This window comes from Actinomycetes bacterium (assembly GCA_024222295.1).
In the GTDB taxonomy this organism is placed as follows: Bacteria; Actinomycetota; Acidimicrobiia; order Acidimicrobiales; family Microtrichaceae; genus JAAEPF01.
Genome location: JAAEPF010000033.1, coordinates 55,722 through 112,996, shown reverse-complemented (window position 1 = coordinate 112,996; position 57,275 = coordinate 55,722). Strand labels below are relative to the sequence as shown.

Sequence of the window (57,275 nt, the reverse complement as noted above, 5' to 3'; positions counted from 1 at the left end):
CATCACGCTTCAGATCGGCTTCGGCCACGGCGCTGGCTCCTACGTCGATGGTGTCGTATCCCAGCACGCCCCCGAAGGCCGTAGCTACCTTCTTCGCAGGGAGCTTCACGCGGACCCTTGCCAGGGGCTCATCCACCGAGATGCACGCGTTCGAGTTGAGTGAGTTCGGCAACTCGGCGAGCGCGTCAGGATCGCTGCACCCCACCCAGTCGGCGGCCGGCGTGTCGTAGTTCTGCTCCGCATACGCCTTGACCGTTGCCACGACCGCATTGGGATCGGGCAGGTCCTGGGCTGCGGCCAGAGCGGCGGCGTCGGCCGACCCCTGAGCGAGCCTGCGCACCTGCCGCGCGTTGGTCATGTCCACAGCGAGCGCGGCAAACGCAAGCAGCACGAGCATGATCAGACCCGTGATGACGATGATTGAGCCGCGCTCGGTTCGCTTCCTCATGAGCACCATGTCCAGTTCTCACCGGTGAGGGCAGTCTCCTCGTAGTTCTCGAGCGGCGCATCGTCGTCCAGTTTCTCGATTCGCATGTCGATCTGGGCGGTGGCCACCCGTTCATCGAGGATCAGGTCGAACATGCCGGTAATGCTGTCCACGTCGTACATGGCACATACGCGCAGCGAGTCCCCCACTGCATAGGTTTCGGGGATCACGACCTTCACCTTGGTGTCAGCGGCGTCGAGGCCGATGCGGTTCCTGGTGAGGCAGGCAAGCTGCTGCGAGGAGGTGCCCACACATCCACCGTCGGCGAAGTTGGCAACCACTCCCTGGCGCGCTCCCTCCGACACGCCGGCGCGTACGGAGTTGTAGTCGTTGAAGGCCACCGAGAAGTCGATGATCCCGAGCACGAGCAGCAGGAATATGGGCACCACGAGGGCGAACTCGACGAGCTGGGCCCCACGTTCGCAGGGACGCGGCTGTTTGCCCATGGACGTGTCTTTCGGTCGATGTCAGCCCTGTTATCTGAGGGTCGACCATCCAGCTGTAGGAATACGTGTGAGAAGTACCGGCGCGCCGTAGCTCGTCAGCGGCGCTTCGCCCCACCCAGCCGCTTGCGGACCGTCGATCCGAAGCGCAGACGAAGGGTGGCGATCCCCATACGATCCATGCCCTTGGGAATCGGGAACCACCACGGCTCGCGGATGCTCGGCACAGCCTTCTGGCCAAGAATCGCCTTGACGTTGGAGAACTCTCGCAACCCCTCTGCACCGTGGACCCGGCCGATTCCCGAGTCCTTGACGCCACCAAAGGGCAGGCCGGTGACGGCGTAGTTCACGATGCAGTCGTTTATGCACACGTTGCCCGCCTGCAGGCGTGCAGCGATCGCCTCGCCGCGCTCGCGGTCGCCGGTCCACACGGAGCTGTTGAGACCGTATTCGGAGTCATTCGCGAGGCGTACGGCCTCGGCCGCGTCGGCCACCGCCATGATGGGCATGACAGGACCGAAGGTCTCCTCTCGCATGATGTCCATGGAGTGGTCGACGTCGACCAGCACGGTCGGCTCGAACCAGAGCCCTGGTTCATCTCGGCGCGTGCCCCCGGTGAGCACCTTCGCACCCTTGGCCTTCGCGTCCTCGATGTGGCGTTGCACGATGTCCAGCTGCGGGGGGAAGGTCATCGACCCGATGTCGCCCTGGCCCGACGCGTCCTGGCGGATGCGGCCCGTCTGTTCGACCACGCCGTCAACGAACTGCTCATAGAGGTTCTCGGCAACGTAGACGCGTTCCACCGACATGCAGGTCTGGCCGGCGTTCTGGAATGAGCCCCACACCGCGCCCTGCACAGCACGGCCCACATCGGCGTCTTCAGCAACGATCATCGGGTCCTTGCCGCCCAACTCCAGCAATACCGGTGTGAGGGTGTCGGCCGCTGCTGCCATCACCTTGCGGCCTGTGGCCGCGGAACCCGTGAAGGCCACCTTGTCGACCCCACCTCGCACGAGTGCCTCGCCGGTTCCTCCACCACCCGTGACGACCCTCACGATGTCGCCCCACCGGTCGTGCTCGAAGAGCTCGCCGATCGCGAGGCCGACGGTGGGAGTGACCTCCGATGGCTTCATCACGACGGAGTTGCCGGCGAACAGGGCCGTGACGACCGGGGTCATCGACAGGGTGAACGGGTAGTTCCAAGGCGATATCACGCCAACCACCCCCATCGGCTCGTAGCGCTTCCAGGCTTTCTTGTGGGCCAGCACGCCGGGTGAGACCGGCACCGGCCGCAGCGCCCGCGCACCATGCTTGACGTACCAGTCGATGGTCTCGCACACAGCCATCAGCTCGGTTGTCACCGCCTCCGAGCGCTGCTTGCCGGTCTCGGAACAGATGACATCGACGAGCTCTTCTGCGCGGTCCAGCAGCCTGTCCCGAACAGCCACGATGTGTCCGGTGCGCTCCTTGAACGACAGCGCAGCCCAGGCCGGCTGGATGGCCCTGGCACGGGCGATCTCGCCCCTCACGTCGTCGGCGTTCTGGTCGGGCACAACCGCCAGAAGCGTGTTCTCTCGGGGGTCCCGGGTCTCTATCACCGGACGGGCGGGCACGTCGGTGGGCGGCGTCTGGGTGTGCATGTGGGCACGATACAACCCGGACCAGGATGAGATGTCTCGGATGTTTCGGGCAAATTCCTTCAGGTCACCGCGACTTTCTGCCGTTACCAACGTCGAATGATCGTTCAGCTGCGCCCTAGCTGACGGAGCGGGGTATGGGATGGTGACAAGACGCATGCATGCGTACTCGAGGCGGCTTCGCCGGCGACGGAGCCAGCGCGGCGCGGTGATGGTCGAGGCCGCCATCGTGCTGCCGGTGATGGTGCTGGTGGTGATGGGCATTATCGAGTTCGGTTTCGCCTTCGGGTCGGCCTCCACCGCCAACGGTGCGAGCCGCTCGGGGTCCCGCCTTGCCGCTGCCGCCTACGCGACCTCCGGCACCATCTCCGCCAACCAGCGGGCTGCTGCGGACCAGATCGCATCCACCGTGAGCGCTGACCTGGTCGGACTCACCTCGGCCGACCCGGTCGGACTCGTGATCTACCGAGCGGACCCCAACTCGACCTCCGGGGAGCCCGTGGGCGGCTTCCCCGCCGATGACATGGTGGGTGGCTGCACGGCCAACTGCTTCCGCTACGCGTGGGACGGCAGCGCCATGTCCTACGTGTCGGGCTCCTGGCCGGACCCCGACGCCTGTGGGCTCGACCTCGACTCGATCGGCGTATACGTGCAGGCCAAGCACTTCTACATCACCGGCATCATCGGCGACCACGTGTACGTCGATGGCCACACGGTGATGCGCCTGGAGCCACTCCCCTCTGACCAGTGTTCCGGTTCCTCGAGCTGATGGTCCTGCGTTGGCGCTCCCCCGTGTGCCTCGACACTGCGCAGCGCGCCGTTGCCCCTGCGGACCCGGGTGAATCCGGGGAGCCCGGCGAGCGCGGGTTCGTGCTCGTGTGGATGAGCCTGATGCTGTTCATGCTGCTCGCTGTGGCCGGGTTCTCGGTCGACCTCGGCAACTGGTGGCTGCAGGCGGAGCGGCTCCAGCGCTCGGTGGATGCCGGCGCTCACGCGGGAGTGGTGTTCCTGCCCGGCGACGTCACCGAGGCGAAGGTGAAGGCCCGTACCGAGACGGCCCGCAACGGCTTCAATGACGGCGTCCTCAGCGGTGAGGTCAACACCGCCGTGTTCGTCGAACAGCTGGCCAACCCGTACCAGCTGCGGGTGGAGGGCACGATCACGATCGACAACTACTTCCTGCGGCTCCTGGGCATGGACACCCAGACCCTTATCCGCGACGCGACGGCGGAGTTCGAGGTGCCTGTGCCCATGGGTTCCCCGCTCAACAAGATGGGCAACGACCCCGAGACCGGCTACGACTCCCCTCAGTTCTGGGTAAACCTCGCGGGACCGAACACCAAGAAGGGCAACGGTGACCGGTTCCAGGCCAAGAACTGTTCGAGCAGCGTTGCCAACTGCGACGGGACTGCCAACGCCGGGATCGACAACGACGACTACAACTTCAACGGCTACATCTACGCCCTCGACGTGAAGTCGGTGCCGGCCAACGGAGAGCCGCTCCGCATCGACATCTACGACGCCCTGATGGCCTACCAGGGCGACAAGTGCACATCGAACGACAGCGCCGGCGACAAGCTGCTGCCGAGTGACGCCGAGAACCTCACGCTGTCCGCGTGGTACCCGGATGCGGTCGATCGCTACGACCGGAGCCTCAACGAGTGGTGCACCGGTGACCAGCGACTACAGGGCAACGCCAACGTGCAGACGACCTTCATCTTCCGCGAGCCAGATGACACGCCATGGTCGGACACCGACAACCCGGTGATCGACACCGCCACCTGCTCGACGCTCACCCTGGACGCCTACGACAACCGGCCCGCGGCCAACCCGAGCATCTACGAGTACCTGCATCCCGCCGATGGAATCGCGGATGCCGAGGCCGTGGTGGCAGACGACGGCAACCTCACCTTCGCGGAGATGTTCCACCGTTGGGCGACGTTGTGCGAGATACCCAACGCCCAGGTCGAGACCGGGCAATACCTGCTGCAGGTCCGCAGCAACGCCGATCCGGCGAATCCGGAGAACTACGACCCGACTGAGACGGGCGGCGGACACAACCGCATGTCGATTCGTGCCGGGTTCGGCCAGGCGGGCGTCGACGCGGAAGACGGCTCCAACTTGTCCATCTTCGCCCTCGGCAAGATGCCGATCTACGCCAACGCAACGGCGGCCAGCACGAACTTCGACCTGGCTCGGGTTCTTCCCGGCGACGCCGGACGCACGCTGCGCATCTACCTCTATGACATCTCGGATGTGGGCAAGTCGGGCACCATGCAGGTGCTCAAGCCGACCGAGACCGGCAGCAACTTCACGGGCTGCAATTTCGCCGTCGACAGCGGTACCAACCCGGCCTTCGATTCGGGGACCTGCACCCTCACCGTCATCAACGGAGCACTGAACGAGCGGTTGATCGCTGCCGACATCCCGATACCGGACGACTACACCTGCGACGAGGCTGACCCCAACGGATGTTGGGTACGCATCCTGGCGGCGTTCCCCGGTTCGGTGCAGGACACCACCACCTGGTCGGCCGCCATCCTCGGCAGCCCGGTGCGCCTCATCGAGTAGTCGACACCTCTGCATCCCACGCCGCGACCCGCTCCCCCATGGGCGTGGCCGGCGGCGCCTGGACGAACGGCCACAGCTCCTCGGCGATGGCGCGCCAGTTGTTCCGTGCCCGAAGGTCACCGAACAGGGCGAACAGGCCCAGGTTGATGCGCTGGATGATCACCATCGATGGCGGAAGATTGGCCTGCTTCATGATCTCGGCGTGCGGGCCCGAGATGTCGAAGAAGCGCCGCACCGACTCCGATGAGTACTCCGGGGTCATCTCGCGCACCTCGTCGCGCAGGACGAACTCGTAGAAGTGCCCGAAGTAGTCGCGAAGTGCCTCGTCGTCGAACCCGGCGTCCGATGGCAGGATGCCGATCGACTCCAGCACGGTGCGGAACCGGACGATGTCGTGCTCGACTGCCATGGCCTCGGTCATCTGTTCGAACACGTCCACCTCGGTGGCGTCGAAGTGCCTGCACAGGCCGAAGTCGAGGAACGTCACGCGTCCGCCCTCGCGGAACAGGTAGTTGCCCGGATGCGGGTCGCCGTTGAACGCCGCCAGGCGGTAGATCGAGCCGAACGCGAACCGGTACAGGGTCTCGGCTGCCAACTGGCGCTCCGTATCCGGCCAGTCGATGACCTCGGAGAACCGCGCCCCCTCGGCCAGCTCGGTGGTGAGCACGCGCTTGGCGCTCAACTCTGGCACCACTTCGGGGATGTGGATATACGGGTGGCCCCGGTAGGCCTGAGCGAAGAGCAGCTGGTTGGCCGCCTCGACACGGTAGTCGAGCTCCTCGGTGAGGCGCTCGCGCAACTCCGCCACGATCGGTTCCGGGTCCATGCCGGGGAACAGCGTCCCGAGCATCGCGAACAGCATGTCGGTGTTCTCCAGGTCGGCCTCGATCGCCTCGTCGACTCCCGGGTACTGCACCTTGACCGCCACCGGCGTTCCGCCGCTTGTGACCGCCCGGTGGACCTGGCCGATCGAGGCCGACGCGAGGGGCTCGCGGTCGAACTCGGCGAAGAGCTCCGAGGGAGGTGACCCCAGCTCCCCGGTGAGCACCTCCTCCACCAGCTCCGAGGCCATCGGTGGCGCGTCCGACTGGAGTTGAGCGAGCGCCTCGCGTACCGGCTCCGGCAGCCCCTGGTCGAGGTAGCTGGCCATCTGGCCGAGCTTCATCATTGCGCCCTTCATGTGGCCGAGGGACTCGGCAACCTGCTCGGCGGTGCGCAACTCGAACTCAGCGGCCAGCTCTGCCTTTCGCTCGTCATCGGCCAGCGCGGACCGCACCCTCATCGACGCATAGTCGCGACCAGAGCGAGCCCCGGTGCGGGCGAGGTGCACATTGCGCGCCATCCTGCGGGTCGGGATCTCGGGGCCCGCCGTGTCGCCTCGACGCAACCGCGCCAGGATCGCCACGACGACCCCGCCCGCGAGGATGGCGAGGGCTGCCGGCTTCTTCACCCGCATCTCAGGATCCCAGAGTCATGACTCCGAGATGGTCACCTTCTCGATGGTCACCGCGTCGACGGGGCGGTCGGCCTGGCCGGTGGGGACCTTCTGGATCTCGTCGAGCACGTCGAGCCCCGAGATGAGCTTGCCGAACAGGGCGTACTGCGGGGGAAGCTGCATGCCGTGACCGCCGGAGATCACGAAGAACTGACTGCCGTTGGTGTTGGGGGCGGCATTGGCCATCGCGAGTGATCCGACCTCGTACTTGCCGGGCTCGGGAAGCTCGTCCTCGAAGCGGTAACCCGGCCCGCCCCGGCCACTGCCCTCCGGGCACCCACCCTGGATCACGAAGTCCGTGATGATCCGGTGGAACGTGAGGCCGTCGTAGTACTTGTACCGGGCGAGGCACACGAAGTTGTTGACCGTCTTGGGAGACTGCTCCGGGTAGAGGAAGGCGACCATGGTGCCGTGGTTGGTCTCGATCGTCGCCTCGTACTGCTTCGACACGTCGATGCACATTGGCATTTCGCCGTCGAAGCTTCTCTGCTGGGTGGCGCTGCCATCAGTGGGCGGGCAATCGGGGGCCATGGAGGGGTCCTTTCGGTTGGTGAAGCGCAGGCTAGCCCTGACGGCGCCTGCTACCTGAAGCGGCCCAGGACCGGCTGGGCCTCGGCCTCGTTCATCAACAACACGGAGGCTCCCCCGATGCGTGCACCACGGGTGGGCAGCACGATGGTCTCGGGTTCGACCCCGCCCAGTCGCCGTGCGAGCGACAGGGCATCGACGAAGCCGAGCGACGAATCGACTGTAAGGCCCCCCGAGAGCGCAGCCGCTGCGCGGCCCAGTGACAACGGGTTGCGCTCGTTGCCCACCTCGCCGAGGGCGGTCACGAGGAACTGGCGTTGACGATCCTGGCGGCCAAGGTCAGCCGTTGGGTCCTTGACCTCCTCGCCGTTGATGACCTCGGTGTACTGGCGTGAGCGCACGTAGGCCAGAGCGGCGGTCCCATCGAGCGTGACGGGACCGCTTGCGATGACGTTGAGCCCTGACTCGGTGTCAAAAGCCGGGTTGGGGAAGTCGATCGTCACTCCCCCGACCGCGTCGATGAGGCCGGCGAACGACGCGAAGTCGACTTCCGCGTAGTGGTTGACGGGCACCTGCAGGTTGGTCTGCACTGCGCGCACGAGATTGGCCGGACCGTCGTTGTAGGTGCCGTTGATGCGCCCCTCGTTGCCGGTCGCGGGGTTGGTCACCCACAGGTCGCGGGGAATCGACATCATCAGCGTGCCCGCCGGGCCCACCTGCAACAGGATGATCGTGTCGGCGCGCCGCCCGGTCACCGTCGGTTCCGCCGCGTCGGGAGCCTCGGGGTCAAGGTTCTCGCGCGAATCCGAGCCAACGAGCAGGTAGTTGACCGTGTCGCCCGCAGGCGGGTCGAGAACACCGTCGAGGTCCACGCGGTCGATTCCGCTGTAGGACTTCCACAGCCAGCCGAGCCAGATGATGAACAGCACGCCAAGCAGTGCAACCGCCAGCAGTACCCATCGCACCCACCGCCGCTTCCGCCCCGGCGTCGGCACGGGGTACGGGCTACCAGGCCGTGGCTGGTCCGGAGCAGGCTGTGGCTGGGCTGGAGCAGGCTGTGGCTGTGCCCGTGCGGGCTGTGGCTGTGGCTGTGCCGCTGGGCGCTGCGGCGTTGCCGGATCCGGCGTGGCTGGTGGCACCGCCGCGCCGCCCGCGGGGTCGGGGACGTGCCATTGGCGGTCTGGGCCACTTGGGGGATCTGCGGGCACGAAACCCAGTGTTGCAGCACCTAACCTCCAGGCGTGGCAATGGAGACGGACGGGACCCCACAACCCGCGCAGTCGGCATCGTTCGCGAACGCCTACGCCGTGACCTACCGCCTCCTCGGTGACCGCGGCATCGCCACCGAGCTGTCCACCTCGATCGCCGAGCGGTATGGCCCGAGTGAGTCCGAACCCGCAGACCGCTGGCTGCCGGACGTGGTCCACGATGCCGTAGCAGCATCGCTGGCGCTCGAGGGCGAGCTGGCACGTGAGCTCGCGGCGGCCGATTCCGCCTCGATGCGAGAGGCGCTGAGGCGCCGACTCGGCGGAGCCGACGACGCAACCCGCGTAGCGGTAGGACTGCACGAGCTCGCCGGGTATCCAGTGGATGTGACCGCGGGACTCATGTCATTCGACGCCGACGAGGTGGCATCGATGTGTGGGCCGTACGCTGCGCCGCCCGGCAGCAGTTGGGCGGAGCTGGGCGACCCGGTCAACCGGGCTGCAGGTGGAATCAAGCGCGCTCAGCGGACCCCCAGGCGCGTTCCCGTGTTTGCCATCGTTGCAGTGCTGGCCGTCGTGGCCCTGGCGATATGGGCCGGTACGTCGATCGGCGAACGCCCATCGGTCGGCGAGGGCGGCGGAGCTGCCCAGGGCGCGAGCGCGTCCTCCGAGGGTGGCGGTTCCGGGGCTGCAGGCGCGGGGGCGACCGGTGCTGCGTTCGAGCCGACCCTGGATCCGCTCCCCAGCGCAGGCTGTGGAGTCCCACCGCCTCAGGGCGTGCAGCCGGGCACACCTGTGGCGCTCGAGTTCGACGTGCAGGGTCGGCCCCTCCCCTACCGGCTGCTCTTCCCTGCGGCGGCGGAGCCAGCCCCCCTGGTGATCGCCGTTGCCGACGATGCCACCGACCCGGCGGCCTTCGCGGCCCAGACCCGGCTCGAGGAAGCCCTTCCCGGATCCATCCACGTCACGATCCCTCCCCTCATCCCCGAGGGTCGTCCAGTTGGCTCCGAGGCCGTCCCGGCACTGCTGGACAAGCTGGTCTCGGAGCACTGCGTGGACCTCGCGCGAACCTTCGTCGTCGGCCACGGCGTGGGTGGCGCCGTGGCCGCCGAGGCTGCATGCTCCGCCCCCGAGCTCATCGTGGGGGCGGCTGCCGTCGCGAGTGCCCCCACACCCGACAGCTGCGTGCTCGACCCCGCCGTGGCGATCATGGTCTCCAGCCGCGACGACGACCCCACGGTCGACCCGGGCGAAGCACTGTCCGGGATCGCAGCTGCGTGGGCGGCAGTGCTCGACGCCGACGACGAAGTAGTCGATGCTCCCGACGAGCGCACCCTCGTGCGCACCTATGAGGGCCCGGGTGGCGTCACCGTGATGACCATTTCACGCACCGAGGGTGGCCACGGTTGGAACTCGCTCGACACCGGCGACGTCGTGGACTTCGTGGCCGGCACCGCCCGGATGCTCAGCTGACCGGCTCCTTCAGCGCAGTCGCGGGCCGGACACCCAGGCGACCAGGGAACGACGAACGCCCGACTCCACCGGGGTGACTCTGTGGTACTCGAACCCGCAGAACGCCACGACCGCGCCCCGCGCCCTGGAGCTGGCCCTGAACTCCGCCAGCTCCCGGTCGTCGTAGTCGACGGCCACCTCGAGGAACTCCAGGTCGGCCCCGCTGTAGTCGGCGGGATCGCTCAGCTGCAGCACGAGCGAGAGCTTGCGGTCCTCCACGCCCTCGTCGAGCCCGTCGTGGTGCCACGTGTAGTGGGCACCCGGTCTGTCATAGAGCGTGTACTGCAGGTCCTCGAGTATCCCGTCGACCTCGAGGAGCCAACGCTCGTTGGCGCGATCACCCACCGCTTCCAACCGTTCGAACGCCCAGTCCAGCGACGTGGTCCGAGCGATCCAGCCCACGGAGCTGTCGCGCAGCTCCTCTGCGGAGGCCAGACCCTCGATCCCACCCTGTTCCGCGCCGTCGCGGCTGACGCAGGCTTCACCTGCCTCCACTAACAGGTCGCACTCGGTCGGGCTGAACACCGACGGGTAGACCACGAAGCTGGCCCACTCGCTCAGTGGATCGGTCCTTGCGCCATGTCCAGAGGCCCGGCATCGCGACCGGTTCGCGCCGAGATGATCTCCGCACAGATCGAGATGGCCGTCTCCTCAGGTGTGCGCGCTCCGAGGTCCAGGCCGATCGGGGCGTGGATGCGCTCGAGGTCGGCGCGCGTCGCCCCCGCAGATTCCAGCCGCGCCACCCGGTCGGCATGGGTGCGCCGCGAGCCCATCGCACCGATGTAGCCGGCATCGGTGGCCACTGCGGCCATCAGGGCCGGAACATCGAACCTGGCGTCGTGTGTGAGCACACAGACGGCGTCGCGTGCGCCAAGACCAGCGCCCACCTCCTCCAGCAGTCGATGCGGCCAGTCGACGACCACCTGGTCCGCCTGGGGGAACCTTTGCGCGGTTGCGAACACCTCCCTGGCATCGCACACGGTCACCGTGTACCCGAGAAGCTTGGCGACCCGCACCAGGGCGCCGGTGAAGTCCATCGCGCCGAACACGAGCATCCGTGGCGGCGCCCCGAAGGACTCCACGAAGACCGTGACGACCTCTTCGCCGGTCTGACCGTGTTCTCCATAGTGCCGCACCCCGGTTCGCCCTGCGGCGAGCTCGCCGACTGCGTCGCGAACCACCACGCGGTGCAGGTCCTCGTCGGGAATCCGTCCGAGGGTCGTGCCGTCGGGCTCGACCAGGAGCACGGCACCGAGCTGTGGGCCCGACACGACCGACGCGAGGGCGACCGGACGTTCGGCGCGCAGCGATGCGGCCAGGGCCTCGTAGATGCCGCTCACGTCACCAGTCCAGGGGCTCTATGAACAGCTGCACGGTGCCCCCGCAAGTGAGGCCGACCGCGAAGGCCTCGTCGTCGGAGTAGCCGAAGCTGACCAGTCGGGCGCCCGCCCCGCCGAGCACCTCCAGCGCCGCTGAAACCACTGCGGCCTCCACGCAGCCTCCCGACACGGAGCCGGCGACTTCGCCGCGCTCGCTGACCGCCATCGCTGCGCCCGGCTCGCGCGGACCTGACCCCTGGGTGTCCACCACGCGGGCGATCGCCACTCGCTGGCCGGCGACCCTGAAGCGGTCGATGTCGTCGAGGATCTCCTTCATCGGCTGCCAAACCTAGCGCCGGGGGCCGGATCCGAGAGCAGGTCGGCGAGCGCGGACAGGCTTGCCAGACTGTGACCGTCGACGAAGTCGTCCACGAACGGCAGGGCTTCCGCCATGCCGGCGGCCAGGGGTTGGTAGCCAGGTGACGCACGCAACGGATTCACCCAGACGACACGGTGCGCCACCCGCTGCAGCCGCTGCATCTCCTCCGATACCCGCCCGGGCTCGCCCCGGTCCCATCCGTCGCTCAGGACCACCACGACGGCTCCACGCGCTGCACCCCTCATCCCCCAGCGGTCGTTGAATGCGCTCAGGACCTCTCCCAGCCGGGTTCCTCCCGACATGTCCGCCACGGCCTCCGAGCCAAGGTGCAGGGCCTCGTCGGGTTCGCGGCTCGCGAGCTCACGGGTGAGCCTCGTGAGCCGCGTGGCAAAGGCGAACACCTCCACCCGCGCCGATGACTGGACCGCGGCGTGTGCGAATCGGAGGAGGGCCCTTGCGTATGGCTCCATCGACCCGGACACATCGACGACCAGTACCACCTTCCGCGGCGTGCCGGCGCGGTCCCGTCGTGCAGGATCGAGCATCTCGCCGCCCGTGCGCAGCGCTCGCCGCATCGACCCACGCATGTCGGACTCGCCCCGGTGCGCCGGCCGCCGCCGGCGTGACCGCCTGGCCGGGGTGCACAGCCGGATTCGCGAAATGGCGTCGTACAACTCGCCCAGCTCTTCGTCGGAACACTCCGCGAAATCCCGCCCGGAGAGCTGCTCCACCCTGCTCCAGGAGAGCGCCACCGCCTCCGGCGCCTCATCGGCGGAGAGCCCGGGATCCTGTGGGCCTGCCGGAGCCGGCTCGCTCCGAGTGGATTGCCCTGGCTCGCCCTCGCGGCCGGCAGGGACCGCGCCGAGGAAGAACTCGGCGAACGCGGCGTCGTAGGGCGCCTGTTCCTCCGGTGAACGCACCAGCGTTGCCCGGCCCGCCCAGTAGACGTCGGTGGGATCGGTGCCGAGGATGCCCAGCGCCTCGGTCCATGCGAGCGAGGCCGTCACCGGCACGCGCAGCCCCCGCTCGCGCAACAGCGCGACGAAGCCGAGGTGATCAGGTTCCCGCACCCGCCAGGGCCTCCGCGACGATGCCGTCGAGGCCAGCCTCCTGCACCCGTTGCTGGTCTTCGCGGTACTTGAGCACGGCGCCCAGGGTGGACCCGACCGCGTCGGCGGTCACCGCAGCTGTGTCGAGCGCGTCCAGCGCCACAGCCCAATCGATGCTCTCCGCCACGCCGGGTGGCTTGTAGAGGCCGAGTTGCCTGAACCGCTGCGTCAGCGACGCGACCTGCCGCGCGAGTTCGGCCGGGACCCGGGGTGCACGCATCGAGATGATGCGCACCTCCCGCTCGAGGTCGGGATGCTCGACCCAGTGGTAGAGGCACCGGCGCTTGAGCGCGTCATGGACGTCGCGGGTGCGGTTGGAGGTGAGCACCACCACCGGCGGCCGACGGGCGGTGAAGGTGCCGACCTCGGGCACAGTGACGGAGTAGTCGGCCAGCGCCTCCAGCAGGAAGGCCTCGAACTCGTCGTCCGAACGGTCGATCTCGTCGATCAACAACACGGGCGGCACATCGAGGTCGTTGTCGAGCGCAGCCAGCAATGGCCTGCGGACCAGGTACCGCTCTGTGAACAGGTCGTCCTCGAGCTCGCGGGCATCCAGCGATCCACCCGCGGCCTCGGCGGCCCGCAGGTGCAGGATCTGGCGGCTGTAATCCCACTCGTAGACGGCCTGTGCTGCGTCGATGCCCTCGTGGCACTGGAGTCGCAGGAGCTCGGCCCCCATTGCCTTCGCGATGGTGCGGGCCACCTCGGTCTTGCCCACACCGGGTTCGCCTTCCAGGAACAGGGGCCGCTGCATCCGCAGGGCGAGCAGTACCGCGGTGGCCAGGCCTTCGTCGGGCAGGTAGCCGCCCGTCTCGAGCGCCAGGGCCACTTGCGCGGGTGTGCGTGCCTCTCGCAGGTCGGTGTCGGCCACCTTGGGACGGTACATGGCATCATCGGGCCGTGCGCATCTCCGCCAAGGTCGACTACGCAGTTCGGGCGGCCGCGGAGCTCGCACGACGCTCCCCGGACCGCGAGTCGACTCCGACCAAGGGTGAAGAGCTCGGCGATGCCCAGCAGATTCCCACCAAGTACCTCGAGAGCATCCTGTCGGAGCTGCGCCGTGCCGGGATCGTCGGCAGCCGGCGCGGGTCCGAAGGTGGCTACTGGCTTGCCCGCCGCGCGGATGATGTCAGCGTCGCCGACATCATCCGCGCGGTCGAGGGCCCGCTTGCCGACGTGCGGGGGCAGGCACCCGAGGTGCTCGACTACGAGGGAGCCGCCGAACCCCTGGAGAAGGTCTGGCTAGCGACGCGCGTGGCCTTGCGCAGGGTGTTGGAGGCAGCGACCTTGGCGCACATCGAGGCCGACGAGCTCCCTGGCGGGTTGCTTGAGCTGTTGGCAGACCCGGACGCCCTGGCCCGCCGCTGAGGCGGCTGCTCAGCTACCGCAGGTAGCCGAGATGAACCGCCTCGCGGCGCAGCTGGTCGCGGAAGTCGGGATGTGCGATCTCGATCAGCGCCTCGGCGCGCCCGGACAGCGAGCGCCCGCGCAACTCGGCCACTCCCCATTCGGTCACGACCTTGTCGACGGTGTTCTTGAGCGTGGTGACCACCGAGCCCCGCGCCAGCCGGGGCACGATGCGCGTTGTCGCCCCATCGGAGGTGGTCGAGCGCAACACGATGAAGCCCTGGCCACGCTCCGCGAGCATGGCTCCCTTCGCGAAGTCTGCCTGGCCACCCGATCCCGACCAGTAGCGGCCACCGATCGTCTCCGATGCCGCCTGCCCGAGGAAGTCGACCTCGGTGGTGGCGTTGATCGAGGCGAAGTCCGGCTCCTCGGCGATGACCCGCGGGTCGTTCACGTGGTCGACCGGGAGGAACTCGACCCCGACATTGTCGTGCAACCAGTCATAGAGCCGCGCCGACCCGAGTGCGAAGGTCGTGACCATCTGGTTGGGCCGGCGTTTCTTGTAGAGACCCGTCACGACCCCGGCCTCGACCAGGTCCATGATCCCGTCCGAAATCAGTTCGGTGTGCACACCGATGTCATGGTGGTCGCCCAGGGCTTCCATCACCGCGTTCGGGATGGAGCCGAGACCGGCCTGGATGGTCGCCCTGTCGGGTATCCGCTCGGCGATGAGGTCGGCGATCGCCCGGTCGGTGCGGTTGGGTTCGATCGCCGGCACTTGTATCAGCGGACGATCGACCTCGGCCCACCCGAGCAGCTGGGAGACGTGCACCATGTTGTGCCCGAACGTGCGTGGCATCTGTCTGTTGGCCTCCAGGAAGATCGGCCAACGACCCACGAAGCGCGCGGCGTAGTCGGCGTTGGTCCCGAGCGAGAAGAACCCGTGCCGGTCGGGCAGCGATGACGCCGCGAGGATGAGGGGCTTGCGAAGCGTGCGGTCGAGCAGTGCCGGCATCTCGGAGAAGTGTGCGGGTACCAGGTCGAGTCCGCCTTCGTGCAGGTGGGGCCTCGTGATGTGAGACAGGAAGTACGACACGTGGCGGAGGTGGTCGCCATGGCGGCCATCCATGTAGTCGCGGTCCACGAGCGCGTGCATCTGGTGGACCCGGACGCCCTCGAGTGACCCGGCGTGGGCCTCGAGCTCGTCGATCAGTGCCACCGGCTCGCCGTTGGCGAGCGGCACGACCACGTCGATTCCGGCCGCCACATGGTCGAGAACCGCTTCGGGTGGTGATGGTCCCGTGGGTGCCGGCACGCGACCAGCCTAAGGGCGGGTCAGGCGAGCTTGGTGAAGAGGCGCTCGATTTCGGACACCGAGTATCCGTCGGCCTCGGCCTTGTCGGGGTCCTCGGCGCACTGGAGCATTCCCGTTGCGAGCAGCCTGAAGCCGACCTGGTCGATGGCCCTCGATGCAGCCGAGATCTGGGTGACCAAGTCGCGGCATTCGGCGTCCTCGCCGAGCATTCGCTGCACGGCGCGCACCTGACCTTCTGCGCGGCGTAGCCGCCGGATCAGGTCGTCCCTTGTTTCCTCCGGGATATCCATACCCCGTAGGGTATCAGCCGGCGGTGTCGACCGTCGCCAGGCTGGCGGTGAGCGCCTCCGCGAACCGGCCCACATCGCCGTCACACGCGGCGAGCTCGGCGTCGTCGAGCAGCACCATTGGGCCAGCATCGGTCTCGGCCACGACCACCGCTCCCATCCCTGCGGTGAACTCGGCGAGGCCCGCGGGCTGCTGGTTTCGGTGCAGCACGTCCACCTCGACTCCAAGTGAGCAGGTGAGGTCGCTGAAGGCTCCCTTGCGGCGGATTCCGGAGTGGGTGATGTCACACAGGGCGCAGTGCCGGCCCCGCATCATTCCCAACAGGTACGAGACCTCGCCGCGTATCCCCGCATCCGCGTCGTAGACCATCACGAGCTTGTTGACCTTCACAGACCCATTCAACCCGATCGCGGCCCCGATGCTTCCCACGGTTTGGCAGACTGTGGCGCTTCCGGTACCCGAGTGGGGAACATTGAGCACGACACACGACATCCTGACCGCCTCGCTGACCGACCTCGCAGCCGACGGCCGCCTCCTGTCGGGGGACTCCGCCGGCGAGGACTACACCGCCGATGAATGCCTCACCGTCGAGGCGGTGGTACCGGCCAGCGTGGTCAGGCCGACCAGCACCGCAGAGGTGAGCGAGATCCTCCGGGTCGCCGACGCCGAGGGCATCGCCGTCGTGGGCCGCGGCGCTGGCACCGGCCTGTCGGGCGCCGCCGTCCCCAAGGCCGACTCGGTGGTGGTGTCATTCGAATCCATGAACTCCATCCTGGAGATCGACACCGAGAATCACGTGGCGGTCGTACAGCCCGGAATCCGGCTCAATGAACTCGACGAGGCCCTTGCCGAGCATGGCCTCGTCTACCCCGTCTATCCCGGTGAGTACTCCGCCAGCCTCGGCGGCAACGTCAACACCAACGCGGGCGGCATGCGGGCCATCAAGTACGGCGTGACGCGCCACCACGTCCTGGGCCTGGAGGTCGTGCTGGCGGGCGGCGAGGTCATCCGCACCGGTGGCAAGTTCGTGAAGGCGACTTCGGGCTATGACCTCACCCAACTGGTTGTCGGAAGCGAGGGCACCCTCGGGCTGGTCACCGAGGTCACGCTCAAGCTGCATCCCCGACTCCCCCACCAGGCGACCATCATGGCCCCCTTCGCGACCCTCGACGAGGTGACCGCCGCCGTTCCGCGCATCGTCGACTCGGGCGTGGCTCCGCTGATTCTCGAGTACATCGACATGATGACGATGGCCGCCGCCGAGTCCTACGTCGGCCTCGAGCTGGGGATTCCCTCCGGCATCAAGGAGACCGCACTCGCCTACCTGGTGGTGATGCTCGAGAACTCCCACGAGGACCGCCTGGAAGCCGACGTGGAGGCGCTCGGGACCCAGCTCGGCGAGCTGGGTGCGATGGACATCTACGTGCTGCCGCCTGCCGCAGCCGGGTCGGTGATCGACGCCAGGGAAAAGGCGTTCTGGATGTCCAAGGCCAACAACGCCGACGACATAGTGGACATCGTCGTTCCCCGGGCCCAGGTTCCGCAGTTCATGAACCGCGTGGCGGCCGTGGCCAGCGAGTACGAGGCCTGGATAGCCGGCTGCGGGCACGCAGGCGACGGCAACGTGCACCTCGGCGTGTTCTGTGGTGGCGACACCGTCAAGCGCGACCGGATCATGCACGAGCTGTTCGACGCCGGCACCGCGATGGGTGGCGCCATCTCTGCCGAACACGGCATAGGCGAGGCCAAGCGCGAGCACTTCCTCGCCCTCGAGAACCCCGTCAAGGTCGAGCTCATGCGGCGCATCAAGGCCGCCTTCGACCCCAACGGGATCATGAATCCCGGCACGATCTTCTGAACTGGAGAAACACATGAACGGCGCACAGGCGATGATCCGCACCCTCCTCGACGCGGGAGTGGACACCTGCTTCATGAACCCCGGCACCTCCGAGATGCACTTCGTTGCCGCCCTCGACGACGAGCCGCGGATGAAGGGCGTGCTCGCGCTCTACGAGGGAGTCGCCACCGGCGCCGCCGATGGCTACGCCCGAATGGCGGGTGGTCCGGCCGGAGTGCTGTTGCACCTGGGTCCGGGACTGGGAAACGGCCTCGCCAACCTGCACAACGCCCGCCGAGCACATACACCCCTGCTCAACATCGTGGGCGACCACGCCACCTACCACGCCCGCTACGACGCACCGCTGCAGTCGGACATCGCCTCGATCGCCTCGAGCCTCGAGGGGTGGGTCCGCGCGTCCACCAGCGTCGACGAACTCGCGTCTGACACCGCGGCGGCCGTTGCTGCGACCCATGGCCCACCAGCACAGGTCGCCACCCTCGTGGTGCCCGCCGACCTGTGCTGGCTGGACTCCGCCGGTCCGGTGGCGCCGGACCGCGTGCCATCACGCCATCCGGTCGATTCCGATCGCGTTTCAGCCGCCGCTGCGGCCCTCAGCTCCGGCGAGCCGGCTGCGCTGCTGCTCGGCGGGCCGGCATGCATGGCGGAGCCGCTCGACCTGGCCGGTCAGGCCTGTGCGGCCAACGGCACCAAGCTGCTGGCCGAGACCTTCCCGCCCCGCATGGAGCGCGGGGCGGGGCGGGTGGCGGCCGAGCGCCTCGGCTACCTCGCAGAGTTCGCCCAGATGCAGCTGGACGGCCTCAAGCACCTCGTACTGGTGGAGGCGGCACATCCGGTGTCGTTCTTCGCCTACCCCGACAAGGCATCGGACCTGGTACCCGAGGGCTGCGAGATTCACGTGCTGACGGCACCGGGCGACGACTCGACCGAGGCCTTGCGGTCACTCGCGGATGCCCTCGGCGCCGATGCCCCTGCGCCGGTTCAGCAGCCCGGGCGCCCTGACCGTCCCACCGGAGAGCTGGCGGCCGAAACCCTGGCCAATGCGATCGGAGCGGTGCTTCCCGAGGGGGCGATCGTGGCCGACGAAGGCAACACGACCGGGCTGTTCGTGGCCGGCGCCACGGCGGGCTGCCCACCACACGACTGGCTGTGCCTCACGGGCGGGGCCATCGGCTACGGGATGCCGGTGGCGACGGGCGCGGCCATAGCCGCACCGGACCGCAAGGTGCTGAACCTCGAAGCCGACGGAAGCGCCATGTACACGCTGCAGTCACTGTGGACCCAGGTGCGCGAGGGGCTGGACGTGACCACCGTGGTGCTCAACAACAGCTCCTACGCGGTGCTCAACATGGAGCTTGACCGGGTGGGTGCCTCGGCCAGCGGTGAACGTGCGCGGGCGATGCTCGACCTGACCGGTCCCGACCTCGACTTCGTGTCCCTGGCGCGGGGAATGGGCGTGGAGCAGGCCACGAGGGCAACCAGCGCCGAGGAGTTCACCGACCAGCTAGAAGCCGCACTCGCCGAGCCCGGTCCGTCACTGGTGGAGGCGATCGTCGCGCCCCTGCTGTAACGCAAGGCTCAGCAGCGAACGAAGCGCCAGTCGGCCCAGTCGGGTCGGCGCATGCGCTTGCGGTACTCGGTGGTGTGGCCCACCCAGTTGTTGGTGACGCGACCGTCCTCGGTCTTGTACCAACTGGTGCAGTCGGCCGACCAGACGGTGTCCTCCGATCGCCGCACGATCTCCTCGTCCCAGCGCGTGAGGGCACCTTCGGTGATGTCGATCGCAGCGGCTCCCCGCTGGTCGAGCTGGCGCATTGCCGCGAGCACGTAGTTCACCTGCTGTTCGATCATGAACAGGATCGAGTTGTGACCCAGGTTGGTGTTGGGGCCGTACAGCATGAAGAAGTTGGGGAATCCGGCCACCGACAGACCGAGATAGGCGACCGCCCCGTCACTCCACGACTCATTGAGGTCGCGGCCACCGGCGCCGGTGATCTTCAGCGGGGTCAGGAAGTGTGTCGTCTCGAACCCGGTCCCGAAGATGAGGGTGTCCAGCTCGTGGTGTTCCCCGTCGTCGGTATCGACACCGTCGGGCGTGATCGCATCCACACCCGCTGTCACCACGTCCACGTCGCTGCGGGCGAGCGTGGGAAACCAGTCGTCCGCGATCAGCACCCGTTTGCAGCCCGGCGGGTAGTCGGGCACGAGCGCCTCCTCCGGGAGCCGCTCGGAGGCAAGCTTCGCCACCTCCTGCCCGTAGCGCTTCTGCAGCATCGACCCCATCCACGAGCCTCGCCGCATGAGCGAGAAGCGGGTCTCGAGCTTCGCCCAGATCCAGCCGCGGTAGGCGGCGCGCAAGCCCGGCACGTTGCGGAACGCCCACCGCTCCCACGGGCGGAACTCGCGGTCGGGCTTGGGGGCCACGTAGTTGGGGGAACGTTGGAACAGGGTGGTGTGAGCGGCCTCGCGGGCCACCGGAGGGACGAACTGGATGGCGGAGGCGCCGATGCCGATCACGCCGACCCGTTCCCCTTCGAGGGAGTGGTCGTGGTCCCAGCGCGCCGAGTGGAAGACCGTACCGGCGAACGAGCCCAGCCCCGCGATGTCGGGCATGTGGGGCATGTTCAGCTGGCCCAGCCCGCTGACGACGATGTCGGCGACGAAGGTGCTTCCGGCAGTGGTGCGAATGGTCCAACGGCAATCGTCGCCGGACCAGGTCGCCTCGGCGATCTCGGTGTGCAGACGCAGGTGCGCGCCGAGCCCGAAGCGGTCGACGAGCCCTTCGAAGTAGTCGAGGATCTCCGGCTGCTTCGCCCACTTGCGGGACCACTCGGGGTTGGGCGCGAAGGAGAAGCTGTAGAAGTGCGAGGGGACGTCACAGGCTGCATCGGGGTAGCTGTTGTCGCGCCATGTGCCGCCGACACCATCTGACTTCTCGATGATGACGAAGTCGTGGATGCCTTCGGCCTTCAGGCGCATGCCCATGCAGAGGCCGCCTGCGCCGGCCCCGATGACGGCGACCCGCACGCTCTCGGTGCCGGGCGCGATGCCGGGCTCGACCGTGCGATTCCCCTCATCGGCCATGTTGGCTCCTGTCCACCTGGCTCCACCTCTGTCCGGCTGGCCCCGTCCCGCCGTACCCTAACGAACCACACAGGTCACCGGAGTCGGATCCGGGAATACCCCACAGGGTATCTGGGTTAGCATGTGTGAGACCTGAACCCCCCGATTGGAGCACCCAATGGCAACCGTCGACCTCACCGCCGGCACGTTCGAACCCACCATCAGCAAGGACGGAATCGTGCTGGTGGACCTGTGGGCGGAGTGGTGCGGACCCTGCAAGATGTTCGGCCCCATCTTCGAGGAGGCCTCCGAGAAGCACGAGGACATCACCTTCGGCAAGGTCGACACCGAGGCGGAGCAGGCACTGGCAGGCTCCCTCGGTGTGATGTCCATCCCCACGCTGATGATGTTCCGTGACGGCATCCTGCTCTTCAACCAGGCCGGGGCGATTCCCCAGGACGCACTCGAGGACCTGATCAAGCAGGCCGAAGGGCTCGACATGGACGACGTGCGCCGTCAGGTCGAGGAACAGACCAGCTAGTGCTTGAAGCGGCCGCGCCTGATGCGGTCGGCTTCCATCATCTCGATCTCGTGCGCGCCCGACACCACGATCGAGGGATCGGGCACGAAATCGAGGGCTTGGTTGCGCCCCTCGTAGTCGACCGAGTCGAGGATCACCTTCATCGCGTTGAGGCGGGCGTTGTGCTTGTCCTGTGAGCGGATGATGGTCCACGGCGCGTTGGACGTGTGGGTGCGCTTGAGCATCTCGTACTTGGCGGTGGTGAACTCGTCCCACAGGTCCTGGGCCTGGGCGTCGACCTCGGACAGCTTCCACTGCCGCAGCGGATCGTTGCGGCGCCTCTCGAAGCGCCGCGCCTGCTCCTTGCGGGTCACCGAGAAGTAGAGCTTGAGCAGCAGGGTCCCCTGGCGCACCAGGTCCTTTTCGAACCCCACGACACCTTTCATGAAGTTACGGTGCTCCTCGGAGGTGCAGAAGCCGAGGACCGGCTCGACCATCGAGCGGTTGTACCACGAGCGGTCGAACAGCACGATCTCCCCGCCCGTCGGGAACTGCGCCACGTACCGCTGGAAGTACCACTGGGAGCGCTGCTCCTCGGTGGGCTTGCCGAGGGCGACCACGCGGTAGTGCTTCTCGTTCATGTAGCGCGCGACGCGGCGTATGGTGCCGCCCTTGCCCGCCGCGTCGCGTCCCTCGAAAAGGATGATCATCCGGCGATCCTCTTCTTCGAGGTGGCGCTGGAGCTTCAGCAGCTCAACCTGGTACGGCCGCAGCTCCTTTTCCTGGCGGCGGCGCACCACTGCCTTGCGGTTGTCATTGCGGGCCCCGGCCAGCGCCGCTTCGAGCTCTGCCGTCCGCTCACGCAGCGCCTGCAGTTCTGAGTCTTCTGTCGCTTCCATCGATTCTGACGGTAGCGCTGCTTCGAAGCGCAGCGGTCCGCGCCAACTCGTACTACTGTCTGGACAGATGTCCAGTTCCGTCACGCCGGGGGCCGAGGCCAACACCCGCCGCACCCTCACCGACCGCCAGGCCGAGACCCTGGCCCGGCTGGTCGCGGCCAGCGCAGACGAGCTCCGCGCGCATTCCTGGAGCGGGCTGACGGTACGCAACGTCGCACGTCGAGCAGGCGTCGCTCCGGCAACCGCGTACACCTATTTCGCCTCCAGGGAACACCTCGTCACCGAGGTCTACCGGCGGCGTGTCTTCGCGCTCGGCGACCCGGCCGTCGACACGTCACTGCCACCGGCACAACGCGTCACCGAGGTGCTGCGGCCCCTCAGCCTCCTGGTTGCCGACGAGCCCCAACTCGCCGCAGCCGTGACCGTGGCCATGCTCTCCGACGATGCAGAGGTCGCCGCGCTCCGCGACGAGATCGGCATGCGCACCGCACAGCTCATCCGTGCCGCCGTGGGAAACGACGCCTCGCCCTCACAGCTACTGACGCTCGACGCCGCATTCTCCGGGCTGCTGCTCACGGCTGGGATGGGACACCTCGACTACGCCGAACTGCCCGAACGCACCGCCGAGGTGGCTGCCGTCGTGTTCGGCGACACCAACGACCGGGAGGATTCACGATGACCCTGCTCGACAGCACCGCGGCCGGTCCGCTGCGCTACAACCCCTACGACTACGCGATCCACGAGGACCCCTACCCCACCTACGCCCGCCTGCGGACCGAGGCACCCTGCTACCACAACGAGGAGAAGGCGTTCTGGGCGCTGTCGCGCCACGACGACGTCGCCGCGGCGTTCAGGGACTCCGATACCTACTCCAGCTCGCACGGCGTCAGCCTCGATCCCGCCGCAACCGGGCCCGACGCCCACCGCACCATGTCGTTCCTCGCGATGGACCCGCCTCGACACACCCGCATGCGAGCCCTCGTGTCGAAGGGGTTCACGCCCAGGCGCGTCTCGCTGATGGAGGACAACATCCGCGACATCAGCCGTCGACACCTGGACGTCGCCCTGGACTCCGACACGTTCGACATGGTCGCGGACTTCGCCGGCAAGCTTCCGATGGACATCGTGTCCGAGATGATGGGCGTGCCCGCAGCCGACCGCGATGAGCTGCGCAGGCTCGCGGACCTGCTGGTGCACCGCGACGAGGGCGTCGAGGACGTACCCCAGGCGGGCGCGGAGGCAGCGATCTCGCTGGTCTCCTACTACAGCGACATGATCTCCGAGCGCCGGTCCCGACGCACCGACGACCTCACCTCTGCCCTGCTGGACGCCGAGATCGACGGCGACCGGCTGACCGAGCAAGAGGTCATGGGCTTCCTGTTCCTCATGGTCGTCGCAGGCAACGAGACCACCACGAAGCTGCTGGCCAACGCGTGGTACTGGGCTGCGATGAACCCCGCGCAGAAGGCCAGGGTGCTGGCCGAACCGGAGATGATCCCCCAGTGGGTGGAGGAGACCCTTCGCTACGACACTTCCTCGCAGATGCTGGCCCGCACAACCACCCGCGAGGTCGAGCTGCATGGTGTGACGATCCCGGAGGGCGGCCGGGTCCTGCTGCTGGCCGGCTCCGCCAACCGTGACGAGTCGGTGTTCGACAACGCCGACCGATACGACATCGGACGCGACACGTCTGACCTGCTGAGCTTCGGCACCGGCCGCCACTTCTGTCTCGGGGCTTCGCTGGCCAGGCTGGAGGCCAGGGTGTGCCTCGAGGAACTGCTGGCCCGCGTCGACGGGTGGGAGGTGGACCACCAGGCCGCGCAACGCGTCCACTCCGTCAACGTGCGCGGCTTCGCCACCCTGCCCACATCCGTGAGCAGGCGCTGATGGCCACCGGACTGGCCGACATGGGCCACCCTGACCGGCGTACCGCGCTCGTCACCGGCGCTTCATCGGGAATCGGCGAAGCCAGTGCACGGCGCCTGGCTGCAGCGGGTCACCCCGTCGCCCTCGCAGCACGGCGGCTCGGGCGGCTCGAGGAGCTGGCCCACGAGATCAACACCGCAGGGGGCGAGGCGCTGGCCGTACCCCTCGACCTCGCGGACGAGCAGAGCCCGCGGCGATGCGTGGAGCAGGCGGCGGCTGCCCTCGGTGAGGTCGAAGTGCTGGTGTCGGTGGCCGGTGACGTGCTGCCCACCAAGGCCCACGAGACGTCTCCTGGCGAATTCTCCCGCCAGCTACGCATCAACCTCGCAGGTGTGCAGGACCTGGTGCACGCGGCGGCGCCACACATGATCGACCGCGCAAGGGGCGACATCGTGTTCGTGACTTCGGATGTGGTGCGGGTCCCGCGGCCCACCATGTCGAGCTACGTGGCATCGAAGTGGGGCCTCGAGGGCCTGGCGCGGGCCATGCAGCTCGAACTCGAGGGCAGCGGCGTGCGGGCATCCATCGTGCGACCCGGACCGACCCTGACCGAGATGGGGTCGGACTTCCCCGAGGAGGATCTGCCCGGCCTCATGAGCGAATGGACCCGCCACGGCCTGATGCGCCACGGCGGCTACCTGCAGCCGGACGGGGTCGCTCGTGCGGTTGAATTCGTGGTGGGTGCGCCCCGGGGCACGCATTTCACGATCGTGGAAGTGGAACCCGAGGCCCCGACAAAGGACGAAACACGATGAGCTACGAGATATGCGCGGAGATGCTGGTCGACGGCACCCTCGTCGGCGCCTCTGGCGGGGTGACGTTCGAAGTCGTGAACCCGGCCAACGAAGAGGTCATCGGGGCTGTCGCGGACGGCGGACCCGCGGAGGTCGAAGCCGCCACGGTCGCCGCCCGCCGGGCCTTCGACGAGACGTCATGGTCCACCGATGTGGAGTTCAGGCGTGAATGCCTGCAGCAGCTCCACGACGCGCTGGTGGCCAACGGTGAGGAGTTGCGGGACCTCACACGCGCCGAAGTGGGCGCTCCCCGCCTGCTCACCCATGGCCCGCAGTTCGACGGGCCCGTGGGCGACATCGACTTCCTCACGTCGGTGTTGTCGGACTACGAGTGGTGCCGCGACCTCGGCACCGCCGAACCGATGGGCATACCGTCACACCGGTGGGTGCTCAAGGAGCCGGCTGGCGTGGTCGCTGCCATCACACCCTGGAACTTCCCGTGGCAGATAAACCTCGCCAAGGTCGCTCCGGCTCTGGCAGCAGGCTGCACCGTGGTGCTGAAGCCGGCACCGGACACGCCCATGTGTGCCACCGCTCTCGGCCGAATCGTGGCCGAACACACCGACATACCGCCCGGGGTGCTCAACGTTGTCACGTCCTCCACACCCGACATCGCAGCGATCATGAGCCGAGACCGGCGCGTCGACCTGATCAGCTTCACGGGCTCGACCGACACCGGCCGCAAGGTCGCCGCCGACGCGGCCGTGAACCTCACCAAGGTGTTCCTCGAGCTCGGGGGGAAGTCGGCCTTCGTGGCCCTCGACGACGCCGACCCACAGGCGATTGCAGCGATGGCGGGCATCGCGGGGTGCACACACGCCGGACAGGGTTGCGCCCTCACCACAAGGGTCGTGGTGCCCCGGGCGCGCTACGACGAGTACGCGGACGCGATCGCATCCATCATGGCGTCAGTGGGTTGCGGTGACCCCGATGACGACTCGACCTTCTGCGGGCCCGTCATCTCCGCGGTACAGCGCGACCGCATCGAGGGCTACCTGAAGGTGGCCCAGAACGAAGGGGGAACGTTCGTAACCGGCGGCGGGCGGCCGGCGGACCGCGACCGCGGCTACTGGATAGAGCCAACGCTGGTTGCCGGACTCGACAACAACGCCCGGGTCGCACGCGAAGAGATCTTCGGCCCCGTGCTGACCCTGATCGCGCACGATGGCGACGACGACGCGCTCGCCATCGCCAACGACTCTCCCTATGGCCTCTCCGGTGCGGTCCACTCCGCCGACCTCGATCGCGCCTGGGACTTCGCGAAGAAGGTCCGCACGGGCACGATGAGCGTGAACGGTGGCGTCTGGTACGGCGGCGACGTGCCGTTCGGCGGATACAAGCAGTCAGGCATCGGGCGCGAGATGGGCCTCGAGGGCTTCGAGGAGTACCTGCAGACCAAGAGCATCGCCGAGCCCGCGTGAGCCCTGCGGAATCGACATCCCTGAACGGAGCAGACAATGAGTGATGAGCCAACCATTGGATTCGTGGGCCTCGGCAACATCGGTGCCCCGATGGCACGCCACCTGCTCGGCTGGCCCGGCGGGCTCGTCGTGCGCGATCTCGCCGAGGCTGCCACAGCGTCGTTCGCGGCGGACGACGCGACCGTTGCCGGATCTGCCGGCGAGGTAGCCGAACGGTGCAGCGTCATCTCGGTGATGGTGCTCAACGACGCACAGGTGCGGCTCGTGGTCGGGGAACTGCTCGATTCGGCGGCACCCGGCACTGTGGTCGCCGTGCACTCCACCATCCACGCCGACACTGCGGTCGAACTGGCATCGGATGCCGCGGCGCGTGGCATCGAGCTGGTGGATGCGCCGGTCTCCGGCGGCTTCATGGGTGCGCACGAAGCCCGTCTCGCCATCATGGTCGGGGGGTCCCCCGAGGCGCTCGACCGGGTTCGTGGACCGTTCTCGCGCTTCGCCGACCTGATCGTGCACGCGGGGCCGGTCGGGGCCGGCACGAAGATGAAACTTGCGCGCAACCTGATGCACTTCGTTGCGTTCACCGCTGCCGGTGAGGCCCAGCGGCTCGCGGAGGCCAACGACCTGCGCCTTGGCGACCTGGCGTCCGTCGTGCGGCACAGCGACGCCGTGACCGGTGGCCCCGGAGCGATCATGTTCCGTGACAGCGCGAAGCCCATGGAACGTGACGACGACTGGTGGGAAACCCTCGACCACGTTCGCAACCTCGGCGAGAAGGACCTGACACTGGCGCTCGAACTGGGTTCTGAATCAGGGGTCGAACTGCCACTCGGACACCTTGCGCTGAACCGTCTGGCAGCGGAACTGGGTCTGTAGCCGGGTAGTTCGACCCTTCACAAACGGCAGATCGCGGCCGATCATGTACTCATGTCGTACGAGAAGCGGGTCGGCGAACGCATGGACGTCGGTGACCTGCGCGTACGTTGGACACGCAACGACCCGGAGCCTCGGCGGAGGAGGCGGCGCAAGGGCCCTGTCGCCCAGCCCGGCCATGCCTACCTGCGAAATGTCTCCGCGAGCGGCGCCGGGGTGGTGGCACCCACGGACCCAACCCTCACCCCCGGCAAGGCGGTCGAGGTGCACGTCGACGACAATGCCTACTTCGTGGCCAGGATCCGCAGGGTCATACCGACCACCGATGCAGGCTGGTGCTTCTATGGCATCGAGATCGCCGACGAGTCGCCGGGCTTCCGCGAGTGGCTCACGAGGATGCTCGACATCAACCGGGAATCCGTGATCACCGAAAGCCACTGGCGCTCGGCCTACTGAGCCGCGAACCTGCCCGCCGTGGGCCTGCTCTCCAGACGATCCGATGCGGCCCTGCGCGCAGGCGCAAGGCGCGCCCTCGTGCTGGCGATAGGGGTCTTCCCGTTTGGTGCGGTCTACGGGGTCGCCGTCAGCCAGAGCGACGTCAACGTGTTCGCCGGCGCCGGCGCCAGCGTGGCGATATTCGCCGGTGCTTCCCAGCTGTCGCTGCTGGAGCTGAACGTCGAGGGCGCCGCCCCGTTGGTGGCCATCGGCACAGCGCTGGCGATCAACGCACGGTTCATCCTCTACTCGGCGACGCTCGCGCCGGCCTTCGGTGAGTTCCCGCCCCGTTGGCGCTTCGGCCTGGCCCACCTCATGACGGACCAGGCAGCCACCCTCTCGGCGCTCGAGTACGAGACCGAACACGACCCCGTGGCGAGGCGGTGGTTCTACCTCGGGGCGGCCTCGACCCTGTTCACCTTCTGGCAGATCGGCACGCTCGTGGGCCTGGTGGGCGGTGCGCAGGTGCCCGGCGGGCTCCAGCTCGCGTTCATCATCCCGTTGATGTTCACTGCGCTTGCGGTTCCGGCGCTCACACGCCGCCCCGCTGTTGTTGCGGCCCTGGTGTCCGTTGCGGTCACGTTCGCCGCCGGCGGGCTGCCACCAGGCACCAACATCCTGGTGGGAGGCCTGGTCGGCATCGCCGCCGGTGCCGCCGTCGACCGACCCAGGTCAACGGAGGCGGCCCGGTGAGCTTCACGATCCAGATGGTGGTCGTGGCCATCGGCACCTACCTGATGCGCCTGTCGGTGATCGTGGCGGCAGCGGGCCGCAGGATTCCGCCCCGACTGGAATCCACCCTGCGGCTCATCCCTGCAGCCGTGCTGCCGGCCCTGGTCGCCAACGCCGTGCTGTTCGATGGTGGAGAACTGCGCCCGTTCGGACCGTGGTACGTGGCGATGGCGATCGCCGTCGGCGTGGCCGTATGGACTCGCTCGGTCGGCTGGACGCTGACGGTCGGCATGGTTGCCGTGTGGGGGCTCACGGCGATCTGGTGACCCGCCTATTCTCCGGACGTGCACGACAGCGACCGCATCCTCGAGAACCGGATCACACGTGAGCTGATCGAGCGCATCCTGCCGGCGGAGACCCTCGCCCGGGTGCCCCTCGATGTCTCCGCGCTCACCCTCGATGGCGAGCCGGTGCCAGTTGCCGACATCGAGGGTTCGCCGTTCGAGCCAATCGACGCCGGCACGCCATGGGGCAGGCCATGGGGCACCACCTGGTTCCATGTCAACGGACCGTCTCCTCAGGCTGGCGGCTGCGAGCGGCGCCTCACCGAGGTCGTTGCCGAGCTCGGCTTCACGGGTGGGATGGCCGGCTTCCAGGCCGAGGGTGCCGTCTACGTCGATGGACGGATCCGCTGCGGCGTGCACCCGATGCGCCGCGCCATCCCGCTGGACGTGGCGGGCGGTGCCGGGGGCATCGACTTCCTCATCGAGGCGGCAGCCAACCCCGACTTCACCACGTCCTTCACGGCCAATCCGATGGGCTCGCTCGCCACTGCCGGCGACCGGCCGCTGTACACATTCGGCGGAGTCTGGCTGCAAACGGTCGACCTCGAGGTCCGGCGCCTCATCGCGGACATCGGCCTGCTGAACGAGGCGATGCGCGTGCTGCCGCGGGGCCACCGTCGACGCAAGCGTCTCGCCACCACTTTCCAGCTCGCCTATGACGCGCTCGACCCGGCCGACGTTCCCGGAACGGCACCGGGCGCCCGGGCGATCCTCGCGCAGGGTCTCGATTGGCCGGCTGCACACAACTCGCACCGCGTGAGCGCGATCGGCCATGCCCACATCGACACCGCCTGGCTGTGGCCCCTTCGCGAGACGCGCCGCAAGTGCGCCCGCACGTTCTCGAACCAGATCGACCTCATGGACCGCTACCCCGAGCACCGGTTCGCTTGCTCGCAGGCGGTCCAGTACTCCTGGATCGAGCAGGACCACCCCGAGCTCTTCGACTCGATCCGGTCCCACGTGGCGTCCGGGCAATGGTTGCCCGTCGGAGGCATGTGGGTGGAGGCCGACATGAACCTGCCGTCGGGCGAATCCCTGGTGCGCCAGATGGTGCACGGCCAGCGCTACTTCGAATCACGCTTCGGGATGCGCTGTGACGAGGTGTGGATCCCCGATGTGTTCGGCTACCCGGGCAACCTGCCCCAGGTGTTCCGCTCCGGCGGGGCCACCCGGTTCGTCACCCAGAAGCTCAGCTGGAACAAGGCCAACCGCTTCCCGCACCACACCTTCGTCTGGGAGGGCATCGACGGCTCCGAGGTCCTCGCCCACTTCCCTCCCGTTGACACCTACAACGCCGAGGTGAACCCCCGCGAGTTGACCCATGTGGTGGCCAACTTCCGCGACCACGCGTGGTCTGACCATTCGCTGATGCCGTTCGGCCACGGCGACGGTGGCGGCGGCCCCACCCGCGAGATGCTGGAGCGGGCCCGGGTGCTGTCGGACCTGGCGGAGCTGCCGAGGGTCACCATCGAGGGTCCGGCGCGGTTCTTCGAATCCGTCGAATCCGAGGTTCAGCGCAGTGGCGCGCCGCGCTGGATGGGCGAGCTCTACTTCGAGATGCACCGGGGCACCTTCACCTCGCAGGCCGCCACGAAGGTGGGCAACCGGCGCTGCGAGGATGCACTGCGTGACGCAGAGGTCTGGCTGGCCAGCCTCGGTGACAACAGCGCCTCGGGTGAGCTCGACTCCATGTGGAAGACGGTGCTCACACATCAGTTCCACGACATCATCCCCGGCTCGTCCATTGCCTGGGTTCACGAGGACGCCGAGCGCGACCACGCGACGGTGCTGGAACGCGCACGGCAGTTGTCCAGCGAGGCCTTGGGGCGGCTGTCGGGGGGCGCCGCCTGCATCGCCAACTCCGCATCCACGTCTCGCACCGAGGTCGTCCGCAGCACCACGCCACCGCCTGGCGGGGCACCGGTGCAGGAACTCGCCGACGGCAGCCTCGCGTTCGCGGCGTCGGCACCGGCACTGGGCCTGGCGCCGGCACGGGCCGTGGACCCCGGTGACCAGGTCGTGGCATCTGCAGGGCGCCTCGTCAACGGTGCGCTCGAGGTGCGCTTCGACGAGGCCGGCAACGTGACCTCCGTGTTCGACCGGATGCGCGGGCGCGAGGTGCTGCCGCCGGGGACGACGGCGGGAAGACTCACCGTCGCCCCCGACACACCGGTCGAGTACGACGCGTGGGATGTCGAGCAGTGGACCGCTGGCCGCGCGCAGCCGCTCGGGCCCGCCACCGAGGTCACCGTGCTCGAGAGCGGCCCACTCGTGGGAACGGTGCGCGTGATCCGCGAGTTCGGTGATTCCCGCGTTGCCCAGGACTTCACGCTGACGGCGGGCTCCGGCCGACTCGATGTGCACGTCGATGTCGACTGGCAGGAGTCCGAGCAACTGCTTGCCATCGACTTCCCGCTCGATGTGCGCACCGACCGCGCCGCTTGCGAGGTCCAGTTCGGCCACGAGTACCGACCGACGCATCGCAACACGTCGTGGGATGACGCGAAGTTCGAGGTTTGCGCCCAGCGCTGGGTCGACCTGTCAGAGCAGTCTTTCGGAGTGGCGGTGCTCAACAACGGCCGCCACGGCCATGCGCTGCAGGACGGCGGAGTGCGCGTCAGCCTGCTGCGCGCACCCCTGTACCCCGACCCCACGGCGGATCGCGGACACCACGTGACCACGCTCGCACTCCTGCCGCACGGGCCGGGGCTTGCAGAGGTGGTCGCCGAGGCAGAGGCCCTCAACCGACCCCTGCGGTTCTTCGACGGACCGGGCGACGGATCCCCCGATGTGGAACCGGTCGTGTCGGTGGCGGGCGAGGGCGTGCAGGTCTCCGCGGTCAAGCTTGCCGACGATGGTTCCGGTGACCTGGTGGTCCGGCTGTGGTCCGCTGCGGGAGACCGCGTCGACTGCCGGTTGGGCTGCGCCACGCCCATCTCCGGCGCAGTCGCATGCAATGCACTCGAGGAACCCCTCGGCGCCGGTCAGGGGCCGCCTGTGGTCGTGCACGGCGGCGCAGCCGCCTTCTCGCTCGGCGCGCACGAGTTCGCCACGCTGAGGCTGCAGCGGTGAGTCAGGCGTAGGACTGGCTGTTGCCCCGCTTGCGGTAGGAGTCGCCTCCACCGAACCACGAAGCGACGTCGACGAGGAACGCGAACACCACCAGGGCGAGGCCGATACCGGTCACTCCCCTGCCCGGCTCGTAGGCCGCCGCGTAGACGAACGTGGTCCACGGAACGAAGATGAACCCGGCCAGGCCCAGCCAGAACGAGTTGAGTGCGATCGTCAGCCGGTCGGTGAAGACCCACATCAGGAACACCGCAAGGCGCGGCGAAACCGCCGAGGCGAGCAGGAGCAGGCAACCGCAACCCATGGGCGCAGGCTATCGGGCTGTCCTCACTGGTACGAGGGATGCTCCCTCACTGGTACGAGGGATCCTCCATGTCGGCGATGGAGCGTGAGCGCACGGGCATGACGATGACCGGCGCGATCGTGTGGGGCAACTCCGGGCCCCAGTTGACCGCGTCGCCGCTCATCTCCACCCGGCCGTTCTCGGTGTACCAGTCGACGAGGTCACCGTCGCAACGCACGATCCAGGTGCAGCCCTCCTCCTTGCCCGATGTGAAATCGCCGTGACGCACCAGCGCGGGACGGAAGAAGTAGGTGCCGGGCCACATCGTGCCCCAGTTGTACTCAAAAGCACCCTCGAGGCAGTACGCCTCCTCGAAACAGGGGTGGTGCGCGAGGGGATGCTCGCGCCAGCCCGGCTCGGCCTTGATGAGGCGGGTGTAGAAGCCCGTCTTCTCATCGCGGTGCAGCATCTTGATGAACAGGCCCGGCTGCGGCGTGCCACCGAGGTCGAAGCGCATGGGACTGCCGATCTCGACGGTCAACCAGTCCATCTCCTTGGAGTGCACCACGGAGAACTCCTGGTCGTCGCGGATGGTGTCGAGGCTGTCGTCGCGCACCTCGAAGCCCCAGTCGCCGAACTCACGGAACAGGAGGATCTCGGTGCCGGCATCGACCTCGATGGAAGGCGTGTAGACACCGATCGGTGCCTGCCAGTACCCGCCCTCGTTGAGCTCGTGCTCTCCGACACGCACCTGGCCGCTCAGCACGAACCACTCTGTCTCGGCGGTGTGCACCCCGCCGGGCCGACTCCAGTCGGTGTCGAAGACCACCTTCAGTGAGGCCGATCCGTCCTCCTCGTCGTAGGCGAGGTTCCGCTGCCGGGCGTCTCCTGTAGCACCGACGAACTCGGCCGCGTGCCAGAGGAGGTCCTTCTGATCGATCAATTCAACATGAGGGCGCATAGCTGTACCGTACAGCGGAACAGCGTTTCGGAACCAGTGATTCCCCGCGGAACCCTGGAAAATGGGGGTCTCTGCTACCGCCTGAACGCCGCCACGGCCCCGTCAACACGTATTCCGACCGTCGCGCCCAGCTCCGGAAGCCTCGCCCGGTGGATCCGGGCCAGGACCTCCTGGGGGCCGGCATGGATGGCCAGGCGAACCAGTGCGTCGTGGCCGAAGTAGGTGGACCCGAGCACCTCTGCCTTCACGGTTGCGCCGTCGCCGGAATCAAGCACCACCTGCTCGGGCCGCAGGGCCACGGCGACCTCGTCGCCGTCCTCGGGGCGATCAGCGAGGGCGTGCTCAGGCGGCAGCTCGTACTCGAGCTCTCCGAGCACCGTCTGGATCATGCCCGCAACCATGACGCCGTCGATGCGCACCGACTCCCCCACGAACTCGGCCACCCCGAGGTCTGCGGGGTGCTGGTAGAGGGTGACCGGGTCAGCCACCTGGGCGAGGCGACCGTCACGCATGACGGCGACGCGGCCGGCGAATGACAGCGCCTCTTCCTGGTCATGGGTGACCATGATGGCAGTCGCTCCTGCGGCGTGCAGCACCTCGCGGACGTCGTCGCGCACCTGTGTTCGCAACGTTGCGTCGAGGGCCGAGAACGGCTCGTCCAGCAGGACGACCGCCGGTTCCGGTGCCAGCGCGCGGGCCAGTGCCACGCGCTGCTGCTGGCCGCCCGACAATTCCGCGGGGCGGCGTCGCTCCTCGCCTCCCAGCCCGACCAGCTCCAGGCTCTCGGCCACGCGGACGCGCCGGGCCGCACGGGTCATTCGCGACAGCCCGAAACCGACGTTGCCACCGACGTCGAGGTGAGGGAACAACGCCCCCTCCTGGGGAACCAGGCCGACGTGGCGCCGCTCGGGGGCTGCCCACTGCCCGGGCCCCGACACGACCTCACCGTCCAGGCGCACCGTTCCCACCGCCGGACGCACGAAGCCGGCCACCGCCCGCAGCAGCGTGGTCTTGCCACACCCCGAGGGGCCGAGCAGTGCCACCACCTCGCCCTCGCGCACGTCCAGGTCCACGCCCCGCAGCACCGGTTCGGCGCCGTAGTCGACCTCGAGTGCGCGCAGCTCGAGTGCGAGGGGCTTTGCCACACCGCCGTCGGGGTCCTCGGACGCCATGACGGGGTTCATCCGATCCTCCGTGACGCCCGCGTGAGGATCCAGGTCGGGATGGTCGACAACACGATCAGGGCCAGGGCTGCGGGGGCAGCCGCGGCGTAGCGGCCCACCCCGGTGTCGGACCAGACGCTCATGGCAAGGGTCTCCATGCCGGTCGGATGCAACAGCAACGTGGCCGGCAGCTCCTTCATGGCCGCAAGCAGCACCAGAGCCGTGCCGGCAGCAATACCGGGCGCCGCGAGGGGCAGTGTGATGCGCGTCAGAACCCCGAAGCGGCCGCGGCCGAGGCTGTGGCCGACCTCCTCGAGCGCAACCGGCGACTGCTCCACCGATGCGCGGACCGACCCCACCGCGAGGGGCAGGAACAGCACGGCGTAGGCGAGCGCCAGCATCGGAGTGCTCTGGTAGAGGGGTCGCAACACCGTCACGCCCACGAACACGAGGCTCAGCGCCACCACGATCCCCGGAAGCCCGTGTGCGATGTAGACCGAGCGCTCCAGCAGCTGGGCACCACGGCCGTGGTACCGCGCCGAAAGGATGCCGAGCGGCACTGCGAGCAGCATCGTGACCAACGCCCCGAGGCCCGCGACGGCGAGTGTGGAACCGAGCGCCTCGAACAGCGAGGACCACTCGATACCCGCGGAGAGCCCCCGGCGGAACCAGAACACGACGCTGCCGGCGGGAAAGACAACTGCGAGCGCGAGCACGCCTGCCGGCACCAGGGCGGCCACCCAGCGCCAGGCGCCGAGGCGGATCGGCGTCTGCGGCCGCGGTGAGCCGCCGCCGATCCGGGCGTTCGCCGGCCGGCCTCGCACGACCGCCTCCGCCCAGACGAACGCGAGTGCGACCACCACCAGGATGCAGGCCAGCACGGCTGCCCGGGATGGGTCGAAGCCGGCCCGGAAAGCGCCGTAGATCACCCATGTGAACGCTTCGTAGCGCATGGTTCCGACGGCTCCGAAGTCTGACAGGGCATAGAGAGCCACCAGCAGTGCACCTGCCGCCGCGGCGCCGCGGACCTGGGGAATCGTGACGGTCAGCACGGTGCGGGCGCTCGAGTGGCCCAACGACCGCGCCACCTCCTCCTGGGCCGGGTCCAGCCGGCGCAGGGCGGCGACCACCGGCAGGTACACGAAGGGATACGACACGAGCGTGAGTACGAGTGTGGCCCCCCAGAACCCGCCGATCGAGGGCCGCCACGACACCCACGCGAACGCAGCCACGAACGAGGGAATCGCCAGTGGAATCGCGAGCAGCACCTCGAATGTGCGGCGGCCCGGGACGTCGCTGCGCACGACGAGCAGGGCACACGCCATGCCGACCAACAGGCACAGAGCCGTGACGGCAGCCGTGAGGCCCAGGCTGCGAAAGAGCAGGCCTGCTGTCTGCGCCGACCAGACCTCTTCCCAGACCCTGGCGAATCCCTGCTCGAGCGCCCGGGCAAACAGGTACCAGAGCGGCAACAGGGCCACTGCAGCGGCTGCGGCAGCGGGAATGACGAGCGAAAGGGGCGCCCTGGCGCGACCAGCGGTGGGTCGGACGACCGACGCCAGAGCGGTCACTTCGTCAGCAGACCTGTCTCCGCCAACAGCTCCTGGGTCTGCGCCAGTGAGTCGAGGTCGGCAAGGTCCACGATCGGCGGCTCGAGTGTCTCGAGCGCCGGCAGCTCGGCTGAGGAGACCACCCCGGAGGCGAGGGGATACTCGAAGGTCGCCGTCGCGAAGTAGTTCTGGCCCTGCGGGCCGACCAGGTACTCGACGAACGCATTGGCGTCCTCGCTGCTCTCACTCGAGGCCAGCACGCCTACCCCGGCCACGTTGACGAGGCCACCGGGGTCGCCGCCACCGATGAACTGGTTGCGGGCAGTCACGTTCTGCTCGCCGACCTCGTCGATCAGCTCGTAGAGGTAGTAGTGGTTGACAAGCCCGAGCGACACCTCACCGGCGTCGACCGCATCGCGCACCGCGATGTTGTTCTCGAATGCCACGGGCTCCTGCGCCGCGAACGCTTCGAGCCACTCCCGTGCCCCGTCTTCACCGCGCACGAGGCGCAGCCCGGTCACGAAAGCCTGGAACGAGGCATTCGCCGGGGCGAAGCCGATCGTGCCCGCATAGGCCGGGTCGAGCAGCCCGTCGATTCCCGTGGGCGGGTCGGGCACCAGTTCGGGGTTGTAGATGATCGTGCGTGCCCGGCCGGATGTGCCCACCCAGGTGCCGTCGGCGGCGCGGTAGGCCTCGGGCACAGCCTGCACCACGGCTGCGGGTAGATCCGCCAGGAGGCCGGCCTTGGCAACGGCGCCGAGTGCTCCGGCATCCTGTGAGAGAAACACGTCGGCCGGTGAGGCGTCGCCCTCGGTCAGGATCTGGCTTGCCAACTCCGAGCTCCCGCCCGGGCGCACGTCGACCTCGATTCCGGTGTCGAGCGTGAACTGCTCGATCAGCGGCTCGATCAGCGACGTGTTGCGACCGGTGTAGAGGGTGATGTCGCCTTCGGTGCCGGATTCTTCGTCGCCGCCGCAAGCGGCGGCGGCAAGGGCGGTGGCCGCCATGAGCGCCACGAGCGCCGTCGTTCGCAATGGGAGGGTTGCCCGCCTTGATGCCATGGGAAGCAGGCTACTGGATGTGAAGCATGCTGAACACATCGGGTGCAGCGTCCATCATCGACAGGGCCCTCAACTCGTACCCCGCCGATTCGAGGTGTGGTGTCGGTAGCGTGGAGCACCCCATGGGTACAGCGGAAAACAGCATCACTGTCCGTCGCCCGCCGACGCCGTCACCGACCGGCGACACCCGCTGCAGGTGGAGCAGCGCGTCGGCCGACTTCGGTGCCGTGGCCGACGCGCTGTCGCTCCTCATGCCGCACCTGGAGCCGCTGGCCATCGCCACCGTCCGCGAGGCGACCACGGGACTCGACCCCCACTCGCAGGTGCCAGGTACTGCAGCCGACTGGATTCGCCAGGAGGCCGCGCACCAGCGGGCGCACCGACGCTACAACGATGCCCTGCTCGAGAACTCCCCCGCCCTGGCTCGGGTGGACCGCCTCATCGGCCACATCACCGGGTTCCTCAAGCGGAGACGTCTGCGGCTGCGGCTCGCCTTCACCGTGGGATTCGAGGCCGTGGCCTACTCGGTGGCCCGATGGGTCGAGCCCCGCATGGCCACGCTGTTCGTTGGAGCCGAGCCCGCAACGGCCTCGATGTTCCTCTGGCACCTCGCCGAGGAGGTCGAGCACAAGTCAGTGGTGCACGACGTACACGTCGCCAGCGGCGGATCACGAGCCGGACGCCTCGGCGGTGGACTACTCGCGCTGGCCGTGGTCGGACCCCTGACGATCCTTGGGACGCTCACCCTTCTCGCTGGACGCGGCCGGATGCTGCGGCCCGGCACCTGGGGCCGTCTCGTGAGCTGGTCCGTCTCGTTCGCCTTCAGCTCCCTGACGGCGGTCGGGATGCTCGCGGCAACCGGGCATGGCCCGGCCGACCTTGCCGACCCGCTCTGGTACAAGCAGTACCTGCGTGGCAGCGACCCCGACACCGGGAGTCCGATGCTGTGGTCCCCACCCGGCTCAGGGTGTTCGGAGCCGGCTCAGGGCCGCGAGAGCAGCGTGTCGAATGGGCCGCTCACCTCGTAGGTCGCCCCCAGGGGCAGACCCACCGAGCCGACGGCGCCCACCTGCGCGCGCTGGGAGCTGAAGTAGAGCCGCTGGCCGTCGGGACTGAAGCAGGGCCCCGCGATCTCGCTGCCTTCCTGGCCCACCACCCGGACCACCTGGAACAGCGAGTTGTCGGGTCGGATGGCGACCACCTGCATGTCGTCGCCGTCCTCGGCCACGAGAAGCGTCGCGGAGGGGTCGTCGACCCAGAGATTGTCGACATCGGCGAGCATGGAGGCGCCGCCGCCCTGGTAGCGCAGTGAGACCGCGGATCCGGCGACCGAGTACTCCCACACGCGGTCATCGCCCTTGGTGGTGAACCAGACCTTATCGCCGAGGGTGTCGATGCCCTCCCCGCCGTCGAAGGTCATGGTGGACGGAACCTGGTCGCGCGTGAGCGTGGGCAGGCCGGTCGGATCCGGGACCTCCACCCAGGCCACCGGACCCGGAGCGGTGCCGGTCGCCACCTCGAGCAGACCGGCTGTGAGGTCGCCCGCAGCGGACGGCGTGAACCGGTAGAAGCCTCCATCTCCGCGGTCCTCGGTCATGTACACGCGGCCGTCGCCGGCCACCGCTGCCGCCTCGTGGGCGAACGAGCCCATCGCCGGGCGGACCGCCGGCGGAGCCGATCCGGTGGGGTCGCACTCCCACACCCGACCCCAGTCGTACTCCTCACAGCTGAGCCAGGTGCCCCACGGAGTCGGCCCACCAGCACAGTTGAGCGTGGTTCCCGACAGGATGCGACTGGCACCCAGCAAGGTGCCGTCGGGGGCGAAGCGAAACGACGACACTCCGCCATCGGCGGGTAGTTCGTGATTGACCACCAGGTACCACCCACCGGCAACGGCAGGGTCGGCGAAGGTGGCGGCTCCATCGGGGAACCCCGGCATCGAGTAGCCGTTCGAGTCGATGGGCACCCCACCCAGCGCGATGGTGCGAACGGTGAACCCTGCGGGCAGCTCGACGGCGCCGGCCACGCCCGGAAGGGTCACACCGGAGCCGTTCCACGGAGCAACACACGACGTGACGGCTCCCGCAACGCCGAGCATTCCGGCTGCGCCGGCCCAACGGAACAATCCGCGCCTGTCGATTCTGACCCTCTCGTCGGTGGCCTCGTTCGCGTCGCCCACGGTCGCTCCAGTCGTTTCGCCCTGGACAAACCTACCTCGGCGCCTGCCCTGGCGCGCTGTAGCTTTGCCGGTCATGGCGCCTGCCCCCGACACGGTCGCATGGCCAGGTCGCAGGCCGTCCCCGCTGCTGATCTGGGCCACCACGCTCACAGGAATCACAGCGAACACCCTCATCTCGCCCGTGCTGCCCGACATCGTGGCGGACTTCGGCCGCTCGGATGCCGCCGCCGGCCCGTTGGTCGCGGCCGCGTCGCTCCCCGGGGTGCTGGCTGCGCCGGTGATCGGAGTGCTCGCCGACCGCCTCGGCCGGCGAGGAGTACTGGTGACGTGCCTCGCCATCTTCGGCACGATGGGCATCGCAGCGGCACTTGCCCCCACCTACTGGTTCCTCGTGACCGCACGCTTCCTGATGGGCTTCGGCACAGCCGGCCTGATCAATCTCGCTGTCGTGCTGATCGGCGACCACTGGGATGGCACCGAGCGAGTCCGACAGGTCGGCCGCAACGCGGCGGTACTGACCGCCGGATTGGCACTGCTCCCGCTCCTGTCCGGCGTACTCGGCGCGATCGCAGGGTGGCGCATGTCGCTCGCTCCGTCCGGGCTCAGCCTGGTGACCGCCTGGGCTGCTTGGCGCCTCCTCGACGACGTCCGGCCACCACATGCGGGGATGTCACTGACCCAGCAGCTCCGAGCCGCGGGACGAACCCTTCGCACACCGGTCATGGCGGCCACGATCCTTTCGGGCTTCCTCATCTTCGTGATGATCTTCGGCCTGTTCCTCACAACACTGCCGGTGCACCTCGCCGAGGAGTTCGGCCTCGGCGCCGCACCGCGCGGAGCGCTGCTCGCCGTGCCATCGATCAGCTCCACCCTGATCGCGCTCAATCTCGCCCGCCTTCGCGAGCTGCTCGGTCTGCGCGTACTGCTCGTCGCGGGGGCCGTGCTGTTCGGCCTGTCGTTGCTCGGCGTCGGGCTCGCGGCCACCGTTGCGGGGGTCGTCGTCGGCCTGCTCGTCTACGGGGCCGCCGAGGGAGCGACGGTGCCCTCGCTGCAGGAGACGACGGCTGCGCGGGCACCAGACGCGCAGCGGGGCGTCGTACTGGCGGCCTGGGTCGCGGCGGTGAGGCTCGGGCAGGCCACCGGACCTCTGGTGTTCGCGGTCATGCTCGAACGGCTCGGCACCGGGCCCACGCTCGTGGTCGGTTCCCTCGTGGCGCTACCGGTGCTGGCCCTGCACGGCCTCACTCCGATGGGCCGTGAGTACCCAGTCGGGCGGACCGACTGAGCTCACCCGCACCGGATCAGACAGGCCGGCCGAGCGGCTGGCCGATCGAGTGGAGCATCTCCTGGAACCAGTCGGTGTCCGGGGCAAAGGAACCCCCGCCGGCGACCCGGGCGAAGTCGATGACGGAGAGCTCTTCGCCGGCCTCTGCATCGACGCCGACCAGACCGCTCTCGCCCCTCAGTGCTGCTTTCACCGCAAGATCGGCACAACGACCGATCAGCTCCAGGTCGGCCTGGTTGGGTGCAGCCGATCGACTGAAGTACCCGCTCTTTTGGATCATCTTCTTCTCGGCACCCGTCCGCTTGGCGAACTGGTCCGCATACCACGCACCGGGGTTGATCGTGTCGAGCTTGACGTGGCCGAAGGCATCCCTCGCCGGAGCCTCACCCGCCTCGGTCATGCGGGCGACGATCGAATCGACCCCCGCGCCCTCGGACAGGAAGATGTTGACGCAGCCGAGTTCGTCCATGACGCCCCGCAGGCGCTCGGCCTCGGCCTCCAGGTCGACCTCGAGCTCCGGGATGTACACCGCGTGGACGTCCCACTTCGCGGGGCCGTCGACGAAGCCGGCGAACTCCTGCGAGACGAGCCACTTGCGGTACTCACGCGCTGTCGCAGCAGTGAGCCAACCGCAGCCCCGGCCCATCACCTCATGCACGATGAGCATCCGCGGGTTGGACGAGTGTTCGGCAAGGATGTTCCGGGCGAACAACGCCCCCTGCTCGGCAGCCGTCCAGGCGCCCAGCGTCTGCGCCACAGGCACGATGTCGTTGTCGATGGTCTTGGGCAACCCGACAACCGTCAGCTCCGCGTCGTTGTCGCGCAGGTAGGCGGCGAGGTTCGCCGCCACCAGGCTGGTGTCATCGCCACCGATCGTATGGAGCACGTCGACTCCGTCGCCGACCAGCTGCTCCGCGGCGACGCGCAGGGGGTCCTCGCCCTCCTTCACGAGACCGCGACGGACGCAGTCCTCGACGTTGCTGAGCTTGACCCTGCTGTTGCCGATCGGGCTGCCACCGAATCCGGCCAGCAGGTGGGCCCGCGAACGAACCTCGGGTGTGACGGTGACGTAGTCGCCTCCCAGCAACCCTGCGTAGCCGTCCAGGTATCCGATCAGCTCGACCTCGGGCGCTGCCTGCGTGTACCTCTCGATCAGGCCCCCCACCGCAGCTGACAGGCAAGGGGCGAGGCCGCCGGCGGTCAGGAAGGCGGCGCGACGAACGGGCATCTTGAGACTCCACTGGGTTGGCTGAGGCCCGGAATCCGGCCCTCCTGGCTGAGCGCAACCTAGTCCAGTCCCGCCTGGTGCAGGCCGACGCCGGGCGGGGGTGGGCAGCGCCGAAGTCGGCTCATCGGACACGATCGGAAGTGTGGCGGAGGGCATAGCGGGGTAGCTTCGAACCATGCTCCGGAGAGGGATGGCCTCCACGTCCATAGTGGCCCTGGACGCCCGGCGCCGCGCCGGCACATCGGACTCCGCAAGCTGGATCGTCGGCTCGATCGTCATCATCGTGCTGGTCGGTCTCGGTCTCTTCTTCGGCGACGCCGATCTCGGAGACGCAACCCCACTCGAGACCGCCATCGTGGTGCTCAAGCTGAGCGCCGGGTTGTCGACGGCCTACCTCGTCTATTCCCACGCGGCCTCGTCGCGCAACCGTGCGTACCTCGCCCTGGCCAGCACGTTCATGGCAGTCGGATGGGCAGCCGGTGGGCTGCTGTTGGTGACAGATGGAGGCCTGATCGCCGGGGAGCAGCTGATCGGCACTCCCCAGGCAGCACCGTGGACGACGTTCTTCCTGCAAACCATCCTGCCCGTTGGGGTCTGCGGCACTGCGGGCATCATGTGGTACGACGCCCGCTCATACCGCCGCCCGGGCCGCGGCACCCACGTCGCGGCCTCGGTGGGCAGCTCGGCCCTCGTACTCGTTGTGGCGGGCGCCTTGATCCTGGGGCTCGGCGACAACCTGCCGGTCCTGCTCGACGCAGACGGCATGCCAACCGACGCCTGGTGGTGGGCCTGGGGGACTTGCACCTGCGCAGCGATCGCAGCACTCGTCGCGGTGCTGGCGCTCGGCACAGCGCGCTACAGCATCGTCGCCGGATGGATGATCGGCGTGGCCTCCCTGACGCTGGCTTCGTCGATGGTCTACCTGGGCGGCCCCAGTGAGTACTCCCTCGCGTGGCTGGTCGCAGAGTTACTCTGCCTGCTGTCGGTGTTGCTGATGCCCTACATGATGCTCAGCCAGCTGGGTCGCGTGGAGCGCACGGCCCGCAGGGTCGCCGACGAGGACATGCTGACCGGCCTCACCAGTAGGTCCGGACTGCTGGCTCGGCTGGAGCACGAGGTCGAGCGGGCCAAGGCCCTCGGCCGCAAGGGGGCGCTGCTCTGGGTTGATCTCGATGGCTTCAAGGCACTCAACGACCAGCTCGGCCATGCCAAGGGCGACGAGGCGCTGCGCACCGTCGCAACCAGGCTGAGGCTAGCGGCGCGGCCCAACGACACGGTCGCCCGGCTTGCTGGAGACGAGTTCGGCATGCTGGTCGCGGACCTGGGCGACCCGGGCGACGCCGACACCATCGCCCGGCGGGCACTCGATGCCCTCCGGGAGCCGGTGATGCTGGATGAGGCGTCGCCCCTGCTGACCGCCTCCATCGGCATCGTCCACTTCCCTGATGACGACGACGACGCCGACAACCTGCTGCACCGGGCGGACCTCGCGATGTACGAGGCGAAGCGCGAGGGCGGCGACTGCCTCGCGACATTCGACCAGCCGATGGCCGAACGTGCCCAGGCACTTGCGACCGACCGCCAACGCCTTGCGAGGGCCATCCGGGAGGACACCTTCGAGCTCCACTACCAACCGCTCAGCAACCTGGGTTCGGGCGAGCACATCGGATCGGAGGCCCTGTTGCGCTGGATCCGCAGCGGAGAGGTCGTCGCGGCCGGCGACTTCGTGCCCATGGCCGAGACAAACGGCCAGATCCGCCAACTGGGACGCGTCGTGCTCGACTTGCTCACCCGGGACCTGCAAGAGGCAGAGCCCCTTCCCGCGGGATTCAGGGTGGCGGTGAACCTGTCGGTGCCGGAGCTGTCCGACCCCGACGTCTCGGCCTCGCTGTGCGAGGGAGAGCTATCGAGCTTCCTGCCGAACCTGACCATCGAGGTCACCGAGGGCGTGATGCTCACCGATCACCCGGGCGCGGTGGAGCACCTGCGCTGCATGCGGGCGGCCGGTGCCGCCATAGCGCTGGATGACTTCGGTTCGGGCTTCGCGAACGTGGAGGCCCTCGCCGGGCTCAACCCGGACCTGCTGAAGGTCGACTCGGCATTCACCCAGCGCGCGGGGCGCGGCGACGAATCCGGCATCGCGTTCCTGGAAGCGGCCCGCGCCATTGGTTCGGCGATCGACGCAGTCGTGCTGGCAGAAGGCATCGAGACCGCCGAGGAGCTCGAGGTCGTGAAGCAGATGGGAATCGAGTTCGGCCAGGGCCGTCTCCTCGGCCCGCCTGCGCCCGGTTTGACGGTCTGAGTTGCCTGCTCAGGAACGGGAGCGTACGGCGCGCCAGATGGCGAGCACGATGATGGCTCCCACGACCGAGCCGATGATGCCGCTCGGATGGATCGCCAGATCGTCGCTCCAGATCAGACTGCCGAGCAACCCACCCACGAAGGACCCCACGACTCCGGCCACGAGCACCTCGCCCCAGTCCTTGGGCTGGGTGCCGCCACCGAGCACGAGGTTCGCGAACCAGCCGGCGAACATGCCGATTCCGAGGATGGCGAGGATGATCATGTCTTCTCCGGTTCAGGCTGGGAAGGCGCCACTGTAGCGTCGTCGCCTTCCGGTTCCGGATTCGCGGCAGCACCGATTGCCCACACGATCGCGACCCCTACGGCCACTGCCGCAGCGATCCCCAGCACGACTCCACCATCGGGATGCCGCCACGCGACCAGCACGATCGCCCCGAGTGCCACGACCGCCCAGCTGAGGGGCCCGCGGTTCGCCTGCACCCACCTGGGCACCGGTCCGAGATCGCGCTCCCCCGTGTGGTCGTCGATCTTTCCCAGCGCCAGGCGGCCCCAACTGCGCACCTTCTCCGCGGAGGCTGACGGACCCACGAGCCATGCGCCCAGCCCGATGACGATGCCGATGGCCAGGCCGGCTCGCAACGCCATTCGCAGGAAGTTCGTGATGATGTCGAATGCGGCCTCCGCTGCTGCGGTGCTCTGCACCACGCCGGTCAGCGCGTTGAGGTACAGGTCGCGTCCGAGGGCCACCACACCGAGCGTCAGAAGCATCGGGACGGCCACCGCGATTCCGGCCCTTCGGACCCCGAGGCGGCGGTCCGGTGCCACGAGCACCGCGCCGACCAGCAGCAACAAGGTGAGGATCGGCAGGAACCAGGACAGCATGTCGAAGAAGCGCACGAGGCTCTGGATCTCCGCCAGGTCGTCGGACTCGAACAGCACGAACTCGCCGCTGATGTCAGGAGCCCTGCTTTCGAGGTCCAGGCCGGTCGCGTCGTCGATCCCCCCGAGCACGGTCTGCACGAGCTTGTCCAGCGGCAGCACGATCTTGCCGTCGGAGAAGTCGAGCACCTCCCCTTCCTGGCCCGTCAGGGCCAGCACGAGGGTCTTGTGGGCCTCGCGGTTGGCCGCGGTCCATATCTGCGCGAACTGATCGCTCTGCACCGCCTTGGTCGACAGCTCCGATATGAGGTTGTTGCCCCCAGCGGCGATCAACGACGCCAGCGGCGCAAGATCGGAGGGCAGCACCTCCTTGACCGTTGACTCGAGGTCGATGGCACCCTCGACCTCTTCTGCGATGGTGTTCGCGACGGCATCCTGGATCGCCGGGTCGGTTGCCAGGGGCTCGACGGTTTCCAGGTAGGTATTCGTGTCGAGCAACCGGTTTCGCACCCATACCGTCATGACCGACGGTGGCAGCAGCAGCGCTGCCACCACTGCGAGCGCTATCGACGCGCGGCGTCGCTGCTTGCCCCTCTTGCGCTCCGCATCCGCTGCCTCCGCGTTGCTCAGGTGGTCGAGCTCCTCGCGGAGCCGCATGTTCTCCTCGCGCAGCGCCTCCAGGTCCGGAGCCTCCGACTCCGGCTCCACCTCGGGTTCGTCACCGTCGTCAGTCATCTCGTGCTCCGTCCTGTGCCTTAGCTGCCGTCGCGGATTCTGGGGCCGTCAGGGGCTCGCGCGGCACCCTACGGGTGAAGAAGAGTGCCAGGAGCGCGAACAGGCATGCCGCGATCATCCCTCGCTGCAGCGCCCCGATCCTCGCGGTCGCGTTGGCGTCGACTATGGCGTCCGACTCCTCAGCGGTGAGGGACGTCTGGGCGAGGGCTTCTTCGAGGGCGGCGTCGGAGACGAAGTCGACCCCTGCGCTGACCGAAGTGGTGGCGACCTCCTGCAGTTCGTCGTCGATCTCGGGGGACGAAGAGATGCCGGAGATGAGCAGCGACGACAGCGAGCCGATCACCACAGCGCCGATCAGCGCCGTGCCCAGCGAGGCGCCGAGGTTCTGGCTGGTGTACTGCAGGCCGCCCACCTCGCTGCTGCGTTCCACGGGCTCGGAGCTCACGATCACGTTGCCCAGTTGTGACGCCAGCAGCCCCAGGCCTGCCCCCATGAGCAGGAACGGCACCGTGACCGACTCGGCGCCGACGCCGGCGCGGTCGAGCAGCACGGCGAGCAGCCCGGTAGCCCCCGCGAGCAACAACAGTCCGCCTCTCACGACCTTGCGGGGCGACGCCGCCGGCAGCAACTTCGGCACGGCCGGCGCAACGACGATCAGGGCAATCGAGAGAGGGAGCATGCGCAACCCGGTCTGGAACGAGTCGAGGCCGAGCACGATCGACAGGAACAGCGGAATCGTGAAGAACACACCGTTGGTGATCAGGTACTGAGCGCCGATCAGCAAGAGGCCGCCCTTGAGCTGGCGGTTGTCGAGCAGGTCGGGGTCAAAGAGTGGGTCGGCGTTGCGCTTCTTCAGCCGGGACAACCACAGGGTGAACCACCACAGGACCACCAACCCGCCGAGGATGAGGAAGATGGTCACCGAGATCCCGGCGATCGCTGGAGTGGCGTCGGGTCCGCCGGGTGTCGACTCCGCCACCTTGGGGCTGATCCAGCCCCAGCTGGATGACTGCAGCACACCGAACACGAGCAGTGCCAGCCCCATGGCAGACAGCCCGGCGCCCACGAGGTCGAGTTTCGGTTTCGGCTCCGCCATCTCGACGTCGGGGACCTTGCCCGTGAGCACGAGGATCCCTCCGGCGATGAACACCTCGGCCACGAAGACCCAGCGCCACGAGAAGCTGGCGGTCACGAAGCCGCCGATGATCGGGCCGGCAGCCACAGCCACGGCCGCGGACGCCGCAAGAACCCCGTAAGCACTGGCGCGCTTGCGGCCGGTGAAGTTCCCCGCGATGAGCGCCACGATCGAAGGCATGATCAGCGCCGCCCCGAGACCTTCGAGAACTGACCAGCCGATGAGAAGCACCGCCACGTTGGGTGAGATGGCTGTGATGGCGGAACCCGTGCCGTAGACGATGAGGCCGATCCGCAGCGCCCGGCGTCTCCCGAGGATGTCACCGAGCTTGCCACCGGTGATCATCGACGCCGCCATCACGAGCGTGTAGGCGGTGATCACACCCTGGATGGAGGCCACGTCGGTGTCGAGGTCCTCGACCAGCGCCGAGATCGACACGTTCATGACGGTCGTGTCCACCGTCATGAGGAACTGTGTGACCGCAAGCAACGGCAGGACGATGGCGGATGCGCCCGCCACGTCAGGGTTGTCTGCGGACCGCAACTCACTCACGCGCCAAGCCTCGCACACGGCAGCGGCGCCGCTGCGCAATCGACGTCCATATTCCCCGGGCGGCTAGGCCAGATGTCACGCCCGAAACGTTGGCAGCGCGGTGGCCGCATCTGCAGACTTGTCTGGTACTTCCCGCCCCCCGGCCGGACCCCAGTTCGCTGGTTACCCCTTGGAGCTATCCGTGTTCACTCGACTCGGCACCTGGTGCGTGCGCCGTCGCGGCGTAGTGGTGCTCGCATGGATCGCCGCACTGTTCCTCCTCGGAGGCGTGGTCGGCGCCGTCGGCAGTGATGTACGCACCGACTTCGACCTCCCCGACGTCGAGAGCCGAGCAGGCTTCGAAGTGCTCGAGGACCGTTTCGAGGGATTCGGCGCAGGCGCACCCGGCCAGATCGTGTTCCAGAACGACGAGGCATTCGCCGACCCCGCAGTCGTCGCTGCGGTACAGGACTACCTCGCCGAGGTCGACGCGATCGAGGGCACCACCGTCATCGGACCGTTCTCGCCCCCCGCGCAGGATCCTGCCGCCGCGCTGGCTGCGATGTCGGACTTCCTGGGTGACGACCTCGACCCCGAGACGCTCGCCGGCCCCTCCCAGGTGTCCGCCGACGGCACGATCGCGTACGCGAGCGTCGAACTCCCCGGTGAGACCGACCAGGAGTCGGCCGCCGAGTTCGCGGAGGAGGTCGAGGCGCTCGCACCCGCGGTCGACGGCCTGCGCATCGAGTACGGCGGGCAGATCTTCGGCGACTTCGAGCCCCCGCAGTCGGAGATCCTCGGGCTCGCGTTCGCGATCGTCATCCTCATCGCCGCATTCGGGTCCGTGCTGGCCATGGGCCTGCCGATCGGCGTTGCGCTCGGCGGCATCGGCGTCGGGAGCACCTTGTTGCTCCTGCTGTCCAACGTGATGTCGATGCCTGACTTCGCGGCCACGCTCGGCATCATGATCGGCCTCGGAGTGGGAATCGACTACGCGCTGTTCATCGTGACCCGGTACCGGGAACAGCTCTCATCAGGCCACGACGTGGAGGAGTCGGTCGCTATCGCGATGGACACCTCCGGCCGGGCGGTGGCGTTCGCAGCCATAACCGTCGTGATCTCACTGATGGGCATGCTCATCATGGGCGTGAGCTTCGTGAACGGCCTGGCCATCGGCTCGGCGACCGTGGTCACCATGACACTGCTCGCCTCACTGACACTGCTTCCGGCACTGCTCGGCTTCGCGGGCCGCCGCATCGAGGTGACCCGCTGGCGCGGGCTCATCGCGGCCGCCCTGGTGGTTGTCGGACTGCTCGGCATCGGCCTGCAGATCCTGGCCCCCATGGCCATCCTGCTGGTGGTGCTGCCTGCGGTGGTCGTGGTGCTGCTGGCGGGACTCGCATTCGCACCGCTCAAGAAGGTGGTTCCGGCCCGCCCCGAGAAGCCGTTGCGCGATACGTTCTCGTACCGCTGGAGCCGCTTCGTACAGGCGCGGCCCTGGGCCGTCGCCCTGGGCAGCAGTGCAGTCCTGGTCCTGTTGGCACTGCCGGTGTTCGGCATGCGACTCGGGTTCTCCGATGCTGGCAACAATCCCGAGGACACCACCACCCGCCAGGCGTATGACCTGCTCGCGGAGGGTTTCGGCCCCGGCTCCAACGGCCAGATCCTGCTCGCCACCGATATCGAGGGCACTGTCGACCCGGCCGCTCTGGCGGCCACCACCTCGGCGATTTCCGCCACCCCCGGGGTCCAGTCGGTCTCGGGCCCGATCCCGAACACCCTCACGGACCCGGGTTCGACCGAGGTGAGCGCGGCCGTCTGGCAGGTTCAGGCCGAGACCTCACCGCAGGACGCGGCCACCACCGACCTCGTGCACACGCTGCGCGACGAGGTCCTCCCCCAGGTCGAGCCGCCGGGAACCGACATCCACGTGACCGGCTTCGTGGCGGTGACGGTGGACTTCTCGGACTACCTCTCTGCCCGCCTCGGCTGGTTCTTCGGCGCGGTGCTCGCGTTGAGCTTCCTGTTGCTGATGGTCGTGTTCCGCTCGCTGCTCGTGCCATTCAAGGCCGTGGTGATGAACCTGCTCTCGATCGGCGCCGCGTATGGCCTCATGGTGGCCGTGTTCCAGTGGGGCTGGATGAAGGACGTGTTCGGGGTGGAACCTGCCCCGGTCGAGCCGTTCCTGCCAATGGTGATGTTCGCCATCGTGTTCGGCCTGTCGATGGACTACGAGGTGTTCCTGCTGTCCCGCATCCACGAGGAGTGGGTGCGCACGGGCGACTCCAAGGAGTCGGTCGCCGACGGCCTGGCGGCGACCGCCAAGGTGATCACCGCTGCCGCGGCAATCATGGTGTTCGTGTTCGGCAGCTTCATGCTGGAGGACGACCGCTCGATCAAGCTGTTGGGATTCGGCCTGGCCGTGGCCGTGTTCCTGGACGCGACCATCGTGAGGATGCTGCTCGTGCCCGCGACCATGGAACTGCTGGGTGACCGCAACTGGTGGTTGCCCCGCTGGCTGGACCGAATCGTGCCCCACATCAACGTTGAGGGCAGCACCGAGAACGTCGACGAGGAACTGGCCCGCGAGCTCGGCGAGGAACGCGAACCCGAGCTGGTCTCCTAAGCTCTCGCCGCAATGGACATCGAGCACTTCTACGACGGCAATCCGAAGCGACGCAGCTCCCGGGAGTACTCCTTCGGCCAGGACTGGACCGATTCCGGCGGCACCCGTTGGGAACTCAACTGGGTCGAGGACACCGGCGAGGTCTACGTGATGCGCGAGGCGGGCGAGCCGCTGGTGATGGACCCGCTGGGCGACACAGCCGTCCCCGAGATCAGCGCGGATCAGGTGACGGTGGAGATCCTGGGCACTATCCAGGGCCTGGAGGCCGTTGAGACTGCCTTCTCAGGCTGGTCCGACGCCCAGTCCCCCAAGGGTTCCCTCGACTGGGTGCGCAGCCGGGTCGCCGACGTGGTCGCCGGCGTCTCACACGCCGGCGAGGGCTCTGACCCCGAACCTGATTCACTTCCAGGCTCCGGCTGACAGTCCGCGAAGCTCGGACAGGGTTTTCACCCATCGCGAATTCGGGCGCCGGAGCGTCGATCGCGATACCGTTTGGTGATCGGCTGGCGACGCCGAGGGGAGACGATCGATGCGAACGCGAACTGCTGCACTGGCCACACTGGCGTGCGTGGCGCTGCTGGCAGCAGCGTGTTCCAACCCGCCGTCGACCGTGGGCGGCGGCGACCACCAGTGCACCACTGGCCAGCAGGACCCGGCAGGGCCCGCCCAAATGGACGTGTCCTACGGCCCCGACATCAAGCACGTGCTCGACATCTGGCCGGCATGCACCGCATCGGCTGTCGGCACGATCGTCTACATCCATGGTGGTGGCTATACGGGCGGCTCCAAGCAGCAGGGCGCGCACAACAACGTGAAGAGACTGCGCGACAACGGTTGGGTCGTGGTCAGCATCGACTACAGGCTGGCTCCATTCCAACGCTGGCCCGCGCAGCCGAACGACGTACAGCGCGCCATTGACTGGTGGCGCAGCACCGGCGCATCCGCATTCGCCGCTCCGGTGGCACCGCTGGTTGGTGTGGGCTGGTCTGCGGGGGGCCACCTGGCCGAGTGGAACAACGTCCAGGACGCCGAGGTGGGCTTCGACGCCTCGATCTCCGTTGGCGGCGGCACCTACTGGCCCGACCGCGCCGGCTCGTCCACAGCCAACAACCTCTTCGGGCTCAACCCGCTGACCGCAACGCTGGTCAACGCGTCGAGCACCACTCACCTCGACGCCGCCGACCCACCACTGCTGCACATCCACTACGACGACGACTTCTACGTCCCGGTTGGTCAGGCCCACACGCTGGACGCAGCGATCACGGCCTCGGGCAACCCGGCAGTTCACTCCGTGCAGCTCGACTCCACCTGCGGCCACAGCCTCGATTGCATGCGGCCCTCGTACGTGGATCCTTTCCTGGCCTCGGTGCTGGCACCCTGATCAGCTGCCGCTGATCTGGGCGGCGCCCAGGCGGGCATCGATCAGACGCTCTACCATGTCCGCTTCCATGAAGTTGGAAGCCAGCGCGTTCATCGGGTCGAGGCGATACGTGTGCTCGCGCAGGAAGTGGTCGCGCTCGGACATCGCAGCCCTCTCCGCTTGCGGCACCTCGTCAGCGGAGTCCACGTAGCCGAGCCACCGCTGGAACCTCGACTCGACGCGCCGGCCGAGTGTGTCGAGCACATCGTCGTCGCGCTCAGCGACATAGCTGTGGCCGACCGGTGAGATGATCGAGCGCATGTAGGTGCCGTGAGAGACCGACCAGGTGAAGCGGTCATCGCCGCGGAACTCCAGGAAGTCGTCGTTGGCCGGCTCGTAGTATTTCTGCATGTACCCGACGTTGGTGGCCAGCTCCCTGCGTGGTGTCAGATCCGAGTAGTGGAACACCTTGGGAATGGTGCCGAACACGATCACCAGGTGTGGGGCGTCGACGTGCGGGCCGAGCCACACCTGGAAGTTCATGTCCAGGATTCCCTGCTCGCGGTTTCCGATCCACGAATGGACCACCCACTCGGCCTCGGGCCCGGTCCAGGTGTTCAGGGAGCCCTCGAACGATCCGGAGCTCCACTGCTCGTACGGCTCACTCGATGAATGGCGGCTCAGCTCGAAGCGCTCGTGCACCCGGTCGTTCAGGCCGCCGAGGATCTCCCAGAACCTGCCCCAGATCTCCATCGAGTCGGTGTCGGGTGCCTCGGCGAAGAACTCCGGGATCGTCTTGGTCTGGCTGTGTGAACCGCTCATAGGAGTCACCATATTCGCAGCCACACGGGTTGTCCCGCTCGGCGGAACGCTGTTTCGCAAGTGGCGGCGCTGTCAGCCGGCGATGTCGTAGCCCGCTTCGTCGATAGCGGCACGGATCGCGACGTCGTCGCCTCCGAGCACGGTGACCAACTTGTCGTCGAGGTCCACGCTCACGGACTCAACGCCTGCGAGCGGCCCCACCTCCCCTTCTATCGCAGCCACACAATGGCCACAGCTGATGTCGGGCACCTCGTAGGTATGGGTGATGGTCATCGTCATTTGCTCCTCGGGGGTCGGTAGCCCCTGAACCGACGCAGCCGGAGGCTGTTGGTCACCACGAACACCGACGACAACCCCATCGCTGCCGCGGCGATCATCGGGTTGAGCACACCGAAGGCGGCCAGGGGGATCGCTGCCACGTTGTAGGCGAACGCCCAGAACAGGTTGCCCTTGATTATCGACAGGGTGCGGCGCGACAGGGCGATCGCATCCGCGACCGCTCGGAGGTCGCCGGTAACCACTGTGAGGTCAGAAGCCTCGCGTGCAACATCGGTGCCTGTCCCCACCGCAATGCCGAGATCAGCCTGGGCCAGCGCCGGAGCGTCGTTGATGCCATCGCCGACCATCGCAACCCTGTGGCCTGCCTCCTGCAGGGCCCGGACCTCATCGGCCTTGTCGGCCGGGAGCACCTCCGCGATCACGCGATCCACACCCACCTCTTGACCCACCGTCTCTGCGGCCCGGCGATTGTCACCCGTGAGCAGTGTCACCTCGAGTCCCTGGTCATGGAACGCCGCAATCGCCTCGGCGGAGGTTTCCTTGACCGTGTCGGAGACCTCGATCGCAGCCAGGGCATCGAGGGATCCATCAGCCGTCTCCGTGCCAACCAGAACCGCCGTGGCACCGCCGGCCTCCATCTGCACCATTGCAGCCTCGAGTTCGCCGGGAACGCTGTCGAACAGGTCGCGGCGACCCACTGCGGCGCTCACGACCCCGACGGGAGTGCGAACCGAACCGGTCACACCGCGGCCGGCATGGCTCTCGAACCCCTCGACCTCCCCTGCCGGATTGCTGGCTGCTGCAATGGCAGCGGCTATCGGGTGCTCAGAACGGGCTTCGAGGGCGGCCGCCAGTGCAAGCGCGTCGAGGGGGTCGGCCCCGGGCACTGCCACAGGCTCACCCGCGACGGCCATCCGGCCTTCTGTGACGGTGCCGGTCTTGTCGAGCACGATCGCGTCGACCGAACGGGTGTCCTCCAACACCTCGCCGCCCTTGATGATCACGCCCAGCTGGGCGCCCCGGCCGGTACCGACCATGATCCCCATCGGGGTGGCGAGCCCCAGCGCGCAGGGGCAGGCGATGATGAGCACCGCCACAGCGGCGGTGAACGCGTCTTGGGCACTGTGATCCGTGACCAGCCACCCGATCAGCGACAGCCCGGATATCGCGATGACGACGGGGACGAAGAAGCCCGCCACGCGGTCTGCGAGGCGTTGTACCTCGGCATGGGATCCCTGCGCATCCTCGACGAGTTTGGTGACCTGGGCGAGCATCGTCTGTGAGCCCACGGCTGTCGCCTCGACCACCAGCGAACCGCTCGTGTTCAGCGTCGCTCCGACCACCTCGTCGCCGACGCCCACCTCGACCGGTACGGGTTCGCCGGTCACCATCGACGCGTCGACGGCGGAATGGCCCTCCACGACGGCGCCGTCGGTGGCCACCTTCTCTCCCGGCCGCACAACGAACTGCATGCCCACCTCGAGCCCCTCGAGTGGCACCTCGGTACCGTCGCGGAGCCTCGCCGTCTTGGCACCCAGCTCGGCCATCGCCCGCAGGGCATCACCGGATCGCCGCTTGGCACGGGCCTCGAACCACTTGCCGAGCAGGATGAGTGTGATGATCACACCCGCGCCCTCGTAGTAGACGTGCCCACCCGGCAGGTCGGCCACCAGGACCACGGTCGACCACGTCCACGCGGCAACCGTGCCCATGGACACGAGTGTGTCCATCGTGGTGGAGCCATGGCGGAGGTTGGTCAGCGTTGCGGAATGGAAGTCCCAGCCACTCCAGAACACGACGGGCGTGGCGAGGGCCAGCGCCACCCACTCCCAGCCGTCGAACTGGAGCGCCATCACCATGGAGATGAGGACCAGCGGCGCGCTGAGAACTGCGGCCACGACGAACCGGTGCCAGAGGTGCCGCTCCCAGTCCTGTGGATCGGCAGCCTCCTCGGGCGAGCTCACGTCGTAGCCGAGCGACTGCACGGTCGAACGAACGTCATCCAGCCCGACCGACGGATCGTGCATCACGGTTGCCTTGTGCGTGGCGAAGTTCACGTTCGCCGAGTCGACGCCGTCGAGGCGGGTCAACTTGCGCTGGATGCGGCTCGCGCACGATGCACACGTCATGCCCTCGACGTCGACGTCGAGGCGGATCAGGCCCCCACCTGCCGTTCGGTCGTCCAGCGTGTTCGTCATGACTCGATGGTAAACCTTCCAGTCGACTCGAAGGTCAAGTGATCTCATCCCCTGCGGTCGAAATCACCTGGCATCGATGCGGGTCTGTGCAGAGTGCGGGATCCAGCGAGTCCGCCCGTTGCGACAGCGACACCAGCTGTGCGCGGGCCCGGGTCAGCGCCTCCAGCTGCTGGTCGATGTCGTCGATGTGGCGGGCGAGCAGCGCGCGGGTGTGCTCACAGCTTCCCTCCCCTGAGTCCTTCAGCTCGAGCACCGACGCGACTTCGACAAGCGTCAGACCGCTCGCCTTCGCTTCGCGGATGAATCGCAGCCTCTCGAGGTCTGCGTCGGAGTAGTCGCGGTAGCCAGAAGCGGTACGACCGGGTTCGTCGAGCAGCTCGATGGACTCGTAGTAGCGGATCGTGCCGGCCGGCACGGCCGCCAGCTCCGCGAGCTCGCCGATGCGCATGGCCCGAGGGTACCGGTGGGCGCGCTCCGCGAGGCTCACATGGACGCTGCAGATACCGACAGATAGTGCATACACAAGCAACTCGTCGGAGGCATCGTCGCCGCGGTCGCACTGCTCGGTGCCGCCATGACCGGGATCCTCGAGGGGGCCGAGCCGGGCTGTTCCAGCGCCCTTCGCTACCCCAGAGCATCCCGTGCCCCCTACGGGGTGGCCGTTAGCCTCGGTGTCATGACGCGCACCCCCAAGCTCATCCTCTGCCTCGTGGCGACCAGCTTCCTTCTCGCGGTCGGCTGCGGTTCCAAGGTCTCTTCCTCCAGCATCGAGGAACAGATCTCCAGTGCGCTCGAGGGCCAGGTCGGCACCGCCCCCGACTCGGTCAGCTGTCCGGACGACCTCGACGCCGAGGTCGGTGCTACCGCCCGCTGCGAGCTGTCCTTCGAAGGCGAGACCTACGGCGTTTCGGTCGAGGTCACCAGCGTCGAGGGCGACGTCGCCGCCTTTGACATCGAGGTCGACGAAGAACCGAGCTGACCGACCGGCTACCGCCTCTCAGCAGTGGTGCCGGGTCTTGTCGTCGGCGGCCCGCTCGTTGTCGGTCTCGGGCATCTCGTGGCCGTCGAGGTAATCCAGCGCGTTGTTGATGTGCTGAAGGAGCAGGTCGATCTTGTCGCGGCTCATGTCGTTGCGCACCACGACACGCATCACGGTTGTCTTCTCCGCATTGGGCGGAAGCGTGTAGGCCGGCACGATCCAGCCGTTCATGCGAAGTCGGTCAGACACGTGGAACTCGTCGAAGCCGGCGCCGCCCTTCAGCCGGAACGTCACGACCGGCTCGGCCAGTTTCGGGTTCAGGATCTCGAATCGACCCGTTGCCTCGAGGCCCTCGTTGAGGCGCTTGGCATTCGCCAGCATGTTCTCGACCACCGCTGCGTAGCCCTCGCGACCGAGCCGCACGAAGTTGTAGTACTGCGCCTGGATCATCGCCGACCCTCGCGAGAAGTTGAAGGTGAACGTCGGCTGTGCCCCACCCAGGTAGTTGACGCTGAAGATCAGGTCATCGGGCAGGTAGCTGTGGTCCCTGAACACCAGCCAGCCGACCCCCGGGTAGACGAGCCCGTACTTGTGACCGGAGGCGTTGATGGATGCCACCTGCTCCAGGCGGAAGTCCCACTTCTCGTCAGGATTCGAGAATGGGGTTATGAAGCCGCCGCTGGCACCGTCGACGTGTATCGGGATGTCCCACCCCTTGTCCTGCTTGATGCCGACGAGCAGATCGTTCAGCTCCTCGATCGGGTCGGCCTCGCCGATGAAGGTGGTCCCGAGGACCGCTCCCACCGCGATCGTGTTCTCGTCGATCTGTGCCTCGACATCGTCGGGATGCACCACGAAGCGGTCGGGCCGCATCGGGATCTTGCGCATCTCGACGTCGAAGTAACGGGCGAACTTGTCCCACACGATGTGAGTCTCTGCGCCGAACACAACGTTGGGCTTGTCGGCCGGGAGGCCCGCATCCTCTCGACGCTTGCGCCATGAGAACTTGTGCGCGAGCAGCCCCAGCATGATCGCCTCGGAGGAGCCGATGGTGGCGACGCCCACGGAGTCGTCGACATCAGGGGCGTTCCACAGGTCCGCGAGCATCTTCACGCACTCACGCTCGACCATCTCCACGATCGGGTACTCCTCGTGGTCGATGTGGTTGGTACTGATGGCCTCGTCGATCAGCACCCGAGCCTCCGGCTCCATCCATGTGGTGACGAAGCTCGCGAGGTTCATCGACGGCTGGCCATCGACGCGCAGGCCCAGATGGATCAACTCGAACGCGTCGCGCGCACGCATTCCATGCTGGGGGAATCCGTCGCGCGGCAGCCCATCCGCGAAGTAGTGGTTGGCCGGCGGGTCGTTGCGGAGGGGAGATTCAGCGGGGAGTTCAGGCATTCTTCCAGCGTACCGGCGCGAACAACGGATTCCGGGGCCCCTACCACAGGCCGAGCGCTGTGCCTGATGCGCGAACCGCGGCTGCGTCGAGGCCCGGACCTTCACACACGCTTGCCTCGAGCCACCGGCCCAGGTCCTCGCCGTAGCTTGCGGGAGGTCCGTCGCAACCGGCCGGGGCGAGCATCGACAGGGCTGCACGCACGGGACCCGGGATCTCGGTGGCACAGTCGGCTGGATCGGCCGAAGTGAACGGGATGCTCCACAGGTCCGGGCACTGGAGGTCCGGGTTGCCGCCCGGAATGGTGCCCGGCCCGTCGGGGCACACGATGCTCGGCCGGTCCGATCCCGGGGATCGGGCGTTGAGCAGAGTGATCGTCAGCGACGCCTGGCGGCGCGACAGCTCCGTTCCCAGGTCGGCCAGCGCTGGGTTCGATGCAAGCAGCGAGGCATGCACGGACGCGAGGATCCCGTGCAGGGTCACCTCCTCGGCATTCGAGGCCCTCTGCCCCGCCGCCTCGCCATCGTGGTGGCAGATCGCATGTGCGAGCGACGGGGCTACCACGGCAGGGTGCTCCGCCGCGTAGCGCGCGTTGAGGTACCGCGACCCCGGGCGCGGACCCTGCGCTGCATCTCCGATCACGCGGCCCGGAGAGGACAACTCCGCCACCCCGAGGTGGCTGATGTGCGACCCACCCTCCAGCAGGCCGGCGAGAATCGGGTCGGCCGGCCCACCGGCCAGCATCG

The 57,275-nt window shown here is 68.0% G+C and carries 55 protein-coding genes (2 of these 55 cut by a window edge); 23 read left to right on the top strand and 32 right to left on the bottom strand.

Annotation, left to right across the window (positions count from 1 at the left end):
• The 3 genes from GY812_11820 to GY812_11810 form a co-directional block, all read right to left on the bottom strand.
• Positions 1 to 448, bottom strand: partial view of a hypothetical protein gene (locus GY812_11820; protein MCP4436163.1) — the start only. 1,139 nt of this gene lie to the left of the window's left edge; only the first 448 of its 1,587 coding nucleotides appear in the window; it begins with the start codon at positions 446 to 448; the stop codon falls past the left edge of the window.
• A complete protein-coding gene (locus tag GY812_11815; GenBank protein MCP4436162.1) occupies positions 445 to 933 on the bottom strand; it encodes a pilus assembly protein in 489 nt (162 codons plus the stop codon). The genes GY812_11820 and GY812_11815 overlap by 4 nt, the downstream gene beginning before the upstream one ends.
• Before the next feature lie 95 nt (positions 934 to 1,028).
• The gene (locus tag GY812_11810) at positions 1,029 to 2,570 is read right to left on the bottom strand and encodes an aldehyde dehydrogenase family protein (protein MCP4436161.1); all 1,542 of its coding nucleotides are present in this window, start codon (positions 2,568 to 2,570) and stop codon (positions 1,029 to 1,031) included.
• A 139-nt stretch (positions 2,571 to 2,709) separates the two neighbouring features.
• On the opposite strand from GY812_11810, the gene GY812_11805 reads away from it, so the two are divergent.
• Entirely contained in the window at positions 2,710 to 3,336 is a 627-nt protein-coding gene (locus tag GY812_11805) for a hypothetical protein (protein ID MCP4436160.1), read from the top strand.
• Positions 3,337 to 3,449: 113 nt separating this feature from the next.
• Positions 3,450 to 5,138: a hypothetical protein gene (locus tag GY812_11800; GenBank protein ID MCP4436159.1), complete on the top strand. Its 1,689-nt coding sequence runs from the start codon at positions 3,450 to 3,452 to the stop codon at positions 5,136 to 5,138.
• Here the strand turns inward: GY812_11800 and GY812_11795 are convergent.
• The 3 genes from GY812_11795 to GY812_11785 form a co-directional block, all read right to left on the bottom strand.
• Positions 5,128 to 6,588 carry an AarF/ABC1/UbiB kinase family protein gene (locus GY812_11795; GenBank protein ID MCP4436158.1) on the bottom strand — a complete coding sequence of 487 codons (1,461 nt, stop codon included), beginning with the start codon at positions 6,586 to 6,588 and terminating at the stop codon, positions 5,128 to 5,130. The genes GY812_11800 and GY812_11795 overlap by 11 nt on opposite strands.
• Before the next feature lie 21 nt (positions 6,589 to 6,609).
• Positions 6,610 to 7,095 carry a peptidylprolyl isomerase gene (locus GY812_11790; GenBank protein ID MCP4436157.1) on the bottom strand — a complete coding sequence of 162 codons (486 nt, stop codon included), beginning with the start codon at positions 7,093 to 7,095 and terminating at the stop codon, positions 6,610 to 6,612.
• Positions 7,096 to 7,214: 119 nt separating this feature from the next.
• Positions 7,215 to 8,126, bottom strand: a complete 912-nt coding sequence (locus GY812_11785) for an LCP family protein (protein ID MCP4436156.1) — start codon at positions 8,124 to 8,126, stop codon at positions 7,215 to 7,217.
• 276 nt (positions 8,127 to 8,402) lie between these two features.
• Here GY812_11785 and GY812_11780 point away from each other — a divergent pair, with 276 nt between their 5' ends.
• Positions 8,403 to 9,839, top strand: coding sequence for a hypothetical protein (locus tag GY812_11780; GenBank protein MCP4436155.1), 1,437 nt, complete (start codon positions 8,403 to 8,405; stop codon positions 9,837 to 9,839).
• Between the two features lie 9 nt (positions 9,840 to 9,848).
• Here the strand turns inward: GY812_11780 and GY812_11775 are convergent, their stop codons facing one another.
• From GY812_11775 to GY812_11755, 5 genes are read right to left on the bottom strand one after another with little or no spacing between them, the layout of a single operon-like run.
• On the bottom strand, positions 9,849 to 10,403 hold the full coding sequence (locus GY812_11775; protein ID MCP4436154.1) for a 2OG-Fe(II) oxygenase: 555 nt from the start codon (positions 10,401 to 10,403) through the stop codon (positions 9,849 to 9,851).
• Positions 10,404 to 10,435: 32 nt separating this feature from the next.
• Entirely contained in the window at positions 10,436 to 11,218 is a 783-nt protein-coding gene (locus GY812_11770) for a sulfurylase large subunit (GenBank protein MCP4436153.1), read from the bottom strand.
• Position 11,219: 1 nt separating this feature from the next.
• A complete protein-coding gene (locus tag GY812_11765) occupies positions 11,220 to 11,534 on the bottom strand; it encodes an XdhC family protein (protein MCP4436152.1) in 315 nt (104 codons plus the stop codon).
• Complete coding sequence (locus GY812_11760) at positions 11,531 to 12,646, bottom strand: VWA domain-containing protein (GenBank protein MCP4436151.1); 1,116 nt, start codon at positions 12,644 to 12,646, stop codon at positions 11,531 to 11,533. The genes GY812_11765 and GY812_11760 overlap by 4 nt, the downstream gene beginning before the upstream one ends.
• The gene (locus GY812_11755; GenBank protein MCP4436150.1) at positions 12,633 to 13,571 is read right to left on the bottom strand and encodes a MoxR family ATPase; all 939 of its coding nucleotides are present in this window, start codon (positions 13,569 to 13,571) and stop codon (positions 12,633 to 12,635) included. Before GY812_11755 ends, GY812_11760 begins: the two co-directional genes overlap by 14 nt.
• Positions 13,572 to 13,585: 14 nt before the next feature.
• On the opposite strand from GY812_11755, the gene GY812_11750 reads away from it, so the two are divergent.
• Complete coding sequence (locus GY812_11750) at positions 13,586 to 14,053, top strand: Rrf2 family transcriptional regulator (protein ID MCP4436149.1); 468 nt, start codon at positions 13,586 to 13,588, stop codon at positions 14,051 to 14,053.
• A gap of 13 nt (positions 14,054 to 14,066) precedes the next feature.
• On the opposite strand, the gene GY812_11745 is transcribed toward GY812_11750, so the two are convergent.
• From GY812_11745 to GY812_11735, 3 genes are read right to left on the bottom strand one after another with little or no spacing between them, the layout of a single operon-like run.
• Entirely contained in the window at positions 14,067 to 15,347 is a 1,281-nt protein-coding gene (locus GY812_11745; GenBank protein MCP4436148.1) for an acetyl-CoA hydrolase/transferase family protein, read from the bottom strand.
• Positions 15,348 to 15,367: 20 nt separating this feature from the next.
• A complete protein-coding gene (locus tag GY812_11740; GenBank protein MCP4436147.1) occupies positions 15,368 to 15,637 on the bottom strand; it encodes a metal-sensitive transcriptional regulator in 270 nt (89 codons plus the stop codon).
• 13 nt (positions 15,638 to 15,650) lie between these two features.
• Positions 15,651 to 16,025: a hypothetical protein gene (locus GY812_11735; protein MCP4436146.1), complete on the bottom strand. Its 375-nt coding sequence runs from the start codon at positions 16,023 to 16,025 to the stop codon at positions 15,651 to 15,653.
• 28 nt (positions 16,026 to 16,053) lie between these two features.
• Between GY812_11735 and GY812_11730 the strand changes: the two genes are divergently transcribed.
• Positions 16,054 to 17,493 carry an FAD-binding protein gene (locus GY812_11730; protein MCP4436145.1) on the top strand — a complete coding sequence of 480 codons (1,440 nt, stop codon included), beginning with the start codon at positions 16,054 to 16,056 and terminating at the stop codon, positions 17,491 to 17,493.
• Positions 17,494 to 17,506: 13 nt separating this feature from the next.
• A complete protein-coding gene (locus tag GY812_11725; GenBank protein ID MCP4436144.1) occupies positions 17,507 to 19,063 on the top strand; it encodes an acetolactate synthase large subunit in 1,557 nt (518 codons plus the stop codon).
• Between the two features lie 8 nt (positions 19,064 to 19,071).
• On the opposite strand, the gene GY812_11720 is transcribed toward GY812_11725, so the two are convergent.
• The gene (locus GY812_11720) at positions 19,072 to 20,577 is read right to left on the bottom strand and encodes an NAD(P)/FAD-dependent oxidoreductase (protein MCP4436143.1); all 1,506 of its coding nucleotides are present in this window, start codon (positions 20,575 to 20,577) and stop codon (positions 19,072 to 19,074) included.
• Positions 20,578 to 20,734: 157 nt separating this feature from the next.
• Between GY812_11720 and trxA the strand changes: the two genes are divergently transcribed.
• Positions 20,735 to 21,097, top strand: coding sequence for a thioredoxin (trxA, locus tag GY812_11715; GenBank protein ID MCP4436142.1), 363 nt, complete (start codon positions 20,735 to 20,737; stop codon positions 21,095 to 21,097).
• Here trxA and ppk2 read toward each other — a convergent pair.
• Positions 21,094 to 21,975 carry a polyphosphate kinase 2 gene (ppk2, locus tag GY812_11710; GenBank protein MCP4436141.1) on the bottom strand — a complete coding sequence of 294 codons (882 nt, stop codon included), beginning with the start codon at positions 21,973 to 21,975 and terminating at the stop codon, positions 21,094 to 21,096. The two genes, trxA and ppk2, sit on opposite strands and share 4 nt — an antisense overlap.
• 67 nt (positions 21,976 to 22,042) lie before the next feature.
• On the opposite strand from ppk2, the gene GY812_11705 reads away from it, so the two are divergent.
• From GY812_11705 to GY812_11665, 9 genes are read left to right on the top strand one after another with little or no spacing between them, the layout of a single operon-like run.
• Entirely contained in the window at positions 22,043 to 22,654 is a 612-nt protein-coding gene (locus tag GY812_11705) for a TetR/AcrR family transcriptional regulator (protein MCP4436140.1), read from the top strand.
• Positions 22,651 to 23,862, top strand: coding sequence for a cytochrome P450 (locus tag GY812_11700; protein MCP4436139.1), 1,212 nt, complete (start codon positions 22,651 to 22,653; stop codon positions 23,860 to 23,862). Before GY812_11705 ends, GY812_11700 begins: the two co-directional genes overlap by 4 nt.
• Before the next feature lie 11 nt (positions 23,863 to 23,873).
• Positions 23,874 to 24,656 carry an SDR family oxidoreductase gene (locus GY812_11695; protein ID MCP4436138.1) on the top strand — a complete coding sequence of 261 codons (783 nt, stop codon included), beginning with the start codon at positions 23,874 to 23,876 and terminating at the stop codon, positions 24,654 to 24,656.
• Positions 24,653 to 26,116, top strand: a complete 1,464-nt coding sequence (locus tag GY812_11690) for an aldehyde dehydrogenase family protein (protein MCP4436137.1) — start codon at positions 24,653 to 24,655, stop codon at positions 26,114 to 26,116. The genes GY812_11695 and GY812_11690 overlap by 4 nt, the downstream gene beginning before the upstream one ends.
• 36 nt (positions 26,117 to 26,152) lie before the next feature.
• A complete protein-coding gene (locus GY812_11685) occupies positions 26,153 to 26,992 on the top strand; it encodes an NAD(P)-dependent oxidoreductase (protein ID MCP4436136.1) in 840 nt (279 codons plus the stop codon).
• A gap of 51 nt (positions 26,993 to 27,043) precedes the next feature.
• Entirely contained in the window at positions 27,044 to 27,445 is a 402-nt protein-coding gene (locus GY812_11680; protein MCP4436135.1) for a PilZ domain-containing protein, read from the top strand.
• A gap of 18 nt (positions 27,446 to 27,463) precedes the next feature.
• Entirely contained in the window at positions 27,464 to 28,177 is a 714-nt protein-coding gene (locus GY812_11675) for a branched-chain amino acid ABC transporter permease (protein MCP4436134.1), read from the top strand.
• Positions 28,174 to 28,482 (top strand): AzlD domain-containing protein, encoded by a 309-nt coding sequence (locus tag GY812_11670; protein ID MCP4436133.1) that lies wholly within the window; start codon positions 28,174 to 28,176, stop codon positions 28,480 to 28,482. The genes GY812_11675 and GY812_11670 overlap by 4 nt, the downstream gene beginning before the upstream one ends.
• 18 nt (positions 28,483 to 28,500) lie before the next feature.
• The gene (locus GY812_11665) at positions 28,501 to 31,572 is read left to right on the top strand and encodes an alpha-mannosidase (GenBank protein MCP4436132.1); all 3,072 of its coding nucleotides are present in this window, start codon (positions 28,501 to 28,503) and stop codon (positions 31,570 to 31,572) included.
• 1 nt (position 31,573) lies between these two features.
• Here GY812_11665 and GY812_11660 read toward each other — a convergent pair whose 3' ends face one another.
• From GY812_11660 to GY812_11640, 5 genes are all read right to left on the bottom strand, one after another.
• Positions 31,574 to 31,873 (bottom strand): hypothetical protein, encoded by a 300-nt coding sequence (locus tag GY812_11660; protein MCP4436131.1) that lies wholly within the window; start codon positions 31,871 to 31,873, stop codon positions 31,574 to 31,576.
• Positions 31,874 to 31,919: 46 nt separating this feature from the next.
• Positions 31,920 to 32,813: a DUF4437 domain-containing protein gene (locus tag GY812_11655; GenBank protein ID MCP4436130.1), complete on the bottom strand. Its 894-nt coding sequence runs from the start codon at positions 32,811 to 32,813 to the stop codon at positions 31,920 to 31,922.
• 74 nt (positions 32,814 to 32,887) lie between these two features.
• Entirely contained in the window at positions 32,888 to 33,997 is a 1,110-nt protein-coding gene (locus GY812_11650; GenBank protein ID MCP4436129.1) for an ABC transporter ATP-binding protein, read from the bottom strand.
• A complete protein-coding gene (locus GY812_11645; GenBank protein ID MCP4436128.1) occupies positions 33,994 to 35,538 on the bottom strand; it encodes an iron ABC transporter permease in 1,545 nt (514 codons plus the stop codon). The genes GY812_11650 and GY812_11645 overlap by 4 nt, the downstream gene beginning before the upstream one ends.
• A gap of 5 nt (positions 35,539 to 35,543) precedes the next feature.
• Positions 35,544 to 36,587: an iron ABC transporter substrate-binding protein gene (locus tag GY812_11640; GenBank protein MCP4436127.1), complete on the bottom strand. Its 1,044-nt coding sequence runs from the start codon at positions 36,585 to 36,587 to the stop codon at positions 35,544 to 35,546.
• 122 nt (positions 36,588 to 36,709) lie between these two features.
• Here GY812_11640 and GY812_11635 point away from each other — a divergent pair, with 122 nt between their 5' ends.
• The gene (locus GY812_11635) at positions 36,710 to 37,615 is read left to right on the top strand and encodes a metal-dependent hydrolase (GenBank protein ID MCP4436126.1); all 906 of its coding nucleotides are present in this window, start codon (positions 36,710 to 36,712) and stop codon (positions 37,613 to 37,615) included.
• Here GY812_11635 and GY812_11630 read toward each other — a convergent pair.
• Entirely contained in the window at positions 37,570 to 38,766 is a 1,197-nt protein-coding gene (locus GY812_11630) for a DUF839 domain-containing protein (protein MCP4436125.1), read from the bottom strand. The two genes, GY812_11635 and GY812_11630, sit on opposite strands and share 46 nt — an antisense overlap.
• 73 nt (positions 38,767 to 38,839) lie before the next feature.
• On the opposite strand from GY812_11630, the gene GY812_11625 reads away from it, so the two are divergent.
• Positions 38,840 to 40,051 carry an MFS transporter gene (locus GY812_11625; GenBank protein ID MCP4436124.1) on the top strand — a complete coding sequence of 404 codons (1,212 nt, stop codon included), beginning with the start codon at positions 38,840 to 38,842 and terminating at the stop codon, positions 40,049 to 40,051.
• 16 nt (positions 40,052 to 40,067) lie between these two features.
• Here GY812_11625 and GY812_11620 read toward each other — a convergent pair whose 3' ends face one another.
• The gene (locus GY812_11620; GenBank protein MCP4436123.1) at positions 40,068 to 41,279 is read right to left on the bottom strand and encodes a pyrophosphate--fructose-6-phosphate 1-phosphotransferase; all 1,212 of its coding nucleotides are present in this window, start codon (positions 41,277 to 41,279) and stop codon (positions 40,068 to 40,070) included.
• 175 nt (positions 41,280 to 41,454) lie between these two features.
• On the opposite strand from GY812_11620, the gene GY812_11615 reads away from it, so the two are divergent.
• A complete protein-coding gene (locus GY812_11615; GenBank protein MCP4436122.1) occupies positions 41,455 to 43,581 on the top strand; it encodes an EAL domain-containing protein in 2,127 nt (708 codons plus the stop codon).
• Between the two features lie 9 nt (positions 43,582 to 43,590).
• Here GY812_11615 and GY812_11610 read toward each other — a convergent pair whose 3' ends face one another.
• From GY812_11610 to GY812_11600, 3 genes are read right to left on the bottom strand one after another with little or no spacing between them, the layout of a single operon-like run.
• Positions 43,591 to 43,845, bottom strand: a complete 255-nt coding sequence (locus GY812_11610; GenBank protein MCP4436121.1) for a GlsB/YeaQ/YmgE family stress response membrane protein — start codon at positions 43,843 to 43,845, stop codon at positions 43,591 to 43,593.
• Positions 43,842 to 45,197 carry a hypothetical protein gene (locus tag GY812_11605; GenBank protein MCP4436120.1) on the bottom strand — a complete coding sequence of 452 codons (1,356 nt, stop codon included), beginning with the start codon at positions 45,195 to 45,197 and terminating at the stop codon, positions 43,842 to 43,844. Before GY812_11605 ends, GY812_11610 begins: the two co-directional genes overlap by 4 nt.
• Entirely contained in the window at positions 45,190 to 46,797 is a 1,608-nt protein-coding gene (locus GY812_11600) for an MFS transporter (protein ID MCP4436119.1), read from the bottom strand. The genes GY812_11605 and GY812_11600 overlap by 8 nt, the downstream gene beginning before the upstream one ends.
• A gap of 268 nt (positions 46,798 to 47,065) precedes the next feature.
• On the opposite strand from GY812_11600, the gene GY812_11595 reads away from it, so the two are divergent.
• The 3 genes from GY812_11595 to GY812_11585 all read left to right on the top strand — a co-directional run bounded on the left by GY812_11595 (position 47,066) and on the right by GY812_11585 (position 50,870).
• Entirely contained in the window at positions 47,066 to 49,489 is a 2,424-nt protein-coding gene (locus GY812_11595) for an MMPL family transporter (protein MCP4436118.1), read from the top strand.
• Between the two features lie 12 nt (positions 49,490 to 49,501).
• On the top strand, positions 49,502 to 49,909 hold the full coding sequence (locus GY812_11590; protein MCP4436117.1) for a hypothetical protein: 408 nt from the start codon (positions 49,502 to 49,504) through the stop codon (positions 49,907 to 49,909).
• A 109-nt stretch (positions 49,910 to 50,018) separates the two neighbouring features.
• Positions 50,019 to 50,870, top strand: a complete 852-nt coding sequence (locus GY812_11585) for an alpha/beta hydrolase (protein MCP4436116.1) — start codon at positions 50,019 to 50,021, stop codon at positions 50,868 to 50,870.
• On the opposite strand, the gene GY812_11580 is transcribed toward GY812_11585, so the two are convergent.
• The 4 genes from GY812_11580 to GY812_11565 all read right to left on the bottom strand — a co-directional run bounded on the left by GY812_11580 (position 50,871) and on the right by GY812_11565 (position 54,596).
• Complete coding sequence (locus tag GY812_11580; protein MCP4436115.1) at positions 50,871 to 51,671, bottom strand: hypothetical protein; 801 nt, start codon at positions 51,669 to 51,671, stop codon at positions 50,871 to 50,873.
• Positions 51,672 to 51,743: 72 nt separating this feature from the next.
• Positions 51,744 to 51,950, bottom strand: coding sequence for a heavy-metal-associated domain-containing protein (locus GY812_11575; GenBank protein ID MCP4436114.1), 207 nt, complete (start codon positions 51,948 to 51,950; stop codon positions 51,744 to 51,746).
• Positions 51,947 to 54,148 carry a copper-translocating P-type ATPase gene (locus GY812_11570; GenBank protein ID MCP4436113.1) on the bottom strand — a complete coding sequence of 734 codons (2,202 nt, stop codon included), beginning with the start codon at positions 54,146 to 54,148 and terminating at the stop codon, positions 51,947 to 51,949. The genes GY812_11575 and GY812_11570 overlap by 4 nt, the downstream gene beginning before the upstream one ends.
• Before the next feature lie 34 nt (positions 54,149 to 54,182).
• Entirely contained in the window at positions 54,183 to 54,596 is a 414-nt protein-coding gene (locus GY812_11565; GenBank protein MCP4436112.1) for a heavy metal-responsive transcriptional regulator, read from the bottom strand.
• Positions 54,597 to 54,824: 228 nt separating this feature from the next.
• Between GY812_11565 and GY812_11560 the strand changes: the two genes are divergently transcribed.
• Positions 54,825 to 55,127: a DUF4333 domain-containing protein gene (locus GY812_11560; GenBank protein ID MCP4436111.1), complete on the top strand. Its 303-nt coding sequence runs from the start codon at positions 54,825 to 54,827 to the stop codon at positions 55,125 to 55,127.
• A gap of 18 nt (positions 55,128 to 55,145) precedes the next feature.
• On the opposite strand, the gene GY812_11555 is transcribed toward GY812_11560, so the two are convergent.
• Both GY812_11555 and GY812_11550 read right to left on the bottom strand, forming a co-directional pair.
• On the bottom strand, positions 55,146 to 56,531 hold the full coding sequence (locus tag GY812_11555) for a glutamate decarboxylase (protein ID MCP4436110.1): 1,386 nt from the start codon (positions 56,529 to 56,531) through the stop codon (positions 55,146 to 55,148).
• A gap of 40 nt (positions 56,532 to 56,571) precedes the next feature.
• Positions 56,572 to 57,275, bottom strand: the 3' portion of a protein-coding gene (locus tag GY812_11550) for a hypothetical protein (protein ID MCP4436109.1). Its footprint extends 256 nt past the window's final position; the window shows 704 of its 960 coding nt (coding positions 257–960); its start codon lies beyond the right edge, outside the window; its stop codon occupies positions 56,572 to 56,574.

Bases quoted from the DNA above. Each gene is read 5' to 3' on its own strand.
- GY812_11815 (MCP4436162.1), bottom strand. From the start codon at position 933: ATGGGCAAACAGCCGCGTCCCTGCGAACGTGGGGCCCAGCTCGTCGAG.
- GY812_11810 (MCP4436161.1), bottom strand. From the start codon at position 2,570: ATGCACACCCAGACGCCGCCCACCGACGTGCCCGCCCGTCCGGTGATA.
- GY812_11805 (MCP4436160.1), top strand. From the start codon at position 2,710: ATGGTGACAAGACGCATGCATGCGTACTCGAGGCGGCTTCGCCGGCGA.
- GY812_11800 (MCP4436159.1), top strand. From the start codon at position 3,450: ATGAGCCTGATGCTGTTCATGCTGCTCGCTGTGGCCGGGTTCTCGGTC.
- GY812_11790 (MCP4436157.1), bottom strand. From the start codon at position 7,095: ATGTGCATCGACGTGTCGAAGCAGTACGAGGCGACGATCGAGACCAAC.
- GY812_11765 (MCP4436152.1), bottom strand. From the start codon at position 11,534: ATGAAGGAGATCCTCGACGACATCGACCGCTTCAGGGTCGCCGGCCAG.
- GY812_11755 (MCP4436150.1), bottom strand. From the start codon at position 13,571: ATGTACCGTCCCAAGGTGGCCGACACCGACCTGCGAGAGGCACGCACA.
- GY812_11740 (MCP4436147.1), bottom strand. From the start codon at position 15,637: ATGGATATCCCGGAGGAAACAAGGGACGACCTGATCCGGCGGCTACGC.
- GY812_11730 (MCP4436145.1), top strand. From the start codon at position 16,054: ATGCTTCCCACGGTTTGGCAGACTGTGGCGCTTCCGGTACCCGAGTGG.
- GY812_11725 (MCP4436144.1), top strand. From the start codon at position 17,507: ATGAACGGCGCACAGGCGATGATCCGCACCCTCCTCGACGCGGGAGTG.
- GY812_11720 (MCP4436143.1), bottom strand. From the start codon at position 20,577: ATGGCCGATGAGGGGAATCGCACGGTCGAGCCCGGCATCGCGCCCGGC.
- trxA (MCP4436142.1), top strand. From the start codon at position 20,735: ATGGCAACCGTCGACCTCACCGCCGGCACGTTCGAACCCACCATCAGC.
- ppk2 (MCP4436141.1), bottom strand. From the start codon at position 21,975: ATGGAAGCGACAGAAGACTCAGAACTGCAGGCGCTGCGTGAGCGGACG.
- GY812_11705 (MCP4436140.1), top strand. From the start codon at position 22,043: ATGTCCAGTTCCGTCACGCCGGGGGCCGAGGCCAACACCCGCCGCACC.
- GY812_11700 (MCP4436139.1), top strand. From the start codon at position 22,651: ATGACCCTGCTCGACAGCACCGCGGCCGGTCCGCTGCGCTACAACCCC.
- GY812_11690 (MCP4436137.1), top strand. From the start codon at position 24,653: ATGAGCTACGAGATATGCGCGGAGATGCTGGTCGACGGCACCCTCGTC.
- GY812_11685 (MCP4436136.1), top strand. From the start codon at position 26,153: ATGAGTGATGAGCCAACCATTGGATTCGTGGGCCTCGGCAACATCGGT.
- GY812_11680 (MCP4436135.1), top strand. From the start codon at position 27,044: ATGTCGTACGAGAAGCGGGTCGGCGAACGCATGGACGTCGGTGACCTG.
- GY812_11660 (MCP4436131.1), bottom strand. From the start codon at position 31,873: ATGGGTTGCGGTTGCCTGCTCCTGCTCGCCTCGGCGGTTTCGCCGCGC.
- GY812_11655 (MCP4436130.1), bottom strand. From the start codon at position 32,813: ATGCGCCCTCATGTTGAATTGATCGATCAGAAGGACCTCCTCTGGCAC.
- GY812_11650 (MCP4436129.1), bottom strand. From the start codon at position 33,997: ATGAACCCCGTCATGGCGTCCGAGGACCCCGACGGCGGTGTGGCAAAG.
- GY812_11640 (MCP4436127.1), bottom strand. From the start codon at position 36,587: ATGGCATCAAGGCGGGCAACCCTCCCATTGCGAACGACGGCGCTCGTG.
- GY812_11635 (MCP4436126.1), top strand. From the start codon at position 36,710: ATGGGTACAGCGGAAAACAGCATCACTGTCCGTCGCCCGCCGACGCCG.
- GY812_11625 (MCP4436124.1), top strand. From the start codon at position 38,840: ATGGCGCCTGCCCCCGACACGGTCGCATGGCCAGGTCGCAGGCCGTCC.
- GY812_11620 (MCP4436123.1), bottom strand. From the start codon at position 41,279: ATGCCCGTTCGTCGCGCCGCCTTCCTGACCGCCGGCGGCCTCGCCCCT.
- GY812_11615 (MCP4436122.1), top strand. From the start codon at position 41,455: ATGCTCCGGAGAGGGATGGCCTCCACGTCCATAGTGGCCCTGGACGCC.
- GY812_11610 (MCP4436121.1), bottom strand. From the start codon at position 43,845: ATGATCATCCTCGCCATCCTCGGAATCGGCATGTTCGCCGGCTGGTTC.
- GY812_11605 (MCP4436120.1), bottom strand. From the start codon at position 45,197: ATGACTGACGACGGTGACGAACCCGAGGTGGAGCCGGAGTCGGAGGCT.
- GY812_11600 (MCP4436119.1), bottom strand. From the start codon at position 46,797: ATGACGGTGGACACGACCGTCATGAACGTGTCGATCTCGGCGCTGGTC.
- GY812_11590 (MCP4436117.1), top strand. From the start codon at position 49,502: ATGGACATCGAGCACTTCTACGACGGCAATCCGAAGCGACGCAGCTCC.
- GY812_11585 (MCP4436116.1), top strand. From the start codon at position 50,019: ATGCGAACGCGAACTGCTGCACTGGCCACACTGGCGTGCGTGGCGCTG.
- GY812_11580 (MCP4436115.1), bottom strand. From the start codon at position 51,671: ATGAGCGGTTCACACAGCCAGACCAAGACGATCCCGGAGTTCTTCGCC.
- GY812_11575 (MCP4436114.1), bottom strand. From the start codon at position 51,950: ATGACGATGACCATCACCCATACCTACGAGGTGCCCGACATCAGCTGT.
- GY812_11570 (MCP4436113.1), bottom strand. From the start codon at position 54,148: ATGACGAACACGCTGGACGACCGAACGGCAGGTGGGGGCCTGATCCGC.
- GY812_11565 (MCP4436112.1), bottom strand. From the start codon at position 54,596: ATGCGCATCGGCGAGCTCGCGGAGCTGGCGGCCGTGCCGGCCGGCACG.
- GY812_11560 (MCP4436111.1), top strand. From the start codon at position 54,825: ATGACGCGCACCCCCAAGCTCATCCTCTGCCTCGTGGCGACCAGCTTC.
- GY812_11555 (MCP4436110.1), bottom strand. From the start codon at position 56,531: ATGCCTGAACTCCCCGCTGAATCTCCCCTCCGCAACGACCCGCCGGCC.